At 45.5% G+C, this 57671-nt stretch carries 38 protein-coding genes and 1 pseudogene (1 of these 39 running past the window's edge); 15 read left to right on the forward strand and 24 right to left on the reverse strand.

Annotation, left to right across the window (positions count from 1 at the left end):
• The 5 genes from DW640_RS16045 to DW640_RS16065 form a co-directional block, all read right to left on the reverse strand.
• The coding region (locus DW640_RS16045; RefSeq protein ID WP_233525447.1) for a RagB/SusD family nutrient uptake outer membrane protein at window positions 1-688 on the reverse strand (688 nt) is incomplete at its 3' end.
• Window positions 689-748: 60 nt separating this feature from the next.
• A complete protein-coding gene (locus DW640_RS16050; protein ID WP_117578694.1) occupies window positions 749-3877 on the reverse strand; it encodes a TonB-dependent receptor in 3129 nt (1042 codons plus the stop codon).
• Between the two features lie 15 nt (window positions 3878-3892).
• Entirely contained in the window at window positions 3893-5218 is a 1326-nt protein-coding gene (locus DW640_RS16055) for an IPT/TIG domain-containing protein (RefSeq protein WP_008765172.1), read from the reverse strand.
• A gap of 83 nt (window positions 5219-5301) precedes the next feature.
• Complete coding sequence (locus tag DW640_RS16060; protein WP_032840764.1) at window positions 5302-6393, reverse strand: Sb-PDE family phosphodiesterase; 1092 nt, start codon at window positions 6391-6393, stop codon at window positions 5302-5304.
• A 340-nt stretch (window positions 6394-6733) separates the two neighbouring features.
• Window positions 6734-8431: a Na/Pi cotransporter family protein gene (locus tag DW640_RS16065; protein ID WP_008765170.1), complete on the reverse strand. Its 1698-nt coding sequence runs from the start codon at window positions 8429-8431 to the stop codon at window positions 6734-6736.
• An 87-nt stretch (window positions 8432-8518) separates the two neighbouring features.
• On the opposite strand from DW640_RS16065, the gene DW640_RS16070 reads away from it, so the two are divergent.
• Window positions 8519-10192, forward strand: a complete 1674-nt coding sequence (locus DW640_RS16070) for a nucleoside kinase (RefSeq protein WP_117578696.1) — start codon at window positions 8519-8521, stop codon at window positions 10190-10192.
• 201 nt (window positions 10193-10393) lie between these two features.
• A complete protein-coding gene (locus tag DW640_RS16075; RefSeq protein ID WP_008763595.1) occupies window positions 10394-10792 on the forward strand; it encodes a hypothetical protein in 399 nt (132 codons plus the stop codon).
• A 169-nt stretch (window positions 10793-10961) separates the two neighbouring features.
• Here DW640_RS16075 and DW640_RS16080 read toward each other — a convergent pair whose 3' ends face one another.
• The 4 genes from DW640_RS16080 to DW640_RS16095 all read right to left on the reverse strand — a co-directional run bounded on the left by DW640_RS16080 (window position 10962) and on the right by DW640_RS16095 (window position 20087).
• Complete coding sequence (locus tag DW640_RS16080; protein WP_055230053.1) at window positions 10962-12266, reverse strand: acetylxylan esterase; 1305 nt, start codon at window positions 12264-12266, stop codon at window positions 10962-10964.
• Window positions 12267-12402: 136 nt separating this feature from the next.
• Window positions 12403-15048 carry a glycoside hydrolase family 78 protein gene (locus DW640_RS16085; RefSeq protein ID WP_055230019.1) on the reverse strand — a complete coding sequence of 882 codons (2646 nt, stop codon included), beginning with the start codon at window positions 15046-15048 and terminating at the stop codon, window positions 12403-12405.
• Between the two features lie 5 nt (window positions 15049-15053).
• On the reverse strand, window positions 15054-18512 hold the full coding sequence (locus DW640_RS16090) for a glycoside hydrolase family 78 protein (RefSeq protein WP_117578698.1): 3459 nt from the start codon (window positions 18510-18512) through the stop codon (window positions 15054-15056).
• 201 nt (window positions 18513-18713) lie between these two features.
• Window positions 18714-20087 carry an aminopeptidase P family protein gene (locus DW640_RS16095; protein WP_008763598.1) on the reverse strand — a complete coding sequence of 458 codons (1374 nt, stop codon included), beginning with the start codon at window positions 20085-20087 and terminating at the stop codon, window positions 18714-18716.
• A gap of 138 nt (window positions 20088-20225) precedes the next feature.
• Between DW640_RS16095 and rpoN the strand changes: the two genes are divergently transcribed.
• The 5 genes from rpoN to DW640_RS16120 all read left to right on the forward strand — a co-directional run bounded on the left by rpoN (window position 20226) and on the right by DW640_RS16120 (window position 25458).
• Entirely contained in the window at window positions 20226-21710 is a 1485-nt protein-coding gene (gene rpoN / locus DW640_RS16100) for an RNA polymerase factor sigma-54 (RefSeq protein WP_008763601.1), read from the forward strand.
• Between the two features lie 41 nt (window positions 21711-21751).
• Window positions 21752-22423, forward strand: coding sequence for a hypothetical protein (locus DW640_RS16105; protein WP_055230014.1), 672 nt, complete (start codon window positions 21752-21754; stop codon window positions 22421-22423).
• Window positions 22424-22453: 30 nt separating this feature from the next.
• Entirely contained in the window at window positions 22454-22834 is a 381-nt protein-coding gene (gene gcvH / locus DW640_RS16110; RefSeq protein WP_008765165.1) for a glycine cleavage system protein GcvH, read from the forward strand.
• A gap of 147 nt (window positions 22835-22981) precedes the next feature.
• Window positions 22982-23491, forward strand: coding sequence for a 5-(carboxyamino)imidazole ribonucleotide mutase (gene purE / locus DW640_RS16115; RefSeq protein ID WP_008763604.1), 510 nt, complete (start codon window positions 22982-22984; stop codon window positions 23489-23491).
• A gap of 125 nt (window positions 23492-23616) precedes the next feature.
• Window positions 23617-25458: a 4-hydroxy-3-methylbut-2-en-1-yl diphosphate synthase gene (locus tag DW640_RS16120; protein ID WP_011108331.1), complete on the forward strand. Its 1842-nt coding sequence runs from the start codon at window positions 23617-23619 to the stop codon at window positions 25456-25458.
• 631 nt (window positions 25459-26089) lie between these two features.
• On the opposite strand, the gene DW640_RS16125 is transcribed toward DW640_RS16120, so the two are convergent.
• On the reverse strand, window positions 26090-26782 hold the full coding sequence (locus DW640_RS16125; RefSeq protein WP_055230051.1) for a hypothetical protein: 693 nt from the start codon (window positions 26780-26782) through the stop codon (window positions 26090-26092).
• 512 nt (window positions 26783-27294) lie between these two features.
• Here DW640_RS16125 and DW640_RS24020 point away from each other — a divergent pair.
• Window positions 27295-27384: pseudogene (locus DW640_RS24020) on the forward strand (N-acetyltransferase); the annotation flags it as partial.
• On the opposite strand, the gene DW640_RS16145 reads toward DW640_RS24020, so the two are convergent.
• On the reverse strand, window positions 27381-28820 hold the full coding sequence (locus DW640_RS16145) for a Fic family protein (protein WP_008765160.1): 1440 nt from the start codon (window positions 28818-28820) through the stop codon (window positions 27381-27383). The pseudogene DW640_RS24020 and the gene DW640_RS16145 overlap by 4 nt on opposite strands.
• A gap of 176 nt (window positions 28821-28996) precedes the next feature.
• Between DW640_RS16145 and DW640_RS16150 the strand changes: the two genes are divergently transcribed.
• A complete protein-coding gene (locus DW640_RS16150) occupies window positions 28997-30949 on the forward strand; it encodes a heavy metal translocating P-type ATPase (protein ID WP_182427129.1) in 1953 nt (650 codons plus the stop codon).
• A gap of 6 nt (window positions 30950-30955) precedes the next feature.
• Window positions 30956-31375: a Fur family transcriptional regulator gene (locus DW640_RS16155; RefSeq protein ID WP_008763608.1), complete on the forward strand. Its 420-nt coding sequence runs from the start codon at window positions 30956-30958 to the stop codon at window positions 31373-31375.
• Between the two features lie 99 nt (window positions 31376-31474).
• Here DW640_RS16155 and DW640_RS16160 read toward each other — a convergent pair whose 3' ends face one another.
• From DW640_RS16160 to DW640_RS16190, 7 genes are all read right to left on the reverse strand, one after another.
• Window positions 31475-32476 carry a malate dehydrogenase gene (locus tag DW640_RS16160; RefSeq protein ID WP_008763609.1) on the reverse strand — a complete coding sequence of 334 codons (1002 nt, stop codon included), beginning with the start codon at window positions 32474-32476 and terminating at the stop codon, window positions 31475-31477.
• A gap of 190 nt (window positions 32477-32666) precedes the next feature.
• The gene (gene bglX / locus DW640_RS16165; protein ID WP_117578702.1) at window positions 32667-34916 is read right to left on the reverse strand and encodes a beta-glucosidase BglX; all 2250 of its coding nucleotides are present in this window, start codon (window positions 34914-34916) and stop codon (window positions 32667-32669) included.
• Between the two features lie 12 nt (window positions 34917-34928).
• Window positions 34929-36023 (reverse strand): family 16 glycosylhydrolase, encoded by a 1095-nt coding sequence (locus DW640_RS16170; protein ID WP_370448835.1) that lies wholly within the window; start codon window positions 36021-36023, stop codon window positions 34929-34931.
• Window positions 36024-36044: 21 nt separating this feature from the next.
• Window positions 36045-37424: a hypothetical protein gene (locus DW640_RS16175; protein ID WP_117578714.1), complete on the reverse strand. Its 1380-nt coding sequence runs from the start codon at window positions 37422-37424 to the stop codon at window positions 36045-36047.
• Window positions 37425-37444: 20 nt separating this feature from the next.
• The gene (locus DW640_RS16180) at window positions 37445-38992 is read right to left on the reverse strand and encodes a RagB/SusD family nutrient uptake outer membrane protein (protein WP_055230006.1); all 1548 of its coding nucleotides are present in this window, start codon (window positions 38990-38992) and stop codon (window positions 37445-37447) included.
• A gap of 28 nt (window positions 38993-39020) precedes the next feature.
• Entirely contained in the window at window positions 39021-42176 is a 3156-nt protein-coding gene (locus tag DW640_RS16185; RefSeq protein WP_061473120.1) for a TonB-dependent receptor, read from the reverse strand.
• Between the two features lie 262 nt (window positions 42177-42438).
• Window positions 42439-45324: a triple tyrosine motif-containing protein gene (locus tag DW640_RS16190; RefSeq protein WP_117578706.1), complete on the reverse strand. Its 2886-nt coding sequence runs from the start codon at window positions 45322-45324 to the stop codon at window positions 42439-42441.
• A 165-nt stretch (window positions 45325-45489) separates the two neighbouring features.
• Here DW640_RS16190 and DW640_RS16195 point away from each other — a divergent pair, with 165 nt between their 5' ends.
• The 4 genes from DW640_RS16195 (at window position 45490) to DW640_RS16210 (ending at window position 49386) form a co-directional block, all read left to right on the forward strand.
• Window positions 45490-46329: a S1 RNA-binding domain-containing protein gene (locus tag DW640_RS16195; protein ID WP_008765158.1), complete on the forward strand. Its 840-nt coding sequence runs from the start codon at window positions 45490-45492 to the stop codon at window positions 46327-46329.
• A 113-nt stretch (window positions 46330-46442) separates the two neighbouring features.
• The gene (locus DW640_RS16200; protein ID WP_022470787.1) at window positions 46443-47123 is read left to right on the forward strand and encodes a DUF4476 domain-containing protein; all 681 of its coding nucleotides are present in this window, start codon (window positions 46443-46445) and stop codon (window positions 47121-47123) included.
• Between the two features lie 32 nt (window positions 47124-47155).
• Window positions 47156-48172, forward strand: a complete 1017-nt coding sequence (locus tag DW640_RS16205) for a DUF4476 domain-containing protein (RefSeq protein WP_011108320.1) — start codon at window positions 47156-47158, stop codon at window positions 48170-48172.
• A 14-nt stretch (window positions 48173-48186) separates the two neighbouring features.
• Window positions 48187-49386 carry a hypothetical protein gene (locus DW640_RS16210; protein WP_055230002.1) on the forward strand — a complete coding sequence of 400 codons (1200 nt, stop codon included), beginning with the start codon at window positions 48187-48189 and terminating at the stop codon, window positions 49384-49386.
• Window positions 49387-49408: 22 nt separating this feature from the next.
• Here the strand turns inward: DW640_RS16210 and DW640_RS16215 are convergent, their stop codons facing one another.
• Window positions 49409-51358 carry a biosynthetic peptidoglycan transglycosylase gene (locus tag DW640_RS16215; RefSeq protein WP_022470785.1) on the reverse strand — a complete coding sequence of 650 codons (1950 nt, stop codon included), beginning with the start codon at window positions 51356-51358 and terminating at the stop codon, window positions 49409-49411.
• A gap of 315 nt (window positions 51359-51673) precedes the next feature.
• Between DW640_RS16215 and DW640_RS16220 the strand changes: the two genes are divergently transcribed.
• Complete coding sequence (locus DW640_RS16220) at window positions 51674-52192, forward strand: DUF3836 domain-containing protein (protein ID WP_008765153.1); 519 nt, start codon at window positions 51674-51676, stop codon at window positions 52190-52192.
• 131 nt (window positions 52193-52323) lie between these two features.
• Here DW640_RS16220 and msrB read toward each other — a convergent pair whose 3' ends face one another.
• The 5 genes from msrB to DW640_RS16245 all read right to left on the reverse strand — a co-directional run.
• Entirely contained in the window at window positions 52324-53352 is a 1029-nt protein-coding gene (gene msrB, locus DW640_RS16225) for a peptide-methionine (R)-S-oxide reductase MsrB (RefSeq protein WP_022470784.1), read from the reverse strand.
• A 176-nt stretch (window positions 53353-53528) separates the two neighbouring features.
• On the reverse strand, window positions 53529-54866 hold the full coding sequence (locus DW640_RS16230) for a TolC family protein (protein ID WP_008765151.1): 1338 nt from the start codon (window positions 54864-54866) through the stop codon (window positions 53529-53531).
• 10 nt (window positions 54867-54876) lie between these two features.
• Window positions 54877-55977, reverse strand: a complete 1101-nt coding sequence (locus DW640_RS16235) for an efflux RND transporter periplasmic adaptor subunit (RefSeq protein WP_008763619.1) — start codon at window positions 55975-55977, stop codon at window positions 54877-54879.
• A 69-nt stretch (window positions 55978-56046) separates the two neighbouring features.
• Window positions 56047-57288, reverse strand: a complete 1242-nt coding sequence (locus DW640_RS16240; protein ID WP_008763620.1) for an ABC transporter permease — start codon at window positions 57286-57288, stop codon at window positions 56047-56049.
• A 5-nt stretch (window positions 57289-57293) separates the two neighbouring features.
• On the reverse strand, window positions 57294-57671 hold the 3' end of the coding sequence (locus tag DW640_RS16245; RefSeq protein ID WP_008763621.1) for an ABC transporter permease. Its footprint extends 882 nt past the window's final position; only the last 378 of its 1260 coding nucleotides appear in the window; its start codon lies beyond the right edge, outside the window; the stop codon is at window positions 57294-57296.

The following is a 57671-nucleotide window of genomic DNA, read 5'->3' on the forward strand; positions in this document are numbered from 1 at the left end:
GGGCTACCAGACCGAGTGCGGCTCCTTTGGTGGGGCGTCCGAAGTCCAGCGTAGAAACATCCTGAGGCGAGGGCAGCAGCCGTGCCGCTTTTTCGAACTCCTCACAAGTATAGTTCATTGTTTCGTCATAGGTGGCCCTGGGGCGGTCGTAGTATTCGATAGGTTCGTTGGTATTCACTACTTCGTCTCCCAGCAAGATTGCCGGACCGTAATCGACCAAAAGATTGTAGTAGGCGAAGGCACGGATAAAACGTGTGTATCCTTCCAGTCTGAGCCGTTCCGAGTTTGTTAGGTCTTTCGGGCGGTCGAGGTTTTGCAGGATGCTGTTGCACTTACGGATGATTTTGTAATACTTGCCCCATTGGTTCAGGTTTGGGGAGCCGTCTCCGAAGAAATCCTGTGTGATCTTTCCGTTGGCGAAATCCATGCCGTGATAGATATTGGCCGTTCCGCTTCCGGTCAGTCCGTTAAATCCTTCGTCGGTCGCCATCGGTCCCGGTGTGTACCCGTTACGGATGGTCTGTGCCTCATCCGGGAACATGGCTGCCGCTCCCCACATATACGCTTCCATATATCGGGCATTGGTGAAAACCGAGTCGATGTTGAATTCATCATCAAAGTAATTGTCTATGTTTAAGAAGTTGCTGCAAGACGTTACCAACATGACTGCCTGAACCAAGAAGAACATTCTTGCTGTTTTTTTTATTAAGGATGTTTTCATTTTATCGTTTATCGGGTGATGTATTTATTAGAGATTGACATATAATTGCAGGGAATAGGTGGAAGGGATGGGATATACACGGCCGTTCCAGCGTGCCTGTTCCGGATCGAAGAGTTTCACTTTATCCCATACATGGAGGTTGTTACCTACGAATTGGATATCCAGTGAAGAAACACCTATGCGTCTCAGAAATGCTGCTGCAAGATGGTAATTCAGGGTGATTTCCTGCAGGCGTATGTAGCGTGAATCGCCCTGCCAAAAGGTGGACAACTGGCTGTTGTTGCTGTTATTTCCATATTGCAGGCGCGGGAAACGCGCGTCCTTGTTTTCGGCAAGGGATGGGTCGATCCCGTGTGCGATGGCATAATCTCTGGGAATCCATCGGTTGGCCGGATTGGCTGCCAGGGTGAGTACATTTCCGGTATTACCTTCGAAGAAAGGCATATATCCCATTCCGTTGAGGCGGGTTTCGTCGTTCACCGTTGTCTTTTGACCTACATAGAAAAAAGAGGTCTTGCCGGTTCCCTTGAACAATACACCCAGAGTCAGATTCTTGTAGCGGATTTCTGCCCCTAGTCCGTACATCAGCAGCGGGTAAGTGCTGTGCGTCAACGGCACCATGTCCAGCTTGTCCACCATACCGTCTCCATTGATATCCTTATATTTGATGTCACCGGGCATTACTTCCCCGAAAGTCTGCTTGGGACTGTATTTGATGTCATCTTCGTCCTTAAATAGTCCGACTGCCTGATATCCGCGGATGGAATTGTATGGGAAATTATTGTATTCTAGATAGGGATACTCCAGATAAGCCTGCTCCCAGTTCTGTACTTTATTTTTAGAGTACGTGAAATTGCCCCGTAAGGTGAAGCCGAAATCGGGAGTGAAATCCTGCGTGAAGCTGATGTTTCCGTCGGCACCGTAACTTTTCATTTTACCCACATTCGCGTATGGATTGGAGACCACTCCTACGAACTCGGGCACCTGTACCCGTTGCTGGAAAATACCGTTACGCTGATCATGGAAAATATCGACAACGAAATCGATCTTGTTATTAAACAACTTTCCTTCAATACCCACATTGGACTTGATGGCCTTTTCCCACGCCAGATTATCAGCTCCGATACGTGTCTCACCGATAATCTCGATGTCGGGAACGCCCCAAGCTGATCCGGTGCCTTCGTTCACTTTTGTAAGGTAGGGGAAGCGGACGTCGGTAATCCGGTCGTTACCTACCGAACCATACGAAGCCCTTATTTTAAGATAGTCGAGCCAGGGGAGCGCCTCTTGTATAAACTTGTAGCCGGTAGGTACCCAGCCCAATGCGACGGACGGGAAGAAACCGTATTGTCTGCCGGGCTGGAAATTTTCGGAACCGGTGTATCCGAAGTTGACGTCCAGCAGGTAAGTATCCTTGTAGCCATAAGTAAACCGGCTGGATACTCCCTGATAGCGCAAGGGAATGGCCGATAAATTACTTGTAGCGTCGTCCGTGTCTTTAGAATCGCTGATGTAATAATAGACCAGCGCGGATGTCCGGTGATCTGTACCGAAGAGCCGGTCATAATTGAGCGTAGCCTCAAAGTGGTATTTGCGGTACTGGCGGGTGGACTTGCTGTACGAGGCTTTTTTCTCCTGTACGGTCTCCTGCATGATGAGTGAGCCGTCGCTTGCTCTGCCCAGCGCATTGTAGAGGGCCGGCTGCACGCTTCTCCGTTCATTGAAGTAGCTGTGGATATCGTACGCTCCCTGTACACGTAGTTTAAGCCCGTTGATCAATTCGGAAAAGTCCTGATTGATCGCCAAAGTTGATTTGCCTTTATACACTTCGTTGGCAGCCTTTCCCGTATGGTTGATCATGACATAAGGCGATGACAGCTCTCCGGCACCGCGTCCGGGCAGCATACCATTGGAATATTGGGTGGGGATGGACAATGGAGTAAGCCGCGACTGTGCTCCCCATATATATTCGGTATTGGCTACGCCGGGCTGATTCAACTGGGAGAGGAATCCGTCCGAACCCAAATAAACTTTCGTTGATTTGGTCAGGTTCACGTCTAGATTGATACGGTAATTATAGGTGTTGTAGCTGACGTTCGAACTGTATATACTGTTCTTGTCTACCTTGTAGGCCGCACTTTCGTTTTTACCTCCCAGGCTCAGAAAATAACGTGCCACATCGCTGCCGCCACGTCCGCTTACATAATAAGTGTGCCGCCAGAATGTTTTGTTGAGTATCTCATCCTGCCAGTTTACGTTGGGATAGAGGTCGGGGTCGAGACCGTCGCGTATAATTCCCATTTCCGTATCGTCATACAAAGGTGTTTCGTTCCGTACTACTCTGGCTTCGTTTGCTAACTGCGCATACTCATAAGCTCCCAGATATTTCGGCAGACGGTTGAGGACGGACAGCGTGGTGTTGAAACGTCCGGTAATCTGAATTTTGCCCGAAAGGCCTTTCTTGGTGTTGACCAATACGACTCCGTTGGCTCCCCTTACTCCGTACACGGCAGTTGCCGACGCGTCTTTCAGGATGGAGAAACTTTCGACATCGGCAGGGTCGATGGTGTTGAGGTCGCCTTCCAGACCGTCAATCAGTACAAGGGCACTGCTGTTGGCTCCGAACGTACCGATACCACGTACCCAGAAATCGGCGATATTCTGACCGGGCTCGCCACTGCTCTGCAAGGAAATGACACCGGCTGCCCTGCCTCCCAACAAGTTACTGATGGAAGGGGAGGGGGACTGGATATCTTTAGTGCTGACCGTCGTAATGGCACCTACCGAACTGATTTTCCGCTGAACGTTTCCCAGTGCGACGACAACCACTTCATCAAGGGAATTGTTGTCTTCAAGCAGTGTGACCGTTAAGTCGGTTTGGGGTTTGATGGCCACATGCTCCGACGGTTTGAAGCCGATAAAAGAAAATATCATTTTGTCTCCATAAACCACTTTCAGCTTGAAATTACCGTCATTGTCGGTTGTGGTACCTTTGGAGGGCTTGTCTTTGATGTATACCGATACGCCGGGCATGGATAGCTTGTCCTTATCCACGACAGTTCCTGAAACGGTAAATTCCTGAACTTGCTGCGCGAAGGTTGTTGCCGAAAGCAATAAGCAGAACGACATTAAGTATAAAATCTGTTTGATTTTCATTGTGAGTTTACTTTGTTATTCGATAACCAATTTGCGAATGCGTGCATTACCCCAGTCTGCAATGTAAATGTCTCCCTGTTCATTGACAGCCACTCCCCAGGGATTCTTGAATAAGGACTCTACCGGTCCTCCGTCCTTGTATCCGGCGACGCCGGGCTGTCCGGCAACTGTCGTGACGATATTGTCGGCAGATATCATGCGGATGCAATGGTTGCCATAGTCGGCAACGAACATATTGCCGTCGTTGTCAAACTTGATATCCTTGGGATAATTGAACAGGGCATCTTCAATCGGACCGTCGCGGAAAGCGCTGCCGCCGGGAGCATTGAGACGCTTAAATCCGCCTGTTCCATCCGGATCGCGGAGGTCGAGCACCGAAATCCCTTGTCTGTATGCGGTAGGGGCGTTGGAGTGAAGCGTTATATACAGAAGCCAGGGCTTCGCAGGATTAATCGCCTGTCCGTATTGTGATCCGCTGGGACCTTGATGGATAATGTGTCCTTCGAATGTGTTGGGATCTATTTTAGCGATCTTTCCATCACGGTATCGTGTATATAGATAGCCGTCATAAGGGCAGAAGGTGACGAAATTCTTGTATCTGTCGGCATCTACGATTGAGTTCAGATCCGACTGTGAGTATTTTATGTTACGCTGGCGGGGATACCAGGCTTCACGCGGATCGAAGGTAAACGTCACTTCTTTGACCGACTCGTGTGCGGCGGTCAGCATTCCGGTGGCACGGTCCACCGTTAAGCCGTTGGCATATAAGATACGGTTGGCGGCATCTGCTTCAATGAGAGGAGTCACAATGTTCTGTTGTTCGTTTATCCGGGCGATTCCAAATGTACCGCCGTCACGCCATGACATGAAAAGATTGCCTTCGGCATCCAGATCAAGATATTTGCCATATACCTGAGCGGTGGAGAGTGTTCCGGCAAGGAAGCTCGTTTCACCGTTTCCGGTGACCGTGCTGACCAATGCCTGTGTATGATAAGCATATGTTTCTTCGTAAGCGACAGAATCGGTGTCGACCACTACGGAGATACGGGGATTATCGCCCGGAAGGCGCGGTACAATGGCATAAATACGGCTTCCGCTTGATGAAACGACGGAGGCCCTGGCATTGTTGAAATATACTTTGATTTTACTCACGTCGGTGCCGAAGTTTTTTCCGTCCAGAAGAATTTTGTCACGTGCTCCGCCTTCTTTGGGATAGAAGGAGGTCAGTACAATCGGTTGATCGGATTGGTGGGCTTTCTCGGTGGGCTCACTGTAGCTTTCGCAACTCGATAAATAGAAGAAAGCTACCAGCGAGCAGGCTAGGGATAAGTAACGATTCATAAAGTAATAATTTAAAATTAAACGATTATCCGCATGTAGTTCGTCGGATATCTTGATATTACATGGCTTTGATGGCTGGAACTTTATAGTTTGATGGTGTAATCCAAACCTTTATCGGGGGCTACGATGAAGTTGGTAACTTCAAAATTGCAGTCGCCTCCTTTGATACCGTTGTCAAACTTCACAGAGATTGTATGCTGCGTATGTGGTTTCAATGTCATTTCGCGGAAATAGACCAAAGAAGGATCATGTGCGGTCTTTTTCAGTTTCAGTACCAGATCGGTAGCGTTCATGACAGAAAATGTCACTTCTTTTTCGGTGCGTTTCACTTCTTTTATGTCTACGCATTTTTCAAAGAAGGGACGGAGGATTTCTTCACGCCCGATCACCAGTTCGCGGTAATAAACGGCGGTGCGGCGATTGTCGAGTGCTTCACGGATACCTTCCGGAGAACGTTCTTTGACAAAGACAAACGTCATCGTGCGGTGTTCGCCTTTTGAAAAATCATAGTCTGTCTGGATAGGCTGGTGGATATCGGAAGTTCCTATCATGGTCAGATTCTTGTCCAGACACCATTGAATGGCTTCGGGCATGAAAAGACCACCATTGGCTACTTCAATGCCGTGCATGCAGCCGTCATTGTAGAGTTGTGTATGCTCAGGCCACCACAGGGTGGAGTCCGGCTGCTGGCGTGCCCAGCCCGGATGATTCCAGAAGATAAAGGCTCCTTGTTTTTTTGCCTCATTGAAAGCGTCTTTATATGCCTTTTGTTCCAATGGATTGGAGTCGTTCAGGAAGATTGCATTAAAATGTCCCGGAGGCATGGAACGGGTGATTTCACTGCCTCTGATTAGAAGTATTCCTAACTTCTTCGCCTGCTTCTGAGACAGTTCATAAGAGCGGTTATGATCTGCTATAATGTCTTTTTTGTGTGGGCGGTACTCAATATGTTCTGTCAGAGAAATGGCATCCAGTCCTTCTCGATATGCTTCGTCTACACGTACGGTAGGCCATACCAGACCGTCCGAAAAAACACTGTGCATGTGAAAGTCACATTTTAAAGTAGTGTACCCGTTCAGATTGGGAACTTGAATCTCATTGCGGCGTTGCGCTTGTGCGCTCATTAAACACATTGCTGCCAGTGCAACTCCCATCAATACTTTTTTAATTTTCATTTCTTTTGCTTTAAATTAGAGATTTGGTTTTCTTTTGGAATGCCTCTGTCCGGTCATTGGAAAATGGTACTAAACATAGGCCCCTGTGTATTTTGGCGCAAATGTATATGCAAAAAAAAGACCTGCAATAGGCGCAGTAAAAGCTTAACGGGAACTTCACGGAAAAGAAATGTAATCGTTAACGTCTGTGAAAAATGTAATGCCTTTGTAAAGTGTGAGTGTCCTTGTAAACGGACATGAGTTGTTTTGTCTGTGTGGAAATAAAAAAGAAATGGATAGCCAATTTATGCGTTGCAGCATAAAATTGACTATCCATTTCTTTGATTGAGTTCCTCTTTATTTAAGAGGCTTTCTTCTCTTTTACATCACTGCTGGCTTCTACCACATTCACTACATAGTCGCCCAATTTCTCACATTCGGCGATAATATCCATATAATAGACTCCCATCTGATAATCATATTCCTTGTTGTTGACATCCAGAATATTCTGATTTTTCAGTTGGTTACGGTAGTTATTGATTTCGTTTTCGATGTTGAAAGACTTGTTGATATCAATGCTTTGGTGTTCCGGTTTCTCTACCACCACAATCATTTGTGCGAGGGCATCATCGGTCAGCTTCATCATGAAGTGGATGTGCTCGTATTGCTTTTCGGTAAAGTCCTGATTCGTCTGGCGTTTCCGGTTGATGGTGCGTGCCAGGTTGTAACAGCTGTCGCCGATACTTTCGATTTCCGTCACTTCGCGCAGCATGGCACGTATCTGCAACTTACTTTCAGAACTCAGACGCCCTTCGGATACCTGATTCAGATAATTGGCTATTTCAAGTTCCATGTTGTCGCTGATGTTCTCGTACTTTTCTACGCGGCTGAACAGCTTGTTAAAGTCATCGTCCTTTTCGGTGTGCATCAAGTCCTGCACCATTCCGAACATACGGTGGGTACGTTCTGCAAACAGGTGGATTTCCTTGCGTGCCTGCAGGATAGAAAGCTCCGCAGTAGAAAGCATACCGCCGGTGATAAACCGAAGGCGAGGTTCCTCGTCTTCCTCTTTCGGGTGGATTAATGCGCATACGGTGCGTTCGATCAGTTTCACTCCCCATATCAGGATACATACGTTACAGATATTAAAGATAGAGTGGAAAGCGGACAGTTTATAAGAAATGGCTACTTCCGGATTATTGCTCTGGAAGAAGGTATCCACTACCCAGTTGACCAGTTCCATGAAAGGATGGAAAATGATCAATACCCAGATCACACCGAACACATTAAAAACAAAATGGGCCAATGCTGCCCGCTTAGCCTGTGTGTTGGCTGTTAATGCGGCAAGATTGGCCGTGATGGTAGTTCCGATGTTTTCGCCCAGTACGAGCGCTGCTCCCAGTTCCAGACTGATCCAGCCGTTGGCGCACATAATTAATGTGATTGCCATCGTGGCGGCTGAGGCCTGTACGATCATAGTCAGTATGGTACCGATGAATAAGAACAGGAGAATGGAGAAGAATCCCATATCCGTGTAGTTCTGTACGAAGGCGAGCATTTCCGGATTGGCGTTCAGGTCGGGAGCATTTGCTTTCAGGTAAGAAAGTCCCATGAAGAGGAAGGAAAAACCGAAAATGAATTCACCGATGGACTTGCGGTTGCTCTTGCCGGAGAAGATGAGCGGAAGGGCGATGGCCAGAAGTGGAAGAGCGAAAGCGGCCATATCAACCTTAAATCCGAAAATTGAAATAATCCATGCCGTAACCGTCGTACCGATATTGGCACCCATGATGACACTGATGGACTCGGCCAGTGTAAGCAAACCGGCGTTGACGAAACTGACGACCATTACTGTTGTCGCCGAGGAGGACTGGATAAGGGCTGTGATCAACACTCCTGTTAATACCCCCGTTACCCGATTGGTGGTCATAGCTGTCAGGATACTTCGTAGCCTGTCACCTGCGACTTTTTGTAAGCCCTCGCTCATTATCTTCATGCCATAAAGGAAGAGCCCTAACGAGCCTATGAGCTTTAAAAAATCATAAAAAGAATATTCCATCTATAATAATTTTAGTGGTTGTTTGTTCTCTATCTGATTACTAAGTATATTTAGTCCCATGTTATTCACCTTATTAAAAAGACTACGATGAAACAGATGTTACAAATATGTTGCAAAAATAATAATATTTATAAAGAATTCCCTATCGGAAGCTCACTTTTGGATATTTATTACGGTTTTAATCTTAATTTTCCTTATCAGGTAGTCAGTGCCAAGGTGAATAACCGTTCCGAAGGTCTCAATTTCAAAGTATATAATAACAAGGATATAGAGTTTCTGGATGTACGCGATTCATCCGGTATGCGTACGTATGTGCGGTCACTCTGCTTTGTCTTGTTCAAGGCTGTCAGTGAGCTTTTTCCCGAAGGGAAGCTGTTTGTGGAACATCCGGTATCCAAAGGTTATTTTTGTAATCTGCGGATCGGTCGCCCTATTACATTGGAAGATGTGACGCGTATCAAACAGCGTATGCAGGAGATTATCGCAGAAAATATCTCTTATCACCGCATCGAATGCCATACGGCTGAGGCTGTACGGGTGTTCAGTGAACGCGGGATGAATGATAAGGTGAGGCTGCTCGAAACTTCCGGTTCACTATATACCTATTATTATATGCTGGGCGATACGGTCGATTATTATTATGGTAATCTGCTCCCCAGTACCGGATATATCAAGTTGTTCGACATCGTGAAATACTATGATGGCCTCTTGCTGCGCATTCCCAATAAAGAGAATCCGGATGTGCTGGAGGAAGTGGTGAAGCAGGAGAAGATGCTGGATGTATTTAAGGAGTATCTCAACTGGAGCTATATCATGGGACTTAATAACGCCGGCGACTTTAACCTCGCCTGCGAAGAAGGGCACGCTACGGATTTAATCAATGTAGCGGAAGCATTGCAGGAAAAGAAAATAGCCCAGATTGCCGATACGATCTTCCATCGTGGGGAAAACGGTGACCGGGTGAAACTGATTTTGATTTCCGGTCCGTCCTCTTCGGGAAAGACCACGTTCAGCAAACGTCTTTCCATCCAGTTGATGACGAACGGGCTCAAACCCTTCCCGATCTCCTTGGACAATTATTTCGTAGACCGTGAAGAGACACCTCTGGATGAAAACGGTAACTATGATTATGAGTCTCTGTATGCGCTCGATCTGGAATTGTTTAACCAGCAGTTACAGGCTTTGCTGCGCGGTGAGGAAGTGGAGCTTCCGCGTTTTAACTTCTCTCTGGGGAAGAAGGAATATAAAGGTGATAAACTGAAAATTGAGGATAATACGATTCTCATTCTGGAAGGTATTCATGCGTTGAATCCGGAACTGACACCGCATATCCCGGATGAAAAGAAGTTCAAAATTTATGTCTCGGCATTGACCACTATTTCTTTGGACGACCATAACTGGATTCCTACAACAGACAATCGTTTGCTTCGCCGCATTATCCGCGACTTTAATTATCGGGGATATTCGGCCCGCGAGACTATCTCCCGCTGGCCTAGTGTGCGTGCCGGCGAAGATAAATGGATATTCCCTTATCAGGAGAATGCGGATGTGATGTTCAATTCGGCGCTGTTGTTTGAATTTGCAGTGCTTCGCCTGCATGCGGAACCTATTTTGATGGGTGTTCCGCGCAATTGTCCGGAATATTGTGAGGCGTACCGGTTGCTGAAATTCATTAAATATTTCGTTCCGGTGCAAGATAAGGAAATTCCCCCGACGTCTTTACTCAGGGAGTTTTTGGGAGGAAGTAGCTTCAAATATTAGATAATAAATTTATTTAAGAGAATTATTTTGGAATTTATAGTTATTGTATAAATATAAGTTCGTAACTTCGCGCCGCAAAAAACAAGCGTGGCAATATGTTGTTGTATTCCAGGGAAAGGAAATAACTGTAAGATTAGACTTAAATAATGAACATTTGTACGTTCTTTCCGTTTATGTTATTACACAGCAAAAAAAGGGTATATGATATTTTATAACAATTTACTAGCGAAATGCTTTTTAGGGAAAAAGAAGCATTATTTTATGATAGGAGGGTTATTCTTTACTCGGTACAAGTATTTGGAAGTTTGGGAAGAAATGGAGTTAAGAATACATGCACGGCAATTCTGGGAGTGTTTTTTATTGACTTTAATCCCAGCATTGGGTTTGTCACTATGGTTTTCATGGTGGTGGATGGTGCTTCCGTTCATGACATATCACTTGCTTTACTGGTTTGAAAAAGCAATTAGTTCTCATTCGGTTTTTAACTGGGAGGCATTGACCTATTGTGGTGATGCCGTTTATATGAGAAAAAGAAAATCCTATGCCTGGATGAAATGGTATGGGAAGAAAACTTTTCCGAAATCGGAATGGGAAGATTAAAAGAATAGAGAGACGTTAAAACTCTCTTGCGGATTTATTCAGGCACGGCTTACACAGATTAATATGGTTTCGATTAAAACAGAACCATAAAAATTCTGTAAGCCGTGCCTGAATAATGATATGATAACAGTTATTTCTGCTTTCGGCGGTTTTTCCTTTTCTACTGCTTTTATTTCAGATGTTTCTTTATCCAAAGCAGATGTCCGTACTCTGTGTCACTGGAGGTCCAATGTTCATTAATAGGAGTGATCAATGCTTCTTTCGGGCAATTCAATACATTATATACAATGTAGCTGGTAGTCGGTGGACAAACGTCATCATTGAATCCCCATGTCATATAAGTATCCGCCCTGATTAATTGGGCAAAGTTCACCACATCATAATAAGCCATTGTTCTGATCTTTTCGGGAGTATCCATATCTACGGTATTTCGGAAGAAATGGGGGTAACCTCCGGCACGACCGGCTTTGTAACCTGCCATATCGCTTAGAGCCGGATGATTGGCTACGCAGGCCGTTACCCGCTGATCCAGTCCGGCGGTGACGAGTGCTAATGCTCCTCCCTGGCTGCCGCCTTGAACGATTACATTCTTTCCGTCCCATTCCGGTAGTGAGGTCAGTAGGTCGATGCTGCGGACACAGGCCAGATATACCCGTTTCATGTAATAGTTGTCGCGGCTGTCCAGACCGTTGGACAGGTAGCCATTTTCTCTGCCGTTGAAAGCGGCACTGATTTCTTTGAATTCTTCTTCGCTCATTTCCGGGTTCAGCCCGTGAATCTCTATTTCAAAACGGATGCAGCCTTGTTCGGCGTAATACTTATGTCGCAAAGGTTCCTTGATTGTTTTGATTCCTGCGCCCGGAGGACATAGTACGACAGGGTATTTGCCTTCTTTCTTCGGATAGAACAGGTAGCCGTAGATACTTTGTCCGCGTTGGTTCACCTGCAACTTGATAAGATAGCAGTCTATTTGGTCGGTCGAGTATTTCTTTACGTGCTCTTTGGTGTATGTCAGCGGAAATTTGGCCAGTTCCACCTTTTCGTTCTCCCAGAATTGCTGAAAGTCGGCAGGCATGGTGGTATACGGACGGAGCTTTTCCGGCGAGAAACCCACTTTGACGTGATGGGAGTATTTCTTTCCGTCTACGGTGGTGGTCAGGCGGCAGTCTCGGAAGCCCGGTTTCTTCATGGTGCCTACGGGGATTGTTGCCTTTCCTTTTCTCATGATGACTGTTCCTTTGGTATCGGCAGGCATCATTTCTCCGCCTATTTCGAAATTAATCGCTATGCTATCTCCCGGAATGCCGTATTTGTAAAACTGTACTTCTACATTTGCCTGTTCTCCAGTTTTGTAAAGCCAGTCGGCATGATCGGGTACGGTTACCCAAAATACGTCACTCCGGTAGGGATTATTTTCGGCAACCGCGAGCAGCGTTGTCAGTAACAACGCTGCTGATACGTAAAATCTTCTCATATTCATTTTACTGTTCAATATAACTGTCATTCGTTTTCTCATTCTATTTTCCATCTGATCGGTTTGTTAATTACGCCGCAATATTAGGGAAGATTAGAAAAACAGAGGTCGATAAAATGTTCTATTAAGTGTAAATTTAGAGCAACTTCCACTCGAATGTATGTTTTCCGGCTTCTAACTCTATGACACGTTCTCCTTTCACAGTATCGGGCACGTATAAAGTGGCACTGCTGTTGGCAGGAATCGTCACGCTGTACACAACACTTTTTTTCTTACGTTCCCATTGGGACTGAATCTCTCCGTACGGAGAACGGTGTCTGGCCTCAAACTGCTTTAAATCACTGGGGAAGTTGGGGCGCAGGAGGATATGTTTAAAACCCGGCTGCTGTGGGTCGGGGAAGATACCGCCCAAGCCTTTATAGAACCATCCTCCGATTTCTCCGAACATCATGTGGTTGTCCGAAATGTCACGTGTAGCATTCAAATCCCAGTTTTCGAGCAGGGTGGTGGCTCCGTTGGCAATCCAGCAGCCCCATGACGGGTAGGTGTCTTGTGCAGCTACTTTATAAGCGGTTTCGGCTTCTCCGTTTTCACTCAAGGCGTTCAGTATGGCTTTGGCTCCCAATACACCCACATCCAGATGGAAACCGGCTTCTTCCACCTTCTTCGCCAGGTTGCGGGCTACTTTTGCTTTCATATCCTTGGGGACAATACCCCACATCAGCGGTACGCTCAGTTCCGTCTGAACGCCGCTGGCGTATATACCGGTTTCCCTGTTCAGATATTTGTCATTGATCGCTTGCCTGATCTTTTCCGCAAGCGCCTGATAATGTTCGTAATCTTCCTGCTTGTTGAACAGCTTTGCGGCATTGGCCAGTATTTTAGTATCTACATAGAAGTATACCGATGAGGTCAGTTCTTTGGACGAATGCGATTTCACAGGAACCCAGTCTCCTCTTCCCCATGAAGTCAGTCCGCTTGGGCTGGTACGGTCTACGTAGTCTACATATCGTTTGATGTTTTCGTAGCAGTCGGCTAATAATTTGCTGTCTCCGTAGAACAGATAAATATTCCAGGGAATAATGGCGATTGTACTCGTCCAGTCCAGACCGTTGTCCGTGCCGTATCCCCATCCTCCGGTTGGAATGATGTCGGGTAATACTCCGTTGGGTTGCTGTTCGTCACGGTGGTCGGCTAGCCATTTTTCGTAGACTGTGATGCCGTCATAATTATATAGTGCTGTTTCTATCGCAAAATGTCCGTCTCCCGTCCATCCGTTTTTCTCCCGTTGGGGGCAATCGGTGGGATACCCCATCAGATTGGACAGATAGGCGTTGTTGGTAGCCCACCACAATCGGTTCACGAGTGGGTTTGACGTGTTTATCTCTCCTTTTTGCGGAACGTCGCTATGAACGAAATAAGCAGTCAGACTGTTTTGATCAAGTGCGACAGGCTTACTGCTTGTTACTTCTACGTATCTGAAGCCTTTGTAGTTAAACCGTGCCATAAACTCGTCTTCTCCCTTTCCGCTCAGGATGAGAATATCCGTCTGGAATGGGTCTTTGTCATCTACCGGACGATGGTATACGTCAATGTTTGACATATTCACCCGTCCGTTGTCATAGATGCGTTCGCCGTGTTTGAGCCTTACTACCGTTCCTTCTTCTCCGGATACCTTGATGCGGGTCACTCCGGACATATTTCTGGCAAAGTCGAATACATACGTCGTGTCGTTCACTTTCTTAAGAGCTTTTGCCGGTATTGTTTCTACGATACGAATCGGCTGTACCTGCTGGGATATGACGTTTTGAGAAGGGACGGCTCTGTAACCTACTTCCTTCCATTTCGAATCGTCAAAATCTGCCGTATTCCAGCCTTTCTGTTTCAGGCGGGCGTCATAATGTTCCGCTGTATAGATGCTGTTGAAGATCAAGGCCCCCGAAGAAGTCTTCCAGTCTCTTTCGGAGCGGATTACTTCTGTCGTGTCGTCTTCGTAGGTAATTCTCAGGTCCATGCAAAAAGCGGGGCGGTTACGCCACGGTGCGCGGTCAAAGTCCCAGACTGCTTTTGACTGATGGTTGTACCAGCCATTTCCCAGCAGTACGCCAATCGCGTTTTTACCTTTCTGAAGTTGGTTGGTCACATCATAAGTCACATAGAAATTCCGTCTGTCGAAACGGGTATACAGCGGGTCTAGCCGATGGTTTCCAATTTTCTCTCCGTTGATGTATAATTCGTATAAACCGGCGACGGCGATGTACGCTCTGGCGGATTTGACTTTCTTTTGAGTGTCGAATGTTTTTCTGAAATAGGGGGCGGGCTTATAGTTGATGTCTCTGTTGTCGCCAATCCATGCGCCCTGCCAGTTTTCCATTCCCATCATTCCGGTCTCGAAGCTGTTGATGTCCGAAGTAGCCTTTTTGCCGTCCTTATCCCATACATTCACTTTCCAGTAATATTTGGTAAAGGGTTGAAGATTCTTTTCCGGATAGGTGACAAGGATTTGATCCGATTCCTTTTTCCCCGAGTTCCAGATTTCCCCGTTTTCGTTGTTTGCTTTCAGTGAGTCTGTGCTGACTATTATCTGATAGGCAGTCTGCCGGGCTCCTTGTCGGGCATCGTCCAGCATCCACGACAATCTGGGATTGGCATTGTCGATGCCTAGCGGATTGATCAGGTGGTCGCAATGAAGGTTCACGGGCTTGCATTCTTCTTGCTTTTGTGCAAGGGTCGGTTGCAGTGCACAACATGCAAGTGCAGTCACTAAATATATTTTTTTCATTCTGTCTATTTGTTTTCCTTTTTAACCACAAACTGATATGTACCGGACTGTAGTTCTAATACTGCCTTTCCATTCATGAAAGTAACCGAAGAAACTCCTTCCGCTTTCACGGCAGTTTTTCCGCTTTCTTCTACTACATAGTCGAGAGTAGGTAATAGTAAGTGAAGAGTGGCGGTGGTGTTGGCAGGTATCGTCACTTGGTAAGAAACTGTTCCGTCATTTTCTTTTTTCCAGCTGCTCTTTATATCTCCATAACAGGAAGGGAACGAAGCATTTACCCAGTCAATCCGTTCCTGACCGGCGGCAACTTCCGGACGGTTGTCTGGAACCGGCTGTAATACGATGTGCTTGAATCCCGGACGTGTTTCGTCGATATCTATACCGCCCATTGTGCGGTACATCCATTCGGAGACTGCTCCATACGAGTAATGATTGAACGAGTTCATCGATACGGGGCCAAAACCTTTCTCTTTGGTATACGAATCCCAGCGTTCCCAGATAGTGGTTGCTCCCTGGTCTATGCTATACAGCCAGGAAGGGTTGTTCCGTTGCAGCAGTAGATCGTAAGCCGTATTTGATTCTCCGAACTGGCTTAATGTCTGATTCAGGATGGCTGTACCCACGAATCCTGTGCTCAGGCGGTTACCGTTGCCGGCAATCTTGCGGACCAGTGTTTCCACTCCTTTCTTACGTGCTTCTTCTGTCGGGAATAAATCCAGTTTCAAGGCAAGCAGATAGGCCGTCTGGCTCTTTTGTTTCAAATCTCCGTCTGCATCGATGTAGCGTGTCTGGAATTCTTTCTTGATTTCCTGTGCCAGCTTTCTGTAAGCCTTTGCTTTGGAGGCGTAGGCATCACAGTCGTCCGTTTTCAATGCTTCCGAAATTTTGGCCATCAATTGTGCCGTATATGCGTAGTAGCATACACTGACATAGCGGCGTTCGGTATCTTCGTACGATAGCCAGTCGCCATAATTTGTTCCGGCACCGTTATAGTTATAACCGTCTCCTTTTTGATGGGACAGGAACTCCATGTATTTCTCCATAGATGCATAATTGTCCTGCAATATCTTTTTGTTGTCGTACATCAGATAGATAGTCCAGGGAACGATGATACCGGCATCAGCCCAGGCTGCCTGTCCGTAGCCTACCCATGAGTGTGGGGCTACATCCGGATAGGCGCCGTCACTTCGCTGACCGTCACGCATATCTCTCATCCATTTTTCGAAGAAGGCGGATACGTTCGCATTATAAGAAGCGGCACGGCAGAACACTTGTGTGTCTCCGGTCCAGCCCAGACGTTCGTCTCTTTGCGGGCAGTCGGTAGGGATGCTCAGATAGTTGCCTCTTTGTCCCCACATGACATTGCTGTATAACTGATTGATTGACCGGCTGCTGGTGACAAACGAAGCTCCCTCTTCGGTAGCGGAACCGACCACTTCCCCTATCAGGGAAAGTACCTCGATGTCTTCACTTGCCGTTATCTCACAATACTGAAAACCGAAGAAGGTCATGGACGGATGGAATGATTCGCCTTCCTTGCTTCCTTTCAGGATATACTTCAATGTTGCTTTTGCACTTCTGAGGTTGGCGGTATATATACTTCCGGCAGGGCCGTCGTCTCCGCGTGATTTATCTCCCGTGTCGTTCAGCATCTCGCCGAAACGGAGTTTCATCTCCGTTCCCGATGCGCCTTTTACTTTGAACCGAACCCAGCCGACCATGTTCTGACCTAAGTTGTAGACGGCCGTTTCCCCTTTCTTTAGCCGGATAGGAGCCGGTTTGTCCGTAACACTCACTACATTGATTTTACCGTCTTTTTCACCTTGGTAAACAGTAGTGGACAAAGGGATACGGCTCAGATGCGGACGTACCTGAACGGTGGGACCGGCAAAGGCGATTAACTCTCCTTTGAAATGAGGATTGACAGCCGTCTTGTTCCAGTTGGCAGTATTATATCCGGGCTTCGTCCATCCACTTTCTTTTCGGGCGTCATAAGTTTCTCCGTGGTAGATGTCTCCCATTCGTATGGCACCGTCCATGGATGACAGCCAGGAAAGGTCCGTTACTACCGTTTCCGAAGTGCCGTCCGTATATTTCAGTAATATCTTTGCGATGAATCCTACTTCGTGACTGCCATACTCTCCGTGGCAGACGTCACTGTTCCACCAGCCGGAGGATACCTGGGCGCCGACTGCGTTTTCTCCTTTCCGGAGCAAATCGGTGATGTCATACGTCTGATAGTGGGCTGTTTTGCTGAAATCCGTCCATTCCGGCTTCAATTCGTCATAGCGTATGCTGCCGTCTTCCATCTTGTTTCCTACCCGTTGTCCGTTGATAAACAAATCATAGACGCCCAGAGCCGAACTGTAGATGCGGGCGGATGCAATCTTCTTTTTTGCCTTGAATTCTTTACGGAACATGGGTACTCCGCTCATGTCAACCTGCAATACCCGATAATCGCCGGAACCGGAAACCATATTCAGTTTACGATTACCTCCCACAGATACGATTTCTCCGCCTTCAAAAGCGGACTGAGGTTTCTCGAAATCCTCTTTCAGAACGACTTTGGCTTCTTCCTTGTCGCCTTTCTGTTCGTACTCTGTCAGTACGATATTGTCAAACATGGCCGTTTCGTTGGTGTTATTCCCTCTGAATGCCCGGAAGCCGATATATCCATTCGATAGTTTGGAATCGGTGTCGGTATAGGTATCCACCAGTACCTTGTCAATATAAGTCTTGACCACTCCATCTTTTGCTTCGATTGCCAGATGGTGTTCTTTATTCAGCAAGTCGGATTTAGTGAAGAATTTGCCGATCGGAGTATCCGAACTTCGCAGGCGTCCCCTGTCATAAATATGTCTTCTGATCAAAGGCTCTTTTTCATTGTCCAGCGTATTGACAGACCACATGAATACGTTGGAAGCATCGCGTGCGCCGAAAAGAACGGATGCGTTGCCGGAAGTCAGTGTGACATCCATTTCCAGCAGCATTCGTGCCTTTGTCTGTTTCTTGTCTTCCGGATTGATTTTGGAATTCTTGTTTATTTGAGTTGCCTTGATCCATTGCGCTCCCGACCATCCGTCGGACAGCAGTCCTGTTTCGAAGAAAGCCTTTTCCGTCGAAGTCTCTTCTCCGGTTTTGTTGTTCCACACGGTTACTTTCCAATAATAGCGGGTGGAAGGGGTGAGAGCCGGTCCTGCATAACAGATGTGCAATGATTCGTCAGATGCCACCTTTCCGGAAGTCCAGACCGGATTTAGACAGGCTGCATCGGTCGCTACCGTGATTTGATAGGCTGTTTGTCTGACTCCTCTTTCCGCTGACTCTAGTTGCCAGCTGAATCGGGGAGCTGTTATGTCCAGCCCGATAGGATTGGTCAGATATTCAACCTGTAGTTTTTTGATTGCTGCATTCGTGGGCAGCAGAAAAAGAATAGATAAAAGTAACAAAGTAGTTCGTGCCATTAGTTTAAAGTATTAATAGTTTGTTATGATGGGGGATACTTGCAAATATAGTGCTTATTGTCTTGGATAGACATAAGAATTTTGACACTAATACTTAAAAATATGACCGTCCCCTTGAAATAATAAATGCCTATACTTGTTGTAGTACAGGCATTTATCGTTTTATGTGAATTCCGGTGCCATCTGTGAATAAAGCAGGGGTTATCTTAAAGCTTCCACTTCTTCGGGTGTCAGCGGAATTTTCTTGCCGAGTCGGCGGGCACCTGTCTCCGTGATGAGATAATCTTCTTCGTTGCGGATACCGCCGAAGTCTTTGTAAGTTTCCACTTTGTCGTAATTGATAAAATCGGTGAACTTCTTTTCTGCTCTCCACATATCGATCAGTTCGGGGATGAAGTAAATGCCCGGTTCTACGGTATGTACGAATCCCGGTTCCAGTGGAATGGCGAGGCGTTGCGACTTGCGTCCGAACTGCGTGCTCTTCGGCTGACCGTTGTATCCTACCCATATCTCACCCAGATTTTCCATATCGTGAACATCCAGTCCCATCATGTGTCCTAATCCGTGCGGATAGAACAGGGCATGCGCGCCTTCGCGGACAGCATCTTCCGTATTTCCTTTCATTAGTCCGAGAGTTTTCATGCCGTCTACCATGACGCGGGCGGACAATTCGTATACATCCATATAAGGAATGCCCGGACGAAGCGCCTTGACAGATTCCAGATGCATCGCATTCTGGATTTCGTAAACTTCGCGCTGGCGGGTTGTAAATTTCTTATCCGCAGGAATCGTGGACGACATATCGCCTGCATAACCCGACTCGACTTCCGCACCTGCGTCAATCAGGAACAGATCGCCCGGTTTCACTTTATTTCCGTGATAATGGTTGTGCAGCGTCTGCCCGTTGATGGTGGCGATCGTTGCAAACGACAGTTCGCAGTTGTTGGACTCTGCCACGCGATTCATTTCCGCTACTACTTCATATTCGTACATTCCCGGACGAAGCACCTTCATGGCGGTGATGTGCATATCGGCAGTCACGTCACAGGCTTTTTCTATTTCTACGATTTCTTCCGCCGACTTGTAGTTGCGCTGAGCTATGACGGCACGGATGAAAGGTACGGAACCTTCCTGACGTGCAGGTGGTATTCCGAGCCAGTCCATCAGTTTCAGTTTATGTTCGGGGCGGTAGGGAGGAAGATAATGAATTGCTTTTCCACTCTGGACGCATTTGTGCAGATAGCCGACGATATCGGCGGAAGCCATCATTTCCCTGATGCCGACGCGTTCGCATTTTTCGCGTAACGTAGGCTGTGAGCCCATCCATACGATGGCATCGATGGATAATTCGTCACCGAAAATAATTTCTTTGTCTTCGTCAATATCGATGATGGCCGAAAGTCCGGCACACGAAAGACCGAAATAATAAAGAAAAGTGGAGTCCTGACGATAACGGAACGTGTTATCCTCATAATTCAGCCCGCACTCGTCATTTCCCAGAAATAACAAAACTCCGGAGCCTAAATTCTTTTTCAGCAGGGCTCTGCGCTGCATATACGTCTCTTTGGCAAACATACTGTCCTAATTTTTAAGTTCGTGCAACAAAGATAAAGAATTTTGTGTTATAGGATTAAAAATAATCCCACTAATCTGTGTAATCTCTCGTTAAAAAGTTACTTTTGTAGCGAGAAACAGTAGAAAGCAAAAACGAATATGGCACAAGGTTCCCGTCAAATACAATCGCAGGCGCAACAGCAGATACAAACGCTCTCGCCACAGCAGATTCTGGTCGTGAAGTTGTTGGAGCTTCCCGCAGTCGAGCTGGAAGACCGTATCCATGCTGAACTATTGGAAAATCCGGCGCTTGAAGAAGGCAAAGAAGACGCTGCTACAGATGAATATGCCGATGGCGTCAGTCCGGAAGAAGGCATGGATAACGATGCCAATGATTATGATTCTTTAAGTGATTATCTCACCGAAGACGATATCCCCGACTATAAATTGCAGGAAAACAACCGCTCGAGGGACGAGCAGGCGGAAGATATTCCTTTCTCCGACGCCACCTCTTTTTATGAAATCCTGAAAGAACAACTCCGTGAACGTAACTTGACCGAGCACCAGTGCGAACTGGTGGAATATCTGATCGGTTCGTTGGACGATGACGGACTGCTCCGTAAATCGCTGGAAAGTATCTGTGACGAACTGGCTATCTACGCCGGTATCGAATCTACGGAAGAAGAACTGGAAGAGGCTCTGTGCATCCTGCAGGATTTTGACCCGGCAGGTATCGGAGCACGCAACCTTCAGGAATGTCTGATGATACAGATTCTGCGCAAGAAGAGCGAAGAGAAGAAGCCGTCACCGATATTGAACCTGGAAGAGCGCATCATCAGTGACTGTTATGAAGAATTTACCCGGAAGCACTGGGAGAAAATCATTAAGAAACTGGATGTCAGAGAAGAGACTTTCAATGAGGCGATTGCCGAAATAACCAAGTTGAATCCCCGTCCGGGTGCTTCGCTCGGAGAAACCATCGGAAGAAACCTACAGCAGATTGTTCCCGATTTTCTGGTGGATACCTACGATGACGGAACGATTAACGTAAGCCTGAATAACCGCAATGTTCCCGAACTCCGGATGAGCCGCGACTTTACCGAGATGGTGGAGGAGCATACCAAAAATAAGGCGAACCAGTCCAAAGAGTCGAAAGAAGCCATGATGTTCCTGAAACAGAAGATGGATGCGGCACAAGGATTTATCGATGCGGTGAAGCAGCGGCAGAATACATTGATGACTACCATGCAGGCGATTATCGACTTACAGCGTCCTTTCTTCCTCGAAGGCGACGAGTCATTGCTGAAACCGATGATTCTCAAAGATGTGGCAGAACGTACCGGACTGGATATCTCTACGATTTCCCGTGTCAGTAACAGCAAATACGTACAGACCAACTTCGGCATCTATCCGCTTAAATTCTTCTTCAGCGATGGCTATACGACGGAAGACGGAGAGGAAATGTCCGTACGCGAGATACGTAAGATTCTGAAAGAATGCATTGACGGAGAAGACAAAAAGAAACCGCTGACAGATGACGAACTGGCGGATATCCTGAAGGAAAAAGGCTATCCTATCGCCCGCCGTACGGTGGCGAAATACCGTCAGCAGTTGAATATACCGGTGGCAAGACTGAGAAAGTGAGTTTAAAGTATTAACTATAAAGTATTAAGTATTAGGTGCTGATGGATAAAGAAAAAGAGCATATCATAGCGGATAAAACAATGTTGCGGGTGGCACGGGTCACCTCCATCGTGTTTACTCCATTTTCTATACCGTTTCTGGCGTTTCTGGTGTTATTCCTGTTTTCTTATCTCCGTATCATGCCGATACTTTATAAGGGAATTGTGTTGGGAATCGTTTACTGCTTCACCATACTGACGCCCACCATCACCATTTTCCTGTTCCGGAAGATCAACGGGTTTGCCCGTCAGGAACTGAGTGAGCGTAAGAAACGTTATGTACCTATCCTGCTGACTATCATTTCGTATGTGTTCTGCCTGCTGATGATGCGGAAACTGAATATTCCCTGGTATATGACCGGAATCATTTTTGTTTCCCTGGTGATATCGATCATCTGCATTCTGGTCAATCTGAAATGGAAACTGAGCGAACACATGGCGGGGATGGGCGGTATTATCGGCGGACTGGTTTCGTTCAGTGCGCTGTTCAGCTATAATCCGGTAGTGTGGTTGTGCCTGTTTATTCTGATTGCAGGCATATTGGGCTCGGCGCGGATTGTGCTGGGGCATCACACCTTGGGCGAGGTCCTTTCCGGTTTTGTAGTCGGGCTGGTCTGCTCTTTTTTGATACTCCATCCGGCGTACAACCTTATATTCAGAGTATTTTTATTTTAAAAACAATATAAATCCTAAAAACTAATTATTATGAACTTTCCACAGAACTTGAAGTACACGAATGAACACGAGTGGATTCGCGTAGAAGGAGACATCGCTTACGTAGGTATCACAGATTACGCACAGGAACAATTGGGCGATATTGTATTCGTTGATATTCCTACCGTAGGAGAAACGTTGGAAGCCGGAGAAACTTTCGGAACGATTGAAGTGGTAAAGACCATTTCCGATCTTTTCTTACCGTTGGCAGGCGAGATACTCGAACAGAACGAAGCTTTGGAAGAAAATCCGGAGCTGGTAAACAAAGACCCTTACGGCGAAGGCTGGCTGATCAAGATGAAGCCTGCTGATGCCAGTGCTGCGGAAGACCTGCTCGATGCCGAAGCATACAAGGCAGTGGTCAACGGCTGAATTTGAATAAACAGTACTTCTGCCTTAATGGAAGCTGACTAAATAGTCGTTAGTAACTCCAACTCTCCTCCTGCTGGAAGGAGGAGTCCCCGTAGGGGGAGGTGGTAGGTAAATGAATGTATGTAATAACTTTTAGATTAGATGAAAATGACTCCAATTGTAAGTATCATCATGGGTAGCACGTCCGACCTTCCTGTTATGGAGAAGGCTGCGCAACTGCTGAATGATATGCATGTACCGTTCGAAATGAACGCCCTTTCTGCTCACCGCACGCCGGAGGCTGTGGAAGAGTTTGCCAAAAATGCCCGTAGCCGTGGCATTAAAGTAATCATCGCTGCTGCCGGAATGGCTGCCGCCCTTCCGGGTGTCATCGCAGCCAACACAACGCTTCCGGTGATCGGAGTACCTGTAAAAGGCTCTGTGCTCGACGGTGTAGACGCTCTGTACTCCATCATTCAGATGCCTCCGGGCATTCCTGTGGCTACGGTTGCTATCAATGGAGCGATGAATGCGGCTATCCTTGCCATTCAGATGCTTGCATTGAGCGATGCCGCATTGGCTGAGGCTTTTGCTGCTTACAAAGAAGGACTGAAAAAGAAAATCGTAAAGGCAAACGAAGAACTGAAAGAAGTGAAGTTCGAATATAAAACTAATTAATTGACAATTGACAATTGACAATTGACAATTGACAATGGGCTGGCGCTGTGGGTGCTTTGTTGAGCTTGTTGTTGATTCTCGATTCTCAATTGTCAATTGTCAACTGTCAATTGTCAATTGAAAAGATGGATTTATTCAATTACTTTCGAAGAGAAACATCCGAAGTAAATATTGGGGCTGTACCTTTGGGCGGCCCCAATCCTATTCGTATCCAGTCGATGACGAACACGTCCACTATGGATACAGAAGCTTGTGTGGAACAAGCCAAACGCATCGTCGATGCCGGCGGCGAGTATGTACGACTGACCACGCAGGGCGTCAAGGAAGCGGAAAACCTGATGAATATCAATATCGGGCTACGAAGTCAGGGATATATGGTTCCGTTGGTGGCCGATGTGCATTTTAATCCGAAAGTGGCCGATGTAGCAGCTCAATATGCAGAAAAGGTACGGATCAATCCGGGCAACTATGTAGATGCAGCGCGTACTTTTAAGAAACTGGAATATACCGACGAGGAGTATGCGCAGGAGATACAGAAGATTCATGACCGCTTTGTGCCGTTTCTGAATATCTGTAAGGAGAATCATACGGCTATCCGCATCGGAGTCAATCACGGTTCCCTGTCCGACCGTATCATGTCCCGCTACGGAGACACTCCCGAAGGGATGGTGGAATCCTGTATGGAATTCCTGCGTATCTGTGTGGCGGAACATTTCACGGATGTGGTGATTTCGATCAAGGCTTCCAATACGGTGGTGATGGTGAAGACCGTCCGCTTGCTTGTTGCCGTGATGGAACAGGAGGGAATGTCATTTCCCCTGCATCTTGGAGTGACGGAGGCCGGAGACGGAGAAGACGGACGTATAAAATCTGCCTTGGGCATCGGTGCGCTGCTTTGTGACGGATTGGGAGATACGATTCGTGTGTCGCTTAGTGAGGCTCCCGAAGCGGAAATTCCCGTAGCGCGCAAGCTGGTGGATTATGTTCTGTTGAGGCAGGATCATCCCTATATCCCGGGTATGGAGGCACCGGAATTTAATTATCTTTCTCCTTCGCGCCGCAAGACGCGGGCAGTGCGGAATATCGGGGGCGAACATCTCCCTGTCGTTATTGCCGACCGCATGGATGGGAAGACGGAAGTCAATCCGCAGTTTACTCCGGATTATATCTATGCCGGAAGAACGTTGCCCGAACAGCGGGAAGAAGGAGTGGAATATATCCTTGATGCCGATGTATGGGAAGGGGAGGCCGGAACATGGCCTGCTTTCAATCATGCGCAGTTGCCGTTGATGGGCGAGTGCAGTGCAGAACTGAAATTCCTGTTTATGCCTTACATGGCGCAAACGGATGAAGTGATTGCCTGTCTTAAGGTGCATCCCGAAGTTGTGGTTATTTCTCAGAGCAATCATCCGAACCGCTTGGGCGAGCACCGTGCATTGGTGCATCAACTCATGACGGAAGGTCTGGAGAATCCGGTTGTTTTCTTCCAGCATTATGCGGAGGACGAGGCGGAAGATTTGCAGATTAAGTCCGCCGTTGATATGGGAGCATTGATTTTTGACGGTTTATGTGACGGGATTTTCCTGTTCAATCAAGGAAGTCTGAGTCATGCGGTAGTAGATGCTACTGCCTTCGGTATCTTGCAGGCAGGACGCACCCGTACTTCTAAAACGGAATATATTTCTTGTCCGGGCTGCGGTCGTACGCTTTATGATCTGGAAAAGACAATTGCGCGTATCAAGGCGGCTACCTCACATCTGAAAGGCTTGAAAATCGGCATCATGGGATGTATCGTCAACGGCCCCGGTGAGATGGCGGATGCTGACTACGGCTATGTAGGTGCCGGACGCGGAAAGATCAGCCTTTATAAAGGTAAAGTTTGCGTAGAGAAAAACATACCCGAAGAAGAGGCGGTGGAACGGTTGCTGGAATTTATCCGCAATGATCGGAAAGAACTGGAACTTTAATCAGTTATACTTTTAAATAGTTAAGACAGGAGTTGCTTTAAGTTTGCTTAAGGCAACTCCTGTCTTTTATTATAGTATACACAAACATTTATCCGTACAAGGGGAAGATAACCACCCGGGATTAATAGTAGGAGAACCGTTCATTAGGCTATTATGTAGGTTAGATTAATGTATTCTGTCAGTAAGAAGAAGTCATTTCACGTACATGGGTCCATCAGTCCACGTACGTGATCTATTGGGTTCATGTACGTGAACCGAACGGTCCACGCACGTGAAACGAATACATGAAACGTACTAAATATATTAGTCAAACCTTGTTAGCTTGTTAAGGTTACTATGCTATGGCTTAATGCAGGCGGCATACATTAAGTTATATATGGCATAAACAACGCATATTCACGCTGAAAATGGAGTTTTTAACACATGCAGATAATGCTTCTGAATAGTCTGTTTTATAGTTGTTAATCAGCGTGTTAATCCTGTTTCTTATTAAAAGCAGGTGATAATAGAAACCAGAAAAAGTTCTATTATCACCTTATTATCACCACCTATTATCACCATTACTGCCTTAATAATAAGGAGATTATCCTTTAAAAGTGACAAGTGACAATAACAAAGTGTTTTATTAACTCTAGTGAGAGACGGTTGGAAGCCTAAGGGCATTTTTCAGCCATTGCATACAGCGCATGACGAAAGATTCGTGATGCAGGTTTTTGGTTTGTTCTTCTATCTGTATTTCCATCTTTCGCTGCAATTCTTCCAGCAATGCTTTTCTTGTTTTCCGTATTATTTCCTGTTCTTTTTCATGTGTTATTTCTTGTTCGTCCTTCGAATGCCTTTTCTGATTATCCCGAAGCATGTCAAGTTGGTCGTGCAATATTTTGTTTTTCAACTGCAACCTTTGGCATAATTCATCATAATCCCGTATTTTATGTTCTAATATATCCCGTTCCATTTTTAGCCGGAGATTGACAGACTCTTTGGCTGTAAACGCTCCGTTATTAATCTTGCGTCGCAATTCGCATACGATAGAACGGAATTCTATTGCTATTTCTTCCGGTGTTTGCTTGTGAAAGTCAGCCAGACGTTTTAGCTTGTGTCCTTTTACGATGGAGCAGAAGATGCTACGCCTTTTGTTATCTATAATTTGCAGTGCCAATGCTTTAACGACTATCGGGTAGAGGTTGAAACATTCGCTCTGCAAGCGGATGTAGAATTCTGCTTCTTCATATTTGAGCATCTCGTTCCTGATAGCTTTATCCATATTCCGGATGAGCTTTTCGTGATTGGTTCTTTTAAGTGCCAGTGTTTCTTCTAAATCCATATCGCTTTCGTTGTTTTGATTGTCTTCTAAAAACGACTGGGCGTCCATGCACTCTCCTTAAAAAAAGGATGTGGGGGTGGGGTAAAAAAAGGAAAGGCACGGACGCTGTTGTCGTTTCACTATCCACACATAGGTGTTGGCTAGACCCTATCAAGAATAGTGATAAACAACAGACATCCATGCCAATTTTATATATAGGGATTCTATATAACAATTAGCATGGAATATCTGTTGCATCACTTCTCCTTGATTTTAAAAGTAAGCCAACTTTATGTGCGAAGAAGTAATACGTTTATATTCCAATATTTATAAAAAACATCTTTCCCCTACATTCACGTCACGCTGACGGGGAGAAAGGTGTATGCAAAGATAAGTGTTTATTCTGAAACCTCAACGAAAAGCGGGGATTTCTTCACATACGACTATCTCCATGCCACGATAGACGACCATTATTTTGTGGAGCGTCGTTGTGCCGATGGCTTTTTGTACTGTTTCGCTGGCGGCATAGCTGAATCGGATTCAAGCAAGTATCCTGCTTCGAGAAGGAAAAATTAAAGTTTGGCCGTTGGCTGGATGTGGTGGATTATGAGTTATTGATTTAGTTTTCTGGTGACTTATCATTCATTTTTTCTTCAAGTAGTTTGAGTAGTTCGTTGCAAGCAGTATCCATGTATTCTTTGCCTTCTTCAGCCAAAACATCCGGATTATAAGACAGTTTCACAGAATCGGATGTGATGTCACAGCTTATTTCACATCCATCTGATAAGTATTGAATATAAATACAGAATGGGAAATCAAAAGTATTATCGCCTGCATATCGGCAATGATTAAAATGAAAAGTTACTGCATCATATTTTAGCTTAAAGTAGTCAACCTGAGATTTCTTGGATAAACGTATGATATCCTCTACAAAGCTATACTCTTTTGACTTAGTATATAAAATGTGTGACTGGATAATTGGCTCATCAGGATTGGGTGTATTTATTTTTCTAGCCATGTTCCAAGTGGGAGTGTTGGTTATAAATGTTCTGTCAAATAGCTTTTGGAGTCCACTGATCTTTTGCTCCACATAAACGGCCAATTCAAAAAAAGCACTTCTTGCCTGTTCTACGGAACGACTGCTTTTTTCGATAGCTTTATCTGAGTATCTACGCTGTAACATCGCTATTTTCTTATCGAAATCACCTTCTTCCTCTATGCTTTCTCCCTTGGCGGCTTTGATTGCGAGTGTCAGACTGCGTATCAAGCAACTGCTCAAATAGTTGACGAATGGTAATATATCATTCAAAGTGGCATTAGCACCATCTGAAGGGGTTAATCCTGCTTCTACATCACATTGATGGAGGATGTTCAGATAGTTGGATTTATCTTCGGAGTGAATAACGATCATCGGATATCCATAACGGTGCAGCACAAAGTTTACTAATAAACGGGCAATGCGTCCGTTGCCATCTTCGAAGGGATGAATGCGGATATAACGGTAATGAAGCAACGCCGCCAATTCAACAGGAGTCAGTATTCCTTTGTCTGCTTCCAGGTTGTACCAGTCTACCAAGCTCGTCATAAATGCCGGAGTTTCTTCGGGCGAAGCATAACTGAAAACTTCTCCTGTTGCGGTCAGTACGGAATTGGGGCGTGATTTATATTCGCCTACTTTTATCTGCATACGGATGTCTTGTCCGTCGGGTGTTTTGGCGTTCTTCCAATAGTCCTGCACAAGGATGGTACGGTTCAACTCGCGAATAAAACTTTCAGTCAGCGGACGTTCTTTGTCCTGCGCCTCTTGCTTTATCATTTCCAGTCCTACGTTGTGAGCTTTCATCTCTTCATAATCTTTCAAGCTGGCATTACCCGAAGTTTCACCGAACATTAATAATAGTTTTGTTTGTCCGTATGTCAGTGTATTTCCTTCCAAGTGGTTAGAGTTATAATTAAACTCTAACTTGAATTTATCATTCCAACGTTTCAGGTCCTCAGGCTTAAGAGGCTGAAGCGATTTCCATTCGCTATATAATTGTTTTATATTACTTATTCCCATTTATATATGTGGGGCTGTGCCCATTTTTTTGTTTAGATACAAAAATAGGAAACTTTCTTTATATGCCAATCCCTTGAACGATATTTATTTGGAGATTGGCTATGGCATCTTCTTTTGCAACTTTGTTGCACGAATCATTCGCTACCTTTGCAGCAGATAAAAAAGAAAGAATGATTATGGGACATTGTAGTTGTTGCGCACATACACACGAATGTGCACCCGAAAAACATATTGAAAAGAAAGAATCAATATTCGCTGAATATTGGAAAGTGGGACTTTCATTTATCCTGTTGATAAGTGGAATCATCATGAACGCTCTGGAGTTACCTTTCTTCCGTGAAGGATATTTCTCTCTGATATGGTATGTCGTGGCTTATCTTCCGGTCGGCCTGCCCGTTATGAAAGAGGCTTGGGAGAGTATGAAGGATAAGGACTATTTCAGTGAGTTTACGCTGATGTTTGTAGCTACGCTTGGAGCGTTTTATATCGGTGAATATCCGGAGGGAGTAGCGGTGATGTTGTTTTACTCCGTCGGAGAACTGTTTCAGGAAAAGGCTGTTGATAAGGCGAAGCGTAATATCGGAGCTCTGCTGGATGTCCGTCCGGAAGAAGCGGCAGTAGTCAGAGATGGACGTGTCGTTATTGAGAATCCTCAAAACGTAAAAGTAGGAGAAACAATTGAAATAAAGACAGGAGGAAGAGTTCCTTTGGATGGAATGATGCTCAATGAGGTAGCTGCTTTCAATACGGCGGCATTGACAGGTGAGAGTGTGCCCCGAAGTATCCGGATGGGTGAGGAAGTACTTGCCGGAATGATTGTTACCGATAAAGTAATCCGTATCAAGGTGATCAGACCTTTTGATAAAAGTGCTCTTGCCCGTATTCTGGAACTTGTTCAGAATGCCTCCGAACGCAAAGCACCGGCAGAACTGTTTATCCGTAAATTTGCCCGTGTTTATACTCCGATTGTGATAGGGCTGGCGGTTCTGATTGTTTTACTGCCGTTTATTTATTCCTTGATCACTCCCCAGTTCTTATTTACTTTTAATGACTGGCTGTACAGGGCTTTGGTCTTTCTTGTGATTTCATGCCCGTGCGCTTTGGTGGTCAGTATTCCGTTAGGATACTTCGGAGGCATCGGGGCAGCTTCCCGGTTGGGAATTTTATTTAAAGGTGGAAATTATCTGGATGCTGTTACGAAGATTAATACAGTCGTGTTTGATAAGACGGGAACCCTTACCAAAGGTACGTTTGAAGTACAGTTTTGTAACTGTGAATCCGGTGTATCCGAAGAAGAATTAATCCGGATGATAGCCTCGGTAGAAAGCAGCAGTACACACCCCATTGCTAAGGCTGTGGTGAATTATGCCGGACAGCGGGATATCGAACTTTCCTCTGTAACCGACAGTAAGGAGTATGCAGGTCTCGGACTGGAAGCTGCCGTAAATGGAATTCAGGTTTTGGCAGGTAATGGGCGTTTGCTTTCAAAATTTCAGATAGAATATCCACCCGAACTTCTTTCCATCACAGATACGATCGTTATCTGTGCGATAGGAAACAAGTATGCCGGTTATCTGCTATTATCCGACAGTCTGAAAGAGGATGCAAGGATCGCCATCCAGAACCTGAAAGCATTGGGAATTCAAAACATTCAGATATTATCCGGTGATAAACAAAGTATTGTTAGTAACTTTGCAGAGAAGCTGGGTATTTCGGAAGCCTATGGTGATCTGCTCCCCGACGGAAAAGTGAAGCATTTGGAAGAATTGCGCCAACATACGGAGAACCAGGTTGCCTTTGTGGGTGACGGTATGAATGATGCTCCGGTACTGGCTTTAAGTAATGTAGGTATTGCCATGGGCGGACTAGGCAGTGATGCGGCTATTGAAACGGCTGATGTGGTGATACAGACCGACCAGCCTTCCAAAGTGGCTGAAGCGATAAAGGTAGGAAAACTGACACGAAGGATTGTATGGCAGAACATTTCACTGGCATTTGGAGTGAAACTGCTGGTATTGATTTTGGGAGCCGGTGGACTGGCTACACTTTGGGAAGCTGTTTTCGCCGATGTTGGTGTAGCACTGATTGCTATCATGAATGCCGTAAGGATACAGAAAATGATAAAATAAAAGAATATGGAAGAAAAAGTTTATCTGGATAAGTTGGCAAAAAGAGACATCAAGCCGACGGCTATCAGACTTCTCATATTGAAAAGTATGATGGAAGCGGGGCGTGCCGTGTCTCAGCTTGATCTTGAAACGTTGCTGGATACGGTTGATAAATCGACTATATCCCGTACAATCACGCTTTTTTTGTCTCATCATCTGATACATAGCATAGACGACGGAAGCGGTTCGTGGAAGTATGCCGTTTGCGATGATTCCTGCAACTGTGTCCTGAAAGACTTGCATTCACATTTTTATTGCGAGAAATGCCATCGGACATTTTGTTTGGAAAAGATTCATATTCCGGTTATCGACTTACCGAAAGGATTCACTTTGCATAGTGTGAATTATGTAGTAAAGGGGGTGTGTGCGGAGTGCTCAAAAGTGTAGGATTAATTGCAGACAAGCAGTAATGGTAAAAGAAAAACACCGGAACTCGAACGGAAAAATATCGTTGAGTTCCGGTGTTTATTATATTAATGATACTGGTTAGTCAATATTGGGATTCAGAGAATGCCAGTCTTTGATTGCCGGGATGATACCCATTTCAATCACTTCATCACGAAGCTTGCACAAATGTTCGTAGCTCTTTTCCAGTTCTTCTTGTTCGGAAGGAGATCCGGCCACTTCTTTGTAAGTAACGCCATCTTTTGTAATGGAAGTTTCCATAGCCATCATGATGTGGTCGAACTTACCATTGGAAACATAAGTACCGGCAGGCCAGCGGAACGGTTGTCCACCCATTGCGGCAGCGATCATTTCGATAGAAAGATAAGCCGGGCTTTGGAAAGAAGAACGGCCACGAAGATCGATGATATGCTTGCCACCCTGTATGACACGTACTTTTAATGCTTCCCATTCTGTCAGCGGAAGACGGGTAGTTCCGATGAAATCAGTCAGCGGTTCACCTTTTACTTTGGTAGTTGAGGCGAATACGGCCATCTGTTCTCCATGTCCGCCATACGTACGGCAGTTTTGAATGTCGGAAGCGGGAATATGGAAATATTTCACCAGTTCATTCTGCAGACGGGTGCTGTCCAGTGCTGCCAGTGTAGAAACCTGGGATGGTTTCAGACCGGAATATAGCAATGTGATCAATCCTGTGATATCAGCAGGGTTAAAGATGACAACGATATGTTTTACATTCGGACAGTATTGGCGGACATCTTTACCGAACTGAGCGGCAATTTCAGCATTTCCTTTCAACAAGTCTTCACGGGTCATGCCTGCTTTGCGGGCTGCACCACCGGAAGATACGATATAAGAGGCTCCTGTCAATGCTTCTTTGATATCGGAAGTATAAGTCAGGTTCACGCCTTCGAAACCGCAGTGATATAATTCTTCTGCCACGCCTTCCAGAGCGGGAGCGAAAGGATCATATAGACAAATATTCGGAGTGAGTTTCATCATCATAGCTGTTTGAGCCATATTGGAGCCGATCATTCCGGCTGCTCCTACAATCGTAAGTTTCTCGTTGGTTAAAAATTCCATAATTATATATGTTTAAAGATGAATAATCTGTTCTTGCTTATTACCGCTACAAAGATAACGACTTAATCGGATGATTGTTCATTGAAAATAGTTTTGTTTGATAACAAAAAGTTATATTTATTCAAAGAGCAAGAGGGCCAGTTACGTGAACTGAACCCTCTCTTCCTCTTTTTACCCCTCGTGTAAACAATTAGTCTACCACTTTAAAAAGATTCTTTTCTCCTGACTGGCTGTCCGGTGCTACCCAGAGGGCGAAATCTCCCGGTTCTACCGTCTTTACCATATCGATATTCCAGAAAGCGAGTTCACTGATGGGAAGTTCGAAAGATACAGTTTTCTTCTCACCTGGTTTTAAAGTGACACGGGTGAAGCGTTTCAGTTCTTTTACCGGACGGGTGACGGAGCCTATCATGTCTTGTACGTACAGTTGGGCGACTTCCGTTCCTTCGTACTTGCCTGTATTTTCCAGATCGAAGGTGACTGTCAATACGTCGTCTTTCTTCAAATTGTCGGAAGACAATTTCACACTACCGTACTGGAAGGTAGTGTAAGACAGACCGTAACCGAATGGAAACAAAGGATCGAAACCTGCATCCATATAGAATGAGGTACAGCCGAGTGAAGTCTGACCTGCTTCGAGGGCAATGTCGTCTATCAGTACTTCGCTTCTCGTAGCGGGACGTCCCGTATTATTGTGAGCATAATAAACAGGAACCTGACCGACCATTTTGGGGAATGTGACAGGTGTCTTCCCGCTCGGAACAGCCTTTCCAAAAAGCAGGTCTGCCAAAGCAGGACCGCCCATGGTGCCCGGATGGAATGAATAGAGCAGGGCTGAAGAAAGTTCCGTTTCCTTTCCGATAGTCAGCGGACGTCCTGCCATGACAATCGTTACCACTGGTTTACCGGTTTTGGCAAGGGCGGAGATCAGTTCGCTTTGCGCGCCTTGCAGGTTCAGGTCTGCCAGGCAGTGCGCCTCACCGGAAAGGATGGCTTCTTCACCTACAAAAGCGAGTATGACGTCGGCACGTGCAGCGGCAGCAGCGGCTTTAGCCACACCTGCTATGTTTTTGTCACGGCTGTATGTCAGCCCGGGTTCATAAATGATTTGCACTTTGTCGTCTGCCAGTTCTTTGATTGCGGTCAGCGGAGTCATTGTATGGGATTTTTCGCCATCAAATACCCAGGTGCCCAACTGGTCGTATGGTGCGTTTGCCATTGGACCTACTATGGCGATTGTTTTTACAGAAGATTGTAGCGGAAGCGTTTCATGATCGTTCTTCAATAAGATAGCAGACTCTGTGGCTGCCTGTTTGGCGGCTTCCAGATGAGAAGGAGCGTATAGGACATTGGCTTTCTCATCCACGTAAGGGTTTTCAAACAGTCCCAGACGATATTTGATTCGAAGAATATTACGCACGGCGTTATCTATCTCCGCTTCTTTGACTTTGCCTTCTTTTATCAGCCCCGGCAGCTCCTTGACAAATGTGTTGCCCACCATTTCCATATCTACTCCGGCATTCACCGCTTTCATCGCTACCTCTTTAGAGTCAGCGGCAAAGCCGTGAGCGATCATTTCGGTAGAAGAAGCCCAGTCGGTAACCACCAGTCCGTCAAATCCCCATTCGGAACGGAGTACATCTTTCAGAATGAACGAATTGCCTGTGGAGGGTACTCCGTCATTATCGTTGAAGGAGGTCATGAATGTTGCTGCCCCTGCTTTGGAAGCGGCTTCGAACGGTGGAAGGTAGACGTTGCGTAAACGACGTTCCGGAATGAAGGTCGAGTTGTAATCCCTTCCGCCTTCCGCCGCACCGTAACCTACAAAATGTTTCGGGCAGGAAGCAATCGAGGTGGGACTGTTCAGGGAGTCGCCTTGAAAACCTTTCACCATGGCTACTCCCATAACGGTAGTCAGATAGGTGTCTTCACCGCATCCTTCCGCCATACGTCCCCAACGAGGATCACGGGCGATATCGATCATGGGGGCGAATGTCCAGCGGATACCTACGGATGAGGCTTCGATGGCCGCTACGCGTGCGCCGTCTTCAGCCACTTGCGGGTTGAACGATGCCGCCTGTCCCAACGGGATGGGGAAGATGGTCTTGAAACCATGAATAACGTCACGTGCCATCAGCAAAGGGATGCTGAGGCGGGACTCCTCGATGGCAACGCGTTGCAGCGCATTGATGCGTACCGGGTCAGTTTCATTCAATATAGAGCCGGCACCGCCTTGTTTTATCAATCCGCTCATGTCTTCAATATTGCCGTAAGAGGTGATTTGGTTCATCTGTCCCAGTTTCTCTTCCAGTGTCATTTTGGACAACAGAGCTTCTACTTTCTTCTCTATCGCTGTGTCGCCTTTGTCATTCGTCACTTGCGTACAGGAAACGAATGGCAGGAGGAAAAGGCACGCGGAGAAAATCTTTATTACTTTCATACCTATCAAATATTATTTTTTTTGAAATACACGTACATAGTCGATCTCGTAAGTTGCGGGAAGGGCCGACTCATCCACCCCTTGTGCACCACCCCAGTCTCCGCCCCATGCGAGATTCAGCTTCAGATAGAAAGGGGCGTTGAATGGCCAGGTGTTCCTGTTGTTGGCCTTGTCATTGTCGAAGCGGAAAAGTTGCTTTCCGTCCACGAAGGTGCGGATGAAGTCTTCCGTCCACTCCAAAGCATAGACATGAAACTCGGTCTGTGCGGTAGGCAGGAATGTCTCGCCGGTCTTTTGCGTACCGATGGAGTGGTGGTAGGCTTTACAATGGATCGCTGAGGACACGTAGTTTGCATTATAGCCTACTTCCTCCATGATATCAATTTCTCCGTCGTCCGGCCAGGCCGTATAGTTCTTCGGCATCATCCAGAAGGCGGGCCATGTTCCTTTTCCCTTGGGCAGTTTCAGACGGGCTTCAAAATAACCGTATTTCCAGCTTTCTTTGGTGTTCATACGGATGGAATAAACCGTTTCGCCTATCTTCTTGGCGATAATGCTGAGGATGCCGTCTTTTATGGCAGCGAGTTGTTCGTTGCCTTGATTGCCGGCTACATAATGCTGCAATTCATTATTTCCCCATCCGTTTTCTCCTGTTTCATAATACCATTGGTCGAGATCGGGTTGAGTTCCTTTGTTGAACTCTTCGTTCCACACCAGTCTGTATCCTTCGGGCACGGTAATGTCCGGATCGGCCGACGGTTCCGGTCGGGCTGCCTGTGTCACAGGGATGGAAGTGCGTGCGGCTCCGGCTTTCACCACTACCTTTCCCTCGCGGGACTGGTAGGTGGTGTTTGCTTTAACCGTGACTTCAACTGTTCCCTGGCTGCCGTTATCAGTTATCTTGCAACTGATCCAATCTTTGCAGGCGTCGTCGCTGAAAGCGGTCCACTCCAGTCCCGAGTTTATTGTGGCGCTGGTGACGAGACCTTCGTGAGTGGCTGAAAGCTGGGCGGGCGATACGTCGATTACGGCAACTTCTGTTTCTTCATTGTCACTGCCACAGGACAGAACGCTTAATAAACAGACGAAGATTGAAAGTATTGTCATTGGTTTCATGCTTTTGTTTGATTAATCTTTATGCTTTTGCAAAATGATGTCTTTGATTATTACTTCCGTATTGGCAGGATTGCCTCCGAAGTCAAACACCAGTTTCGCCTGGGTGATGTCTACTCCCTTGGCATTGATAACTTTGGCGGTTACATCTTCTCCCGCAGTGAGTTTTACATCTTCTAGCAGGAAAACAAAGATATTGTCATTATCTCCGCCTCCTACCTGAACGAGTTTGATGGTGGCGGAACTGATGTCGTTAGATGCGTTCAGTATCACACGGAAGTCATAGTTCTCCTCTGCCGAGGCGGTAAGTGCGTCACTGATGAAAGTAACTTGGTTCTGCCACTTTTCATTGGTTGCCGTGGGGAAGTTGAGTGTGTACGTTACCCCGTCGATATTGAGTGCCGGGTTGGCAATCGGATTCCAACCGGGAGCATAATAAAATTCATTGGTGAATGTAACGCTGTGCCACAGGTTGTCTTCACTGTCTACCGCACTCCATGTCGGTTCCGGAGTCTCTTCTTGTTCGGGTACTATGGTTCCGTCATCGTTGGCGTGATCTTTCAGTACGATGCTTTCTATTGTCATCACTGTTCCTGCTGCATTGCCTCCAAAGTCGAAGACGAGGTTCAGGTTGGCGATGTCAAGCCCCGGCATATTGCTTTTCCAGAAACAGACCGGCTCGTTGGCAACCAGTGGCGTTTTGCCTTCGAAATAGTAGATTTTATCTTCTGTGGCATCAACCAGCTTCACCGTCACATTCGGATGGTCGATTGTAGAAGTCAGGATGACGGAGAAATCGTAATTCTTTCCGGCATCGGTTGCGATGTTCGTCTTTATCGGCATTTGTGCCTGCCAGGTCTCACTGGTTGCTTCGGGCAGTGTTACTGTGTATGTACCGTTAACCAGTGAGTAGGCCGGGTCCGCAATCGGACTCCATCCCGGTGCATACCAGAATGTTGGTTCACTGATTGTGGCAGTCCGCCATATATTGAAATTGCTTTCTGGGTCGAAGCCACCGAAGCCCGTCATGATGGTTTTGTCGATATGGAAGTTTCGGGTGATTGCTCTGTCGCTTACTCCATTCGAGTTGGCTATTTTCACTTCTACACTGTAATCACCGGCCTTGCGGTAATATTTCGTCATGTTGAATGAAGAAGAATAGTTTTTGCCGTCAATAATCCATATCGGCATTACTCCCTTTTGTCCCTGAAAAGAGAAAGTCACATAATTGGTTTCCTGATTCACGTCGATGCGGATACAGTCTTCGTAGTCCGATACCACCGGAATGCCGGCTTCGTTGGGTGATGTGAAGCTTTCGGGCGAGCAGGCCGTGATGTTAAGAATAAGGGTGAGCATTAGCAATGCTCCGCTGATTTGTTTATATATCTTTTTCATAATTCCTCTTTTTAAGTACATTAATAATTGTTCTGAACTAAGGTACCTTTGGCTGCGTCGATTTCTTTCTGTGGGATAGGCAGATATTTCTTGCTTGACGACCAGCTGTTTGTACGATAACCATACGCATCGGGAACCAATACACTGGCAGCTTTGCCTGTACGGATTAAATCCCAGTAACGTTTGCCTTCGCCCACGAATTCAAGATGACGTTCTTCGATAATGTTGTCGAGTGTAGGTTCTATTTCGGTTACCAGTCCGGCACGTTTGTGCACGAGGTTCAGATACTTCTTGGCATCACCCTGACCGGCGCCGCGTGTGATCAGTTCGGCAGCATTGAGCAGTGTTTCCGAGTAACGGTAAATGCGTAGATTGTTGTTCCAGTTCAGCTCCGAACTTGACTTCTGGTCTTTGTTGTTGCCGGTGATGGCAGCATATTTTTCAAGGAAGAAGCCGGTGTCCTGATAGCGTGTGGTGTATGACAGTTTATCGCCTGGGTGTTCCGCATTGTGAGCGTCAAGCACGGCTTGTGCATTCCAGCAAGTGGCGTTGCGGCGGGTGTCGTTATTGGAATAGCGCTCGTAGGTTTCTTTACGTACCGGGCAGAATCCCCAGCCACGGTCGTGATTGTCTGTTCCATTAGGCCAGATATACGGACTGATGAGTGTCGGCAGGGCAGTTCCTCCGGCAACGAGGGGACTTCCCCAGTCGCGTACGGCATTATCGTCTTTGTAATTGATCTCGAAGATGGATTCGATACTCCATTCACCGGTTTCCTTGAAAATATCGGTGTAGTCCGGCATCAGGTCATATTGAGGGCTGCTGATGATTTCTTCCATGTATTTTAAAGCGGTGGAATAGCGTGAATCGTCATTCTGATACATCACGATTTCGGCATAAAGCATATATACCATTGCTAAGGTTACACGACCATAGTTTTCGGAATCTTCTCTCATCGGGAGTACGTTGAGCTGAATTACTTCTTCAAGACTGGTGACCATCTTTTCATATAGCTGGTCGGCAGTCAGTTGCTCTGCAACATACGGAGCGGTCAGGTTCTTGTCGAAATAAGGAACATTGCCCCAGAATTTCCACACCCAGTTGTAGTAGAATACGCGCAGGGCGATGACCTGAGCTTCGTAATAGGCGCGATTGGCGTCGGTTACATCGGTTGCCCAGTCCAGATAGGTTATTACGTCGTTGCAACGCTTCACACCGCTATATGCACATTTCCACAGACCGTAGATCATATTGGTGGGAATGGCTTCAAAGTTCATCATCAAGTGCCACGGCTGGTTGTCGGTTTTACTGTCACCACCCACCCAAAGGTCGTCTGCCATGATATCGCTCATCAGATTGACAGGATTATATTCGTCGAATGCCCAGTCCGGCCAGTGCAAAGGGTCATAAGCAGCTACTACGGCTTCTTGAATGTGTTCGTCAGTGGTGAAGTAAGTGTCTATTGTTTCGTCCGTAGGAGATGAAACTTCCAGAAAGGAGTCAGCGCATCCGGTGGTTAGAAGAACGGATGCCATCAGGCATACTGCTATGTATTTATATTTTTTCATAACGTTTTATGTTTTTAGAATGAAAGGATCAGAAAGAAAGACTTGCGCCGATTGTCCATACTCTGGCTTGCGGATATACACCGTAGTCAATGCCAAGTGAAGTTCCGCCGGAAGAGATTTCGGGGTCGAAGCCGTGATATTTGGTGAAAGTAAACAGGTTCTCGGCTGCCACGTAGAAGCGTAGTGAAGAGATGAATACTTTCTGGGTCAGTGCGGCAGGCAGAGTATATCCCAACTGGATATTCTTCAGGCGCAGATAGCTGCCATCGTAGACGTAAAGGTCGGATGATTGCCAGTTTACGTTGTCACCTTGTACGAAGCGGGGGATACGGTTGGAGGTACCTTCACCTGTCCAGCGGTTCAGCATCCATGAGGGCAGGTTGCTGGTGGCGATGTCCGTACGGCGGGTTGCGTCGTAGATATCGTTTCCGGCAGTGCCTTGCCACATCATGTTCAGGTCGAAGTTTTTCCAGCTCACACCCAGATTGAAGCCGAATGTCCAGTCGGGCATACCTTTACCTATATCTGTACGGTCGTTCGCATCAATGATTCCGTTGCCGTCTACATCTACGAAGCGGACATCGCCCGGTACGGCTGTCGGTTGCAGTAATTCTCCCTTGTCGTTTTTGTAAGCCTTTACTTCGTCTGTGTTCTGGAAGATACCAGCTGTCTTATATCCGTAGAAGAAAGGGAAAGGTTTGCCGTTTTCGGCGCGGCTGATATCACCCGTTCCCTGGAAGGAGTCTAGGTTTTCCCAACCGGATTCGTTACCATATTCTATCAGTTTGTTCTTTAGGTAACTGGCGTTGGCGCTGACACGGAAGTTCCAGTCGCTGACGCGGAACTTATAGGCTGCTTCCAGTTCGATACCGCTGTTTTCCATTTTACCCACATTACCGATAGGTTTAGCTTCACCTACATAGAAAGGGATATTCATTTCCATCAGCATGCCGTTGGTTTTCTTCTTGTAATAGTCTGCTGTAAAGGTCAGGGCATTGTTGAAGAAACCAAAGTCCAAACCAAAGTCGAGTTGTTCGGACTCTTCCCATTTCAGGTCGGGATTGGCCAGCCCGCTGGCTTTCACGCCGTTGATTACGTTTTCGGATGAACCGAAGATAGCATTATTGCCGGGAGAAGTCAATACGGTATATTTGAAGTTACCGATATTTTCGTTACCATTCTTACCCCATGAAAGGCGGATTTTGGTGGTAGTCAGCCAGTTCGGGCGTTTGTTCATGAACTTTTCGTTGGTGAGGTTCCATCCCAAAGAGAAGGAGGGGAATACGGCATAGTGATTGTTGGGGCCGAAGCGGGAAGAACCGTCACGGCGTACGGTCACCTGCAACATATAGCGTTCGTCATAATTGTAGCTTGCACGTGCGAAGATTGAAGCCAGTGTGGCATCTACCGAAGGAGCACCTGCGGCGTCACGATCTGCATTGGCTGCCAGTCCGGTACTTGCGTCGATATAAGGACGGCTGTAATTGGTGATGTTATTGCGTGAACCGTACAGATAGGAGCCTGAACTCTTTTTGGCGGATTGACCCAGCAATACGGAGAAAGAGTGCTTGTCGATGCTCTTGTCATACATCAGCACGTTTTCCAGCTGCCATACGGTTCCGTCTTCTTTTCTTGAATAAGCGGAAGACTGGGTAGAAGATTCACCGCTTCGCAGATAATAAAGAGGTCTGTAACTATCGTATCCCCAAAAAGAGAGGTCGGCACCATAGGAAGTCTTGAATTTCAGGTTGTCCCATAATTGCAATTCTGCAGAGAAGTTAGCGACGAATTTATGACTCCAGTGTTTGTCGCCCGGCAAAGAAAGTTTGGCAATCGGGTTGGACATTTCACCGAATTCGCCCGGGATGCTGAAAAGTTTTCCGTTGCGTGGGTCATATACAGGCGTGTACTCTGCCGTTGTACCGTATTTGTCGAACTGGGCTTTTATCGCTTCTTCTGTTTCGTCGTACACGTTCAGTATGGGAGACAGGGCGAGTGCCGATCCCAATGGTGTGCCCCAGGTAGAGTTATCATCAAAATTCGTACTTTTAATGCGGGCATAAGAGAGGTTGGAAGTCACCTTCAGGCTGTTTAGCCAGTTACGTTCTTTCGATTCGTCGAAGAGGGTGTACTGTGTATTGCTGCGCAGTGTCAGACGTTCGTAGTTGGAACGGTCGAAGTTACCTCCCACGATACCGTCTTGTGTGTAGAAGCCCAGAGAAAAGAGGTAATTTACTTTTTCGCTCGCACCACTCACACTCACTTGGTGGTTCATCATCGGAGCATTGTTGTTAAATACTTCGTCTTGCCAATTAGTGCCTTGACCGTAAGAGTATGGGTCACTGAATTTTGGGGCGATACCTGCATTGATCGCACCTTCATTGATCATGAGTGCGTATTCCGAAGCATTCAGTACGTCCCGTTTTTTCCAGGCACTCTGCCAGCCGTACGAAAAGTCGTAAGTTACTTTCGTTTTGCCGATCTTGCCGGTTTTGGTGGTAACAAGGATAACACCGTTGGCGGCACGTGCACCGTAGACAGCTCCGGAAGCGGCATCTTTCAATACTTCGATAGAAGCGATATCATTCGGATTCAGGTAGTCCAGCCCACCTTCAAGCGGCATACCGTCTACAATGTAAAGAGGATCGGCGGCTCCGTTCTCGGTACGAATGGTACCTACCCCACGTACGCGGATTTGTGCAGCGGCACCCGGCTGACCGGAAGAGGATGTAACGGTAACACCGGAAGCTAAACCTTTCAGAGCATTGTCCATACGTACCGGGGCTGTGGAGGCCAGATCATCAGCGGATACTTTGGCGATAGAGGCCGTCACAACGCTTTTCTTCTGGACGCCATAACCCACTACTACCACTTCGTCCAATGTCTCGGAGTCTTCCTGTAGGACAATTTTAATATCTTTATGCCCTTTTACCGCAATTTCCTGTGACTTGAATCCTATATAAGAGATGGAAAGAATAGCGTCGGCGGGTGCCGATAATGTGAAAGTACCGTTGAAATCGGTGATTGTACCTGTGGAAGTATTCCCTTTCACAACCACATTTACTCCGGGCAGAGGTTCGTTGTCCGTACCACTTACCACCGTACCTTTTATCTGTATATTCTGTGCATATACAGCAGCTAAGGTGAAGCTTAATAGAAATAAAACTGATAATAACTTTTTCATGAGTTTTACTAAATTAAGATTAACTATACTCGTTTTTATGTTCGCAACCGAACGATGCAAACATAAGGCTAAATGGTATACGGCTTGATAAATTATGTTATTCATAAATACGTCAAACCGGGAAAAAAAATACGCTATCAATACGTCAGATTATAGTAACGTACTGATAACTAGGAAATAAATGGTACGTTCGTTTGATACGTCACAACAACAGATTCAGAAAAATAATCAGTTTCCGAATCTGTTGTTGTGACTATTTGTGTCAGAGGTAGTTGCTTAAGTAATCTGTCAAACTGTCTTCCCGTTCCAGACTGAACTTCTTGCGCAGACGATACCGGATCGTCTCTACCCCCCGGACGGAGATATTCAGAAGCGGTGCTATCTCTTTGGTAGAAAGGTTCATTTTCAGATAGGCGCACATCATGCGTTCATTGTTGGAGAGATCGGGGTGCTTGGCATGAAGCCTTTTCATGAAATTATTATGGATCAGGTCGAACTGGTCTTCGATTCGCTTTAATACCTCGTCGCTCTGGATATTGGAATCAATTTTGCTGTTGATCAGTATGAGCTGCTGTTTGCTTTCACGGGAGCCTTCGCCTTTCAACATGGCGGATACTTTGGCTATTTCTGACTTAATCTCGGTCAGCATCTCGTTCTTGCGTACGAAGTTTATCATCAGGTTGGCCATTTCCTGACTTTTGTGTTGCAGGTCATGCTCCAGCTTTTCTTTTTCCAGTTGCATGATCTGTTTTTCGTTCCGGGCTTTTTCTTCTTCGTATTCCTTTTCCATCTCAAACAGTTCTTTGTCTTTTTCTACAATGGCTTGTTGCTTTTTACGCTTCACACGCATATCGTCCCATCGATAAACACCCCACATACCGAAGAGAGCCAGAACGATGTAGCAGATGTAAGCCATTACGCTGCGATACCATGGCGGGAGTATGCGGAATGATATTTCATCGGAAGAGGAAGTGCCGTCGGGGAAAAGGGCTTTGATTTCAAATATATATTCGCCTTCGGGCAGATTACTGTATTCCTTGGTGCGTGCAACGGTGAAGTCCGACCATTCTCCTTTGTTCAGACGATAACGAAAATGGGTGTCGTCACTCAGAATTAAAGAAGAAAGCTCATATTCGAAACGGATGGAATTCAGTGCATAGTCGATAGACAGTGCAGGTTTTCGCTTTAGGAAATTGGCCGTATATACCAGTGAGTCTTTGGGATAAGACAGATACATATTCTTTATATATAAGGAGTGACTGCGGTCTTGTTGCTCTCTGACAGCAGGAATGCTGAAAAGGGCGAAACCGTCTTCGTTAGGAATAACCAGCAATGAATCGGATAGGGGAATGATGGCCTCGAAGTTGAGCACCGACTCTATCTTGGGTTGTCGGATAGGATTGATGCTGGTATTAGCCCCTTTCTTATAAGTTCCCAGATTGGCGATACATATTTCATAAGGGCTTAAGCTGATGAGATGGTCATTATATTCCAACAGACGTGAATAGGTTGCCGTACCGTTCAGAAGATTGTTCATATCCGGGTAGGGTTCCATGATATCTTTATGGATGTTGTGTTTATAGATGCCGGACGGTGTGGCAAAGTAGATACGACCTTTAATTTTTGCGGGGTATATATGATTTTTTGAAGGAAAGCCGTCTTTGGTATCATAATCTTTCACGCTGGTGACCTTTGTCAGATTTTCGGATAACTTGATATGGGTAATATGGTCTGTGTTATACATCCAGATAGTTCTTGCATCCTCTTGTTCGAAGAGACGGCTGGAATCGTTCAATCCTTCGATTTTGCAGACGACACGCCACTCTCCATCTGTTTTTTCCACTAGATAAATGCCGTTGTATACACCAATGTACATCAGGCCTTTACGATTCATGACCTGCTGACAGCACCATGCGCCGGTGATGTCCGTCACTCGTTTCATTCCGTTGTCCTGAATCAGGAAAATTCCCCGGTCGTGCAGGCAGAAAAGTTCGTCTCCTATATGGCAGAGGTTCCAGACCTGGCCGCTTGACTGCGGAACGGGACGGATATCGGGCAGGTTACCGTTCGATTGCACCGGATAGGAAGTGTAGTATAAACCACGGTTAGTACCTAAATAAAGAGAACCGTCTTTTACTGCTGCCGTATATCCCGCTCCATAAGAGTAGGGGTATGAATATAGATTCGTAAAAGGAGAAGTGAGGCAGACATAGTCAATGCCACTATCCAGTCCTGCCCAAAGATTGCCGAAAGTATCAAAAGCAACGGAAAGAACTGTGTTATTGTGAAGTCCGTTATTCTCATTGAAATATTTGAGCTTCATGGTTTTGCAGTCAATCAGTATCAGGCCTTTATGAATAGTACCCAATGCAATCTGGTCATTTTTTGCCGCCACGCAGAATACTTCATTTTCGCGCATGAAGTCTTCGGCACCGGTAACGAATGGTTCCATTGTGCGTCCGTCACAGTAAAACAATCCATTATAGGCGGTTACCACAAGTACGCCACTTTTATAAGGTATAATGCCACGAATGCGTTTTGATGCCAGGTCTTCCGCACCCTGTAACGGGAAAGGGGTATTGCCTACCAGTACCCATACTCCCCGGTCGGTTCCGATATACAAGATCCCCTTTATCATGCTCGAACAGTCAATCTTGGCATCCGTCTCGATGGCGGTATACTTACCGTTCAGATATTTCACTATGCGGCTGTCTCCCTGAAAGTACATGATATTATCTGCTTCGTGAATGTTCCATACATTGCCAAGATAGCGGCAATCATCTTTCAGCGTATCCGACATACAGTAATATTTTAAACTGCCGTCCCTGCCCGGTTCATAATAGCCGAACTCATTGATTCCTCCTGCATAAATCCGGTTATGAGCGGTAGATACCAAAACAGAACGCACATCTGAAGTATTGTTCAGCGGGAAAACGTTCCACGCATTGCCGTCGAATTGTAACATACCGTTCTTATTGGCAAAAAATACCCATTTATCATCGTAAGGTGCTATCTTCCATGTCTGAGCGCCTTTGCCATAGAGATTCTTATCGAAGTTGATAATGAAACTGTTCCAATTGGCGAAGGTTTCAATAAAAGGTAAAAAGGAAAATAAGAGAAACAGATTGCGTATCAGGTGTTTTTTCATATGTATTAATCATTTTATTCTACAAAAATAATGTTTATTTTCAATGTAGCCTCTTAATGCTGATTTTTATGTGCCGATTTTTAATAATCCGTTCAACAATGTTTGGGTGAAATCTGTTGCTTTTCATTATCTTTGTCTTTCATAAAAACAATAATTTTAAAAAGTATGAGTATCGAATTAGGAAAATTCAACCAACTCGAAGTGGTAAAGGAAGTCGATTTCGGTTTGTATCTCGACGGAGGAGATGAAGGTGAAATCCTGCTGCCCACCCGTTATGTACCCGAAGACTGTAAGGTAGGGGATATGTTGAATGTATTTCTTTATCTGGATATTGACGAAAGACTGATTGCCACGACACTGACTCCGTTGGTGCAGGTAGGGCAGTTCGCCTGTCTCGAAGTCTCTTGGGTGAACCAGTTCGGGGCATTCCTCAACTGGGGATTGATGAAAGACTTATTTGTACCTTTCAGTGAGCAGAAGATGAAAATGCAGGTGGGAAGATCCTACGTGGTCCATGCTCATGTGGATGAGGAAAGTTATCGTATTGTAGCTTCGGCGAAGGTAGAACGCTACCTGTCGAAAGATATGCCCGATTATGCTCCGGGTGCGGAAGTGGATATTCTGATCTGGCAGAAGACGGACTTGGGTTTCAAAGCGATTATAGACAATAAGTATAGCGGATTGCTGTATGAAAATGAAATATTCCGTGCATTGGAGACCGGTATGCAGATGAAGGCGTTTGTGAAACAGGTACGCGAAGATGGTAAGGTGGACCTGATACTTCAGAAACCGGGATTTGAGAAAGTCGATGATTTCTCGAAGACACTGTTGGAGTATATTCGGGAACATGGCGGACGGATCAATCTGAACGATAAAAGTCCTGCGGAAGATATTTACGATACCTTTGGTGTCAGCAAGAAAACTTTTAAGAAAGGTGTAGGTGACTTGTATAAGAAACGATTGATTTCTTTGCATGAGAACGGCATCACTTTGGCAGAATCCTAAACAGAATAGGGAAATCCCTATGCAGGAATAGAGAGAATCATTGGGGTGGGGAGTTTTCTCACCCTATTTTTGTGATATCAGTTAAAGATAATAATTTTAAAAACAGATAAGCTATGCGTAAGATAATAATAAGTTTCTGTATTTTGCTCGCTGCCCTTTCTTTAAAAGCGCAGCCTGTCAGCGGAATCCGGATTGATGGCGGAGATACTCCGATTCTTGTTTATTTTGGCGGAAGGCAGATGTGTTATCCTACTACTACTTGTTTCGTTGCCAATCTGAAACCGGGAAATTATACCATTGAAGTGTACGCTTCCCGCCCGACTCGCCCGGGAGAACGTGTATGGAAAGGAGAACGGTTGTATAATGACCGCGTTTACTTTAACGGAAACGAAGTAAAAGATATCATTGTAGAAGAACGTGGAGATATCCGTCCGGGCAGACCCGGAAGACCGGGAAACGGTCAGGGTGGACACCGTCCGGACTATAACCGCTACGACAGAGTGATGAATGACCAACTTTTCAAGAAGTTCTTTGATAGTGTGAAGAATGAGCCTTTTGAAAAAGATCGTATGGGGTTGATTACAACTGCATTGGCGAACTCTGATTTTACATCGGAGCAGTGTCTTCAACTGGTGAAGTTCTATACCTTTGATAATGAACGGCTGAAGATTATGAAAATGATGTATCCCAATATTGTAGATAAAGAGGCTTTCTTTACAGTGATCGGTACTCTTACATTCTCCAGTAACAAGACCAAAATGAACGATTTCATCAAGGAATACGAAGGACGCTGATCATACATTAGTTCACTAAAAACGATACGGTTATGAAAAATATACATATAATCCTGTTTTTCACGTTGTGGGTAATACTCGGTAGCTGTTCTACTTATTACGTATCCAACAAGCAAGTGATGGAGGTTCAGCAGGGAATGTCCCGGCAGAATGTAGAAAAAATCTTGGGTAAACCGGATTACAGACGTTTTGACGGAGGTGGCGAGGAATGGGAGTACCACCGGATTTCTTCAGTGCTTTACGGCAACTCGATCAAGATTATTGTATATTTTGCAGATGGAAGAGTTACGGGTATGGATACCTTTAATGGTGATGAAATACTTCTTCCGCCGCCTCCGGTTGTGATGTCTCCTTCCGTTGTTGTAACCAATACGGATCCGGTTCGTCCGCCACGCTATGAAGAAAGTCCCCGTCGCAGAACACTTATGATGCGTGATGAGTTTGATCGTTTTCTTAGTGATTTCCGGATGGTGATCATGTCTGATGAGCAGATTAAATATATAGATGACGTTTTGTTGGATTGCAATTTTACTTCTGCCCAGTGCGGAAAGATCATTGATCAGATAAGTGGTTCGGATGCCCAGATGACTGTGATGAAACGTATGTATCCGCAAATTGTGGATAAAGAAAATTTTGCTTCGGTCGTCAATAAGCTCTTTTCGTCTTTTGACCGTGACAAGATGAAGGAATATATCCAGGCTTACCACGGTGACCAACGACCGGGAGACGTAGGATATGTACGGCCCAGAGCTATGAGTTCAGCCGATTTTGACCGTTTCTTCAATGAGTATAGAGGTAAATCTTTTGAGTCTGACCGTACCAGAATGCTGGATGAAGTTGTACCTCCTTCGGGATTCACTTGTGCCCAATGCCGTAAATTGGTGGATATGTGTACTTTTCAGACAGATAAAAAGAATATGATAAAGAAACTTTATCCGAAAATCGCAGATAAGAAGAACTTCTCCATACTGACGGATGTTTTCACTTTTGAGATGGACAAAAGAGAGATGAGGGAGTTTGCGGAATCTTACGATAGCGGACGTAACTAAAAAAGAATGAAACCATGAAAAGAATTCTATTTATATTGTTAGTCGTGACTGCCAGTACCACTGTAATGGCGGGAATGAGTACCAGCAAGGTACGTAAGGAGACACGTTTCCTTACTGATAAGATGGCATACGAACTGGACCTGAATAATCCCCAATATAATGACGTGTATGAGATTAACTATGATTTCATTTATTCGCTTCGTAATATTATGGATTATGTAGTACGGGGTGATGAGTGGGCATTGGATGATTACTATGAAGCGCTGGATATTCGCAACGATGATCTTCGTTGGGTGTTGAGCGATGCGCAATACCGCAGATTCCTGGGAGCTGAGTATTTCTATCGTCCCATTTATGTCACCGGAGGAAGATGGAGTTTCCGGATTTATATCAATTATCCGAATCGTAGTTTATTCTATTTTGGTGTACCTTATCATTATCGGACTTACTGTGGTGCACATTATCGTCCGCATATTCATCATGTGAGTTATTATCGGGGAAGATATAATAATCTTGTGCACTATCCTACGCCATATCGGGTAAGAGATCAGCGGGTATTCCATTCTTATCGTCGTTCAGACTTCGGTTCTGTACGTTTCCGTCCGAACACTTCCGTTCGTCCGCATAATGCACCTACCCGACCGGGTACTTCGGGACGTCCGGGAACAACGTCACGGCCTAATACATCAGGACGTCCGGGAAATACTTCCCGTCCTCGTCCTGAAACGGACCATAGACCGTCCACTTCAGGCAGACCATCTACATCGGGCAGGCCGTCCACTTCCGGAAGACCTTCCAACTCTGAAAGACCTTCGGTCAATGAACGACCGTCTATTCCAAGGAGACCGTCCACTCCGGGCAGAAATGATAAACCGAACAAGGAAGTAACTCCGGGCAGAGGCCACAACAGAGGTGAAGGAGATCGTCATTCAGGAAGTCGTCCGGGAACGAGTACAAGTACTCCGAATTCTAATCGTCGTCCGGAAACGAATTCAGGGTCTTCGAATTCCAGTCGCCGTCCGACAAGTAGTGGTACGAGCACAAACCGTGGCAGCAGCTCCGGTAGGAACAGCAATTCCGGCAGTAGTTCCAGCAGAGGGAACGTATCCGGCAGATCAACAGAAAGAAGCTCATCTTCAGAAAGTTCGAGAAGCAACAGCAACCGAGGTTCTTCTTCCCGTTCTTCAGAAAGAGGAAGCAGCTCAAGAAGATAAAACCTATTCCTTTATTAATAAATTATTGCTCCTCAGCGGTAGGAGAACTGGACTCCGGCGTTTCGCCGACTAGACTATTCAGGGCGTCGCCCGTAACTTGGATATCGGGGCGGATACTATCCGCCTCGATTTCACTTATTAACCCTTTCTTGGCGAGGCGTCCGGCAATCAGCTTATAATAGCCTTCCATATTCTCTTTTAACCGTCCGTTTTCCGCAAAGGAACTGCGGAAGTGTTTAGGCTTCGGGATAATAGAAGCTAGAAAAATACTTTCTTCGGTCGTGAGTTGCGAAGGGCGTTTGCCGAAATAATAGGCAGAGGCTTCCTGAATACCATAAACCAGCGGTCCCCATTCGGCTATGTTCAGATAAACTTCATACATACGTTCTTTAGAAGTCAGCCTTTCTGTCTCTATCAGCCATACGATGAGTGCTTCTTCCAATTTGCGGGCAAAGTTCTTGTTCCGGTTGAGAAATACGTTTTTTACCAGCTGCATGGTAATTGTGCTGCCTCCTCTGGCGAAACGTTCGACTTGCAGGTCGTAAATCAAAGCTTCACGCATCGCATCAGGCAAAAAGCCCTTGTGGTAGAAAAAAGCTCCGTCCTCACTTTGCATGACAGACATCCGCAGCAATGGAGAAATGCTGTCCAAAGGAGTAAAATGTTCCCATGAAGGTCCGACAGGAAATGTTTTGACCGGTATTCCGTTTTCATAGGCGGTATAGACAAACTCTTCACTCATTTTTGAAAGAGATGTTGCACCATATTCTATTATCCGAAAATCTTTTTCTTTCAATTCGGACTCAAACTTAAGGCTGTCTAGTCGGGCAAAATCGATATCTAACAGAAAATGATAAGCCAGCTCACCACTTGTTTTTATACCTTCCAGATTGCTGAATAAGCCTTTGGGCAAAGAACTGAATAGTTCGTCGGCCGGAAACCATGATTTATCTGTGGCAGCAGTGAAGTGCCATTGATTTTCATTCTTTTCTGCCCGCAGATAAGGATGAAATTTTATTTGGTTGAATAATACCGTCGTCGTACTGTCCAGTTCCAGCGTTTGCTTGCCGATATTCATCTGATACGTGAGTTGTCCGCGATCCAGATGGATCACTTCGGGAGAGAGTGCTTTGTGAAATACATCAAGTCCGCTTACTTTCGCCGTACCGTCAAGTTGCAGTTGGTTTTCGGTACGATTTTCTTTAGTCATACTATAATATAAGGTATCGAAAGTAACTTCTGCTCCAAAACGGCGGTTGATATACGGTAGTGAAACTTTCTTTTGCTCTGTGGCAAAAAGTTCTGCCTGCAGGGTATGTACCTTTCTGTTCAACTCTCCTGCTGCTTTCCATTGTTGAGTCAGCGTATCTTCTTTTATCTTGATGGTGGACTGAAAGCGATTGTTTTCGATTGTAAAGGTGGGGATATTGACTGTTACGAAATTGCTGTCTTTCCGTTCGGTTATATTAAGTTGAGTCAGTTGACCGTTTTCGGGGAAGAAACCATATATTAAGTTTAATATTCGGTTGATGCGATGGGCGTAATTGGTTTCTATGACCGGCTCTGTAGTTGCTTCCGGGTGGTGTCCGGAGAATAGAAAATCATAGTTGGCTGCACTGTCCCGTTTGATAAAAGCGATTGCCAGTCCATTCATGTGGACGTTGCGGACTTCAATATTTCCTTTCAGCAGTTTCCAAAAATTCAGTCTGACATTGACAGATTGTAGTGTAAGAAGGGTATCCCGTTGGTCGGGAACGATGGAAAGCCCTTGCAGAGTAATTTCGCTACATCCCTTCATCTGTAGATTCTGATAATGAATTTGCAGTCCGTATGTTTGTTCGATATGAGTCGTACGCTTGTTAGTTATGCTTTGCAGAAGCATATTGCGGCTCAAATAGATACTGATAAGGCAGATAAACAAGCCTCCTCCGATTGATAGAAGAAGAATACTTTTTTTGCTGTTCTTTTTCATCTTTTGCCTTTAATAAGTTATTGGCTGCAAAGGTAGATAATATTCTGTTCAACAAGATATAAGCAGTCTTTTTTTATTAGTGTGTCCGCTTATGAGCGTACAACTGTTCATTTTCGTACATCTCAGTTTTTCTTCTTTCCGCTGACTATTAAGTATTTATCTTTTTGGCATGCCCATTGCATTTATATATTCGAAGGCGGGCAACAAAAGAAATGAAAAAAAAGTTCAGATAGTTGCAACCATTCCATATAGACGTTCCGTCTAATAAACAGAAGAACAAAAAAAGAAAGTTGAACTAATAAAAAATATACAATTATGAAAACTACAGTATTATTCAGAATGATGGTTTTAGTGGCAATGGTAGTTGCCGGTATCGCCAATACAGAGTTGAAAGCACAGGACAATAACTTCATTACTAATGAAGAGAAAGTAGATGATCTTGTTGTTTCGAAGGTGATTTACAGACTGGATGGTTCTCTCTATCGTCACATGAAATATGATTTTACTTATGATGATCAAAAGAGAGTAACAGCTAAAGAAGCTTTCAAGTGGGATTCATCCACTGAAAAATGGATTCCGTATTTCAAGATCGATTATACTTATTCTTCTAATGAAATCACATTGGTATATGCACGTTGGAATAATTCTCACAGAGCTTATGATGATTCTGTAGAAAAGAGTGTTTATGAACTGAATGATGCTAATATGCCGATCGCGTATATGAACTACAAGTGGAATGACTATAAATGGATTGAAGAATCAGCCGGCAACTGGGCTATGAATATACAGATTCCGGTAACAGATGAAGCAGACTTGCTGCTTGCCGGAAGATAACAATACCGGGGATTGTGAAATTCTCTTTCTCTCTTAAGGTTTTAACAAACGAAAACGGTGGATTACCCAAACGAGGGAATCCGCCGTTTTTATTGTATCTGTCTGAAACCGGTGCTGTTTACTAGATTGTTCTATTTAATGAGCGGCAGATATTCTCCATATCCTTCTTCTTTCATTTTTTCTTTCGGGATAAAACGCAGCGAAGCACTATTGATACAATACCGCAATCCGCCTTTGTCCTTTGGCCCGTCTGTAAATACATGTCCTAAATGCGCATCTCCTGTCTTGCTGCGTACTTCTGTCCGTATCATTCCGTGAGTAGTATCTTTCTTCTCTGCGATCAGCTCTTTCTGAATCGGTTTGGAAAAACTGGGCCATCCACAACCGGAATCAAATTTGTCTGTGGAAACAAACAACGGTTCTCCGGTGGTGATATCTACATAAATGCCGGGGCGGTGTTCATTCCAGAACTCGTTATGGAAAGCTGGCTCTGTGGCATTTTTCTGAGTCACTGCATACTGTTCGGCAGATAATTTCTTACGGAGAGTGGCATCATCCGGTTTTTGATAAGTTGCGGTCTTGGGAGCATTCGCTTTTCGTGCCATTTCAAATAAAGCCGGATTGATATGGCAATATCCGCCCGGATTCTTATCCAGATAATCCTGATGATAGACTTCTGCCGGATAAAAGTTTGTCAACGGTTCCACTTCAACGGCAATCGGTTTGTTGTATTGAGTGGCTAATGCCTGGATCGCCTGATTGATGGTGGGGAGATCGGCTTTATTGATATAATATATACCGGTTCTGTACTGTGTACCACGATCGTTCCCCTGTCGGTTGAGGCTGGTCGGATCGATTGTCTGAAAATAGAGGTTGAGCAATAAACTCAGATTTACTTCTTCCGGATCATAAACAACCTTCACTGTTTCGGCAGCATTTGTCTTGCCCGAACACACCTGTTCATAACTGGGATTGGCAACGGTGCTGTTGGCATATCCCACCTGAGTACTTTCTACCCCTCTGATTTGTTTCAGGAAGTGTTCGGTTCCCCAAAAACATCCTCCTGCAAAATAAATTTCCGCTTGACTTTTCATTGGTTTTGCAATTCCTAAAAATACATTACTAATTATTAGAATCACTGCGATGATAATATGTTTCATAACTGTTGGTTCTTTCTATAGTAACGGATGAACCGGTGGATATGTTTTAGAAATCTCTTACATAAATAACAAGTGTTTTTTGTGAGTTTGAAAACATGAGTAAAGCCTTAAAAATAGAATACTTTTCCGATGTATTCTATTTTTAAGGCTTTTTGATAAATAGCCGGAAATCTGTTCTATTCTATGATTTCTCCTTTATAGAAATCCAGTATTTTAGTACGGAACAGATAATCGTATTTAGCTTGCAGTTTATCCGACAGTGCTTTGGTCAGGTTTAGTTTCGCTTCATTGTATTCCACAAAAGTAGCTTTACCGTTATTGAATTTTTCGCTCATCAACCGAAAAGATTCTTCGTTGGCTTTCACTGCAACTTCGCTGGAGTTATATTTACTTTCTGCAGCTACTGCATTATACCAGGCTTGCTGGATTTCTTTATAAAGAACTTTCTTGGTGTTGTCCAGTTGCAAAGCAAGGTTTGACTGTTGTAGGCGGGCAGTGCGTACCCGATTACGAGTGCTAAAACGGTTGAAGATCGGAACGCTCAGGTTGAAAGAAATAGATTTGCTCAGGTTATTTTTTAATTGACGGGCAAAACCGGATTCTGCTTCACCGTTGAGTGTATAGTAGCTGCTTCCTAGCCCTGCACTGAAAGAAAGTTGGGGGTAGAATTCACTTTGAGCGATACGAATGTTTTTTAAACTACCTTGTAAGCGATATTCTGCTGCCTTGATGCCGGGCTTATAGGCAATCGCCTGGATATAAATGTCATCCGGAGCTGTTAGAGGTTCAAATTTCAGTTCTTCTTTTGGATTCTCAAGAACGAAACCTTCCGGTGTAGGCAGTTCTAATAACTGGCTGAGACTTAATAGTGACAATTTATATGTATTGTCTGCCTGTACGGCTGTCATCTCATCCTGTGCTACACGTGCCTGCGCTTCAGCTACCTCCGCCGGTGAAGCCTTGCCGACATCATGCAGTCCTTTGATACGTTTCAGCTGATCTTTGCTTAACTCAACCTGATTTTGTGCTACCTTGTTCAATTCCAGATTGAAAAGCACTTGCAGATAGGCAGAGGTAACATTGATTGCAATATCCTCTTTGGCTTTATTCAGGTCCTCGATAGCAGCCTGTAAATTGAGCTTGGCAAGGGAATATTGATTGGATAATTGTAAGCCTGTGAAGAGAGGTACATTAGTACTTAAGTTCACTCCCGTACTGGAACTGTTAGTATCACTATATGAATTATCTTTCGGAGAAGCTGTACGTCCCCAGCTCCACCCCTGGCTGATACCACCGTTTAAGTTCGGCAGACGTGCCCATTTAGCGGTGTTTACACTAATCTTATTTTGTTCGGCTTCATTGGCTGTCTGGCGGATGTCGATGTTATGCTCGATGGCATAGTCGATGCATTGCCGTAAAGTCCATGTCTGCGGAGTGGTATCCTGTGCTTGAACAGAACCGATACCGGTTCCGCTCAACAGGATGATTGCCATCATTTTATTGATTACTTTCATTGGATGTCAGTTATTTATCTTTTTTCTCAGCACCGCGTAACTTGGTCTGAGCGGTTACACCTTTTTTTATCTCAATCTTGATACCGTCACTCATTCCGGTAGTCACCTGTGTACGTTCGAATTTCTGTTGTGGTACGGAGTCCGTCATGATATACACAAATGTAGAGTCACCGCTGAACTCAATCGTACTTTCGGGTACTGCCAGCACTTTGCTGGCACGCTGGAGCACAATCTCTGCATTGGCAGAATAGCCGGAACGAATCTGCACGGTATCCGGAACTGTGATAGCAGCTTTGATTTCAAATTGATTGGCTCCGTTGGTTTCTACTCCTTTCGGTGAAATATATTCGAGAATAGCATCAAAAGTCAGATTCTGTAAAGCTCCGATCGTCAGTTTAATCGGCATTCCCTCATGGATGCGACCCACTTCGGTTTCGTCAATATTTCCCCTGAAAATCAGATCGTTCATGTTTGCTACCGTAGCAATGGTAGTACCGTCGTTGAATGTATTACTCATGATTACGGAGTTACCGGCTTTCACTGGTACGTCCAGAATTAATCCGTCAATAGTAGAGCGGATCATGGTGCTACTGAATGAAGCACTGTTTTTAGTGATTCCTTCTTTTATAATTTCCAGATTATCTTTGGCAGTCTGATTCTCTTCCCGTGCCTGCTTTACCGCTACTTCTCCTTTTTCGTAATCTTCACGACTGATAAGCTGATCTTCATATAACTTCTTGATACGGGTAAAGTCTGTTTCGGCCTGCTTTGCATTGATCTCTGCCAGGCGGACACGACTTTCTGCGGAGTTCAGTTGTCCGAGTTCGGGAATTACTTTGACTTTCGCGATCACTTCCCCTTTTTTTACGCTCTGTCCCGCTTCTTTGAATACCTCGTCTACAATACCGGAAATCTGAGGCTTGATTAAAATTTCATCTCTCGGCTCTACCTTTCCGGTGGCTACTGTAGTCTTTTCAAGGTCCGTGACTTCTGCTGCCAGTGTTTCATATACGATCACTTTAGGCTTGGATTTCTGATAAAGAAATACGAACGTTCCGACAAGGATTATGGCAATAATTACCAATAATGTGATTTTCAGATACTTTTTCATCTTGAATATATATGTTTAATTTTTAATTCTTCATTTAACTCTCAACTCTCCCTTCTCAACTCTCCACTTCTACTCATCTCTGATCGCTTCAATCGGTTTGATAGCCATCGCACGGTAAGCAGGTGCCAGTCCTGCCAACATACCTAATGCGATCAGCAGGGCACAGGTTCCGACTGCTAATCCGAAGCTGACTTGGAAATGAGCATCTCCTCCGTTGGAGTTCGCTCCCATCTCAACCAGTTGCAGCACCATGACAGCGAAAGAAATTCCGAACATGCCGGCGATGGTTGTCAAGACCATGCTTTCAGATAAGATTTGCTGCAGGATGTCTTTGGGGCGTGCACCGATGGCACGGCGTATGCCGATTTCTGTAGTGCGTTCTTTCACTGTCACCATCATGATATTCGATACACCAATGGCGCCTGCCAGCAAGGTACCCAAACCTACCATCCAGATCAGAATATGGATACCGGTGAATAAGTTGTCTACCATGGAAAACATAGCCTCAGCGTTCAGATACATAAGCGCCTGCTTGTCATTAGGAGCAATATAGTGTGCTGCCTTGATGATTTCTTCCATTTGGGGTTGTACATCGGAAACCTTTACGCCCCGTTTGACGGTGAAGCAGATTACATCAATTTGTCCGCCTAGATTATAAGTCTGCTGCATGGTGGTGAATGGAAGGGTAACAGCCTCGGAGGCACGGCCCTGTATGTTCATATCTCCTTCGGAAGAAGACATGCCGATGACTTGATAGTAGATGCCGTCTACCCGTACATATTTGCCACACGGGTCTTCTCCCGGTTTGAACAGGCTTTCGTAAACACGCTTGCCAATAACGCAGACCTTACGCGCTTCACGGATATCTACGTCGTTGATAAAACGCCCGTATGCCATTTCTTGTGATTCGATATGGAGATAGTCGGGATATAATCCTTTCACACTACAATCGTATTTCTTGTCTCCATAAATAGCGTTGGATCCCCAACGGGCAACGGAAGGGGTGATGACTTCCACATCCTTTACCTGCGAGCGGAGGCGTTCGATGTCGATGGCTTCCAGATCCCACCAGCGTCCTTTACGAAATCCTTTGTAGGCTTCTCCCGTTTTTTGGGCGGCAAGGAAGCCGGAGTTGGTGGCAAATCCCTCAAAGTTCTTTTGCATCATATCCTGCAATCCCTGTCCGCCGCCGATAAGCGCCACGAGCATGAAGATTCCCCAGAATACGCCGAATGCCGTCAGCAGGCTTCTCGTTTTATTTCTTGTGATGGTGATGAGGATTTCCTCACAAGTATCTATGTCTATTCTCATAATCTTTAATCGGCTCTAAGTGCTTCGATCGGTCGGATGCTGACTGCTTTGCGGGCAGGGAACAATCCGGCTAATGTTCCGGCTATTACTAATGTGAGTGTAGCTTGGATGGCGATTCCTATGTCGACCGTTGGATTCAGGAATACCGTTTCGGACCATATACCGTTGTCCATAGTCTGGTTTCCGAAGGCATTGTTCATCCATTCGGTGGCTCCGATACCTGCAACCATACCTATATATCCGAATATGGTGGTAATCGTGACGCTCTCTACGATAATCAGCCAAAGGATAGAAAGTGGTTTGGCTCCGAGCGCTTTGCGGATGCCAAATTCTCGGGTACGCTCTTTAACGGTAATCAGCATAATGTTCGAAACTCCGACAAT

The organism is Bacteroides sp. AM23-12 (genome assembly GCF_003434395.1).
Taxonomy (GTDB): Bacteria; Bacteroidota; Bacteroidia; order Bacteroidales; family Bacteroidaceae; genus Bacteroides; species Bacteroides thetaiotaomicron.

Excerpts from the sequence above, each read along its gene's own strand:
- purE (WP_008763604.1), top strand. The coding sequence starts at position 22,982 with ATGACTCCAATTGTAAGTATCATCATGGGTAGCACGTCCGACCTTCCT.
- DW640_RS16080 (WP_055230053.1), bottom strand. The coding sequence starts at position 12,266 with ATGAGAAGATTTTACGTATCAGCAGCGTTGTTACTGACAACGCTGCTC.
- DW640_RS16150 (WP_182427129.1), top strand. The coding sequence starts at position 28,997 with ATGGGACATTGTAGTTGTTGCGCACATACACACGAATGTGCACCCGAA.
- DW640_RS16195 (WP_008765158.1), top strand. The coding sequence starts at position 45,490 with ATGAGTATCGAATTAGGAAAATTCAACCAACTCGAAGTGGTAAAGGAA.
- bglX (WP_117578702.1), bottom strand. The coding sequence starts at position 34,916 with ATGAAAGTAATAAAGATTTTCTCCGCGTGCCTTTTCCTCCTGCCATTC.
- DW640_RS16185 (WP_061473120.1), bottom strand. The coding sequence starts at position 42,176 with ATGAAAAAGTTATTATCAGTTTTATTTCTATTAAGCTTCACCTTAGCT.
- msrB (WP_022470784.1), bottom strand. The coding sequence starts at position 53,352 with ATGAAACATATTATCATCGCAGTGATTCTAATAATTAGTAATGTATTT.
- DW640_RS16145 (WP_008765160.1), bottom strand. The coding sequence starts at position 28,820 with ATGGGAATAAGTAATATAAAACAATTATATAGCGAATGGAAATCGCTT.
- DW640_RS16240 (WP_008763620.1), bottom strand. The coding sequence starts at position 57,288 with ATGAGAATAGACATAGATACTTGTGAGGAAATCCTCATCACCATCACA.
- DW640_RS16050 (WP_117578694.1), bottom strand. The coding sequence starts at position 3,877 with ATGAAAATCAAACAGATTTTATACTTAATGTCGTTCTGCTTATTGCTT.
- DW640_RS16190 (WP_117578706.1), bottom strand. The coding sequence starts at position 45,324 with ATGAAAAAACACCTGATACGCAATCTGTTTCTCTTATTTTCCTTTTTA.
- DW640_RS16095 (WP_008763598.1), bottom strand. The coding sequence starts at position 20,087 with ATGTTTGCCAAAGAGACGTATATGCAGCGCAGAGCCCTGCTGAAAAAG.
- DW640_RS16090 (WP_117578698.1), bottom strand. The coding sequence starts at position 18,512 with ATGGCACGAACTACTTTGTTACTTTTATCTATTCTTTTTCTGCTGCCC.
- DW640_RS16125 (WP_055230051.1), bottom strand. The coding sequence starts at position 26,782 with ATGGATTTAGAAGAAACACTGGCACTTAAAAGAACCAATCACGAAAAG.
- DW640_RS16235 (WP_008763619.1), bottom strand. The coding sequence starts at position 55,977 with ATGAAAAAGTATCTGAAAATCACATTATTGGTAATTATTGCCATAATC.
- DW640_RS16175 (WP_117578714.1), bottom strand. The coding sequence starts at position 37,424 with ATGAAAAAGATATATAAACAAATCAGCGGAGCATTGCTAATGCTCACC.
- DW640_RS16065 (WP_008765170.1), bottom strand. The coding sequence starts at position 8,431 with ATGGAATATTCTTTTTATGATTTTTTAAAGCTCATAGGCTCGTTAGGG.
- DW640_RS16070 (WP_117578696.1), top strand. The coding sequence starts at position 8,519 with ATGAAACAGATGTTACAAATATGTTGCAAAAATAATAATATTTATAAA.
- DW640_RS16160 (WP_008763609.1), bottom strand. The coding sequence starts at position 32,476 with ATGGAATTTTTAACCAACGAGAAACTTACGATTGTAGGAGCAGCCGGA.
- DW640_RS16060 (WP_032840764.1), bottom strand. The coding sequence starts at position 6,393 with ATGAAAATTAAAAAAGTATTGATGGGAGTTGCACTGGCAGCAATGTGT.
- DW640_RS16205 (WP_011108320.1), top strand. The coding sequence starts at position 47,156 with ATGAAAAATATACATATAATCCTGTTTTTCACGTTGTGGGTAATACTC.
- gcvH (WP_008765165.1), top strand. The coding sequence starts at position 22,454 with ATGAACTTTCCACAGAACTTGAAGTACACGAATGAACACGAGTGGATT.
- rpoN (WP_008763601.1), top strand. The coding sequence starts at position 20,226 with ATGGCACAAGGTTCCCGTCAAATACAATCGCAGGCGCAACAGCAGATA.
- DW640_RS16170 (WP_370448835.1), bottom strand. The coding sequence starts at position 36,023 with ATGACAATACTTTCAATCTTCGTCTGTTTATTAAGCGTTCTGTCCTGT.
- DW640_RS16055 (WP_008765172.1), bottom strand. The coding sequence starts at position 5,218 with ATGAATCGTTACTTATCCCTAGCCTGCTCGCTGGTAGCTTTCTTCTAT.
- DW640_RS16120 (WP_011108331.1), top strand. The coding sequence starts at position 23,617 with ATGGATTTATTCAATTACTTTCGAAGAGAAACATCCGAAGTAAATATT.
- DW640_RS16105 (WP_055230014.1), top strand. The coding sequence starts at position 21,752 with ATGGATAAAGAAAAAGAGCATATCATAGCGGATAAAACAATGTTGCGG.
- DW640_RS16180 (WP_055230006.1), bottom strand. The coding sequence starts at position 38,992 with ATGAAAAAATATAAATACATAGCAGTATGCCTGATGGCATCCGTTCTT.
- DW640_RS16230 (WP_008765151.1), bottom strand. The coding sequence starts at position 54,866 with ATGAAAGTAATCAATAAAATGATGGCAATCATCCTGTTGAGCGGAACC.
- DW640_RS16215 (WP_022470785.1), bottom strand. The coding sequence starts at position 51,358 with ATGAAAAAGAACAGCAAAAAAAGTATTCTTCTTCTATCAATCGGAGGA.
- DW640_RS16085 (WP_055230019.1), bottom strand. The coding sequence starts at position 15,048 with ATGAAAAAAATATATTTAGTGACTGCACTTGCATGTTGTGCACTGCAA.
- DW640_RS16220 (WP_008765153.1), top strand. The coding sequence starts at position 51,674 with ATGAAAACTACAGTATTATTCAGAATGATGGTTTTAGTGGCAATGGTA.
- DW640_RS16155 (WP_008763608.1), top strand. The coding sequence starts at position 30,956 with ATGGAAGAAAAAGTTTATCTGGATAAGTTGGCAAAAAGAGACATCAAG.
- DW640_RS16210 (WP_055230002.1), top strand. The coding sequence starts at position 48,187 with ATGAAAAGAATTCTATTTATATTGTTAGTCGTGACTGCCAGTACCACT.
- DW640_RS16075 (WP_008763595.1), top strand. The coding sequence starts at position 10,394 with ATGATATTTTATAACAATTTACTAGCGAAATGCTTTTTAGGGAAAAAG.
- DW640_RS16200 (WP_022470787.1), top strand. The coding sequence starts at position 46,443 with ATGCGTAAGATAATAATAAGTTTCTGTATTTTGCTCGCTGCCCTTTCT.